Origin of the sequence: Kribbella hippodromi, assembly GCF_039531045.1 — a bacterium.
GTDB classification, from domain to species: Bacteria; Actinomycetota; Actinomycetes; order Propionibacteriales; family Kribbellaceae; genus Kribbella; species Kribbella hippodromi.
This window is the reverse complement of sequence record NZ_BAAAPH010000005.1, coordinates 238,839-296,142: the sequence shown is the minus strand read 5'-3', so window position 1 is coordinate 296,142 and position 57,304 is coordinate 238,839. Positions and strand designations below refer to the sequence as shown.

54 protein-coding genes (1 of these 54 running past the window's edge) are annotated in these 57,304 nt (G+C 68.7%); 17 read left to right on the top strand and 37 right to left on the bottom strand.

Annotated features, from left to right (window positions below; all coding sequences use genetic code 11):
* From ABD260_RS10240 to ABD260_RS10230, 3 genes are all read left to right on the top strand, one after another.
* Positions 1-670: the 3' portion of a hypothetical protein gene (locus ABD260_RS10240; protein WP_344233150.1), read on the top strand. It extends 302 nt beyond the left edge of the window; only the last 670 of its 972 coding nucleotides appear in the window; its start codon lies off the left edge, out of view; its stop codon occupies positions 668-670.
* Positions 667-1,266, top strand: coding sequence for a hypothetical protein (locus ABD260_RS10235; RefSeq protein WP_344233149.1), 600 nt, complete (start codon positions 667-669; stop codon positions 1,264-1,266). Before ABD260_RS10240 ends, ABD260_RS10235 begins: the two co-directional genes overlap by 4 nt.
* A 133-nt stretch (positions 1,267-1,399) precedes the next feature.
* On the top strand, positions 1,400-1,993 hold the full coding sequence (locus ABD260_RS10230) for a hypothetical protein (protein WP_344233148.1): 594 nt from the start codon (positions 1,400-1,402) through the stop codon (positions 1,991-1,993).
* 17 nt (positions 1,994-2,010) lie between these two features.
* Here the strand turns inward: ABD260_RS10230 and ABD260_RS10225 are convergent, their stop codons facing one another.
* Positions 2,011-3,045, bottom strand: coding sequence for an Rv2578c family radical SAM protein (locus ABD260_RS10225; RefSeq protein WP_344233147.1), 1,035 nt, complete (start codon positions 3,043-3,045; stop codon positions 2,011-2,013).
* A gap of 38 nt (positions 3,046-3,083) precedes the next feature.
* A complete protein-coding gene (locus tag ABD260_RS10220; protein ID WP_344233146.1) occupies positions 3,084-3,917 on the bottom strand; it encodes an SDR family oxidoreductase in 834 nt (277 codons plus the stop codon).
* A 70-nt stretch (positions 3,918-3,987) separates the two neighbouring features.
* Here ABD260_RS10220 and ABD260_RS10215 point away from each other — a divergent pair, with 70 nt between their 5' ends.
* On the top strand, positions 3,988-4,767 hold the full coding sequence (locus ABD260_RS10215; protein ID WP_344233145.1) for a TetR/AcrR family transcriptional regulator: 780 nt from the start codon (positions 3,988-3,990) through the stop codon (positions 4,765-4,767).
* Here the strand turns inward: ABD260_RS10215 and ABD260_RS10210 are convergent.
* From ABD260_RS10210 to bioD, 4 genes are all read right to left on the bottom strand, one after another.
* Entirely contained in the window at positions 4,764-5,768 is a 1,005-nt protein-coding gene (locus ABD260_RS10210) for an ArsR/SmtB family transcription factor (RefSeq protein ID WP_344233144.1), read from the bottom strand. The two genes, ABD260_RS10215 and ABD260_RS10210, sit on opposite strands and share 4 nt — an antisense overlap.
* A 69-nt stretch (positions 5,769-5,837) precedes the next feature.
* On the bottom strand, positions 5,838-7,400 hold the full coding sequence (gene guaA / locus ABD260_RS10205; RefSeq protein WP_425553314.1) for a glutamine-hydrolyzing GMP synthase: 1,563 nt from the start codon (positions 7,398-7,400) through the stop codon (positions 5,838-5,840).
* 22 nt (positions 7,401-7,422) lie between these two features.
* Positions 7,423-8,487, bottom strand: coding sequence for a cytochrome P450 family protein (locus ABD260_RS10200; protein ID WP_344233143.1), 1,065 nt, complete (start codon positions 8,485-8,487; stop codon positions 7,423-7,425).
* Positions 8,484-9,149, bottom strand: a complete 666-nt coding sequence (gene bioD / locus ABD260_RS10195; RefSeq protein WP_344233142.1) for a dethiobiotin synthase — start codon at positions 9,147-9,149, stop codon at positions 8,484-8,486. The genes ABD260_RS10200 and bioD overlap by 4 nt, the downstream gene beginning before the upstream one ends.
* A 116-nt stretch (positions 9,150-9,265) precedes the next feature.
* On the opposite strand from bioD, the gene ABD260_RS10190 reads away from it, so the two are divergent.
* A complete protein-coding gene (locus tag ABD260_RS10190) occupies positions 9,266-9,892 on the top strand; it encodes a response regulator transcription factor (protein ID WP_344233141.1) in 627 nt (208 codons plus the stop codon).
* 4 nt (positions 9,893-9,896) lie between these two features.
* Here the strand turns inward: ABD260_RS10190 and ABD260_RS10185 are convergent, their stop codons facing one another.
* Positions 9,897-11,249, bottom strand: a complete 1,353-nt coding sequence (locus tag ABD260_RS10185; RefSeq protein WP_344233140.1) for a COG1470 family protein — start codon at positions 11,247-11,249, stop codon at positions 9,897-9,899.
* A 174-nt stretch (positions 11,250-11,423) separates the two neighbouring features.
* Here ABD260_RS10185 and ABD260_RS10180 point away from each other — a divergent pair, with 174 nt between their 5' ends.
* Complete coding sequence (locus ABD260_RS10180) at positions 11,424-13,832, top strand: choice-of-anchor D domain-containing protein (RefSeq protein WP_344233139.1); 2,409 nt, start codon at positions 11,424-11,426, stop codon at positions 13,830-13,832.
* Here the strand turns inward: ABD260_RS10180 and ABD260_RS10175 are convergent.
* From ABD260_RS10175 to ABD260_RS10140, 8 genes are all read right to left on the bottom strand, one after another.
* Positions 13,816-14,370, bottom strand: a complete 555-nt coding sequence (locus ABD260_RS10175; protein ID WP_344233138.1) for a phage tail protein — start codon at positions 14,368-14,370, stop codon at positions 13,816-13,818. The two genes, ABD260_RS10180 and ABD260_RS10175, sit on opposite strands and share 17 nt — an antisense overlap.
* 18 nt (positions 14,371-14,388) lie before the next feature.
* Positions 14,389-15,246: an NADase-type glycan-binding domain-containing protein gene (locus tag ABD260_RS10170; protein WP_344233137.1), complete on the bottom strand. Its 858-nt coding sequence runs from the start codon at positions 15,244-15,246 to the stop codon at positions 14,389-14,391.
* Positions 15,247-15,767: 521 nt separating this feature from the next.
* Positions 15,768-17,702 (bottom strand): putative baseplate assembly protein, encoded by a 1,935-nt coding sequence (locus ABD260_RS10165; protein WP_344233136.1) that lies wholly within the window; start codon positions 17,700-17,702, stop codon positions 15,768-15,770.
* Positions 17,702-18,106 (bottom strand): GPW/gp25 family protein, encoded by a 405-nt coding sequence (locus tag ABD260_RS10160; protein WP_344233135.1) that lies wholly within the window; start codon positions 18,104-18,106, stop codon positions 17,702-17,704. The genes ABD260_RS10165 and ABD260_RS10160 overlap by 1 nt, the downstream gene beginning before the upstream one ends.
* Before the next feature lie 12 nt (positions 18,107-18,118).
* Complete coding sequence (locus ABD260_RS10155) at positions 18,119-19,957, bottom strand: VgrG-related protein (RefSeq protein ID WP_344233134.1); 1,839 nt, start codon at positions 19,955-19,957, stop codon at positions 18,119-18,121.
* Positions 19,954-21,189 (bottom strand): phage tail protein, encoded by a 1,236-nt coding sequence (locus ABD260_RS10150; protein WP_344233133.1) that lies wholly within the window; start codon positions 21,187-21,189, stop codon positions 19,954-19,956. Before ABD260_RS10150 ends, ABD260_RS10155 begins: the two co-directional genes overlap by 4 nt.
* 52 nt (positions 21,190-21,241) lie before the next feature.
* Positions 21,242-21,739: a phage tail protein gene (locus tag ABD260_RS10145; protein WP_344233132.1), complete on the bottom strand. Its 498-nt coding sequence runs from the start codon at positions 21,737-21,739 to the stop codon at positions 21,242-21,244.
* Between the two features lie 171 nt (positions 21,740-21,910).
* Positions 21,911-22,165, bottom strand: coding sequence for a hypothetical protein (locus ABD260_RS10140; protein WP_344233131.1), 255 nt, complete (start codon positions 22,163-22,165; stop codon positions 21,911-21,913).
* A gap of 1,720 nt (positions 22,166-23,885) precedes the next feature.
* Here ABD260_RS10140 and ABD260_RS10135 point away from each other — a divergent pair.
* Entirely contained in the window at positions 23,886-24,089 is a 204-nt protein-coding gene (locus ABD260_RS10135) for a hypothetical protein (protein WP_344233130.1), read from the top strand.
* 981 nt (positions 24,090-25,070) lie between these two features.
* On the opposite strand, the gene ABD260_RS10130 is transcribed toward ABD260_RS10135, so the two are convergent.
* From ABD260_RS10130 to ABD260_RS10110, 5 genes are read right to left on the bottom strand one after another with little or no spacing between them, the layout of a single operon-like run.
* A complete protein-coding gene (locus ABD260_RS10130) occupies positions 25,071-25,235 on the bottom strand; it encodes a DUF6760 family protein (RefSeq protein ID WP_344233231.1) in 165 nt (54 codons plus the stop codon).
* The gene (locus ABD260_RS10125) at positions 25,232-25,621 is read right to left on the bottom strand and encodes a hypothetical protein (protein ID WP_344233129.1); all 390 of its coding nucleotides are present in this window, start codon (positions 25,619-25,621) and stop codon (positions 25,232-25,234) included. Before ABD260_RS10125 ends, ABD260_RS10130 begins: the two co-directional genes overlap by 4 nt.
* 8 nt (positions 25,622-25,629) lie before the next feature.
* A complete protein-coding gene (locus ABD260_RS10120; RefSeq protein WP_344233128.1) occupies positions 25,630-26,091 on the bottom strand; it encodes a phage tail protein in 462 nt (153 codons plus the stop codon).
* Between the two features lie 36 nt (positions 26,092-26,127).
* Positions 26,128-26,604, bottom strand: a complete 477-nt coding sequence (locus tag ABD260_RS10115; RefSeq protein ID WP_344233127.1) for a phage tail protein — start codon at positions 26,602-26,604, stop codon at positions 26,128-26,130.
* The gene (locus tag ABD260_RS10110) at positions 26,601-28,121 is read right to left on the bottom strand and encodes a phage tail sheath family protein (protein ID WP_344233126.1); all 1,521 of its coding nucleotides are present in this window, start codon (positions 28,119-28,121) and stop codon (positions 26,601-26,603) included. The genes ABD260_RS10115 and ABD260_RS10110 overlap by 4 nt, the downstream gene beginning before the upstream one ends.
* Before the next feature lie 169 nt (positions 28,122-28,290).
* On the opposite strand from ABD260_RS10110, the gene ABD260_RS10105 reads away from it, so the two are divergent.
* From ABD260_RS10105 to ABD260_RS10080, 6 genes are all read left to right on the top strand, one after another.
* Positions 28,291-29,037, top strand: a complete 747-nt coding sequence (locus ABD260_RS10105; RefSeq protein WP_344233125.1) for a Pvc16 family protein — start codon at positions 28,291-28,293, stop codon at positions 29,035-29,037.
* The gene (locus ABD260_RS10100; protein ID WP_344233124.1) at positions 29,009-29,401 is read left to right on the top strand and encodes a PAAR domain-containing protein; all 393 of its coding nucleotides are present in this window, start codon (positions 29,009-29,011) and stop codon (positions 29,399-29,401) included. The genes ABD260_RS10105 and ABD260_RS10100 overlap by 29 nt, the downstream gene beginning before the upstream one ends.
* A 119-nt stretch (positions 29,402-29,520) precedes the next feature.
* Positions 29,521-32,268, top strand: coding sequence for a helix-turn-helix transcriptional regulator (locus ABD260_RS10095; protein ID WP_344233123.1), 2,748 nt, complete (start codon positions 29,521-29,523; stop codon positions 32,266-32,268).
* Positions 32,269-32,411: 143 nt separating this feature from the next.
* Positions 32,412-33,209 carry a collagen-like triple helix repeat-containing protein gene (locus ABD260_RS10090; protein WP_344233122.1) on the top strand — a complete coding sequence of 266 codons (798 nt, stop codon included), beginning with the start codon at positions 32,412-32,414 and terminating at the stop codon, positions 33,207-33,209.
* Positions 33,210-33,304: 95 nt separating this feature from the next.
* Positions 33,305-33,778 carry a hypothetical protein gene (locus ABD260_RS10085; RefSeq protein WP_344233121.1) on the top strand — a complete coding sequence of 158 codons (474 nt, stop codon included), beginning with the start codon at positions 33,305-33,307 and terminating at the stop codon, positions 33,776-33,778.
* Between the two features lie 159 nt (positions 33,779-33,937).
* A complete protein-coding gene (locus tag ABD260_RS10080; RefSeq protein ID WP_344233120.1) occupies positions 33,938-34,777 on the top strand; it encodes a hypothetical protein in 840 nt (279 codons plus the stop codon).
* Positions 34,778-34,885: 108 nt separating this feature from the next.
* Here the strand turns inward: ABD260_RS10080 and ABD260_RS10075 are convergent, their stop codons facing one another.
* The 6 genes from ABD260_RS10075 to ABD260_RS10055 all read right to left on the bottom strand — a co-directional run bounded on the left by ABD260_RS10075 (position 34,886) and on the right by ABD260_RS10055 (position 42,372).
* Positions 34,886-35,998, bottom strand: a complete 1,113-nt coding sequence (locus tag ABD260_RS10075) for an 8-amino-7-oxononanoate synthase (RefSeq protein WP_344233119.1) — start codon at positions 35,996-35,998, stop codon at positions 34,886-34,888.
* The gene (gene bioA / locus ABD260_RS10070; RefSeq protein WP_425553322.1) at positions 35,998-37,269 is read right to left on the bottom strand and encodes an adenosylmethionine--8-amino-7-oxononanoate transaminase; all 1,272 of its coding nucleotides are present in this window, start codon (positions 37,267-37,269) and stop codon (positions 35,998-36,000) included. The genes ABD260_RS10075 and bioA overlap by 1 nt, the downstream gene beginning before the upstream one ends.
* 23 nt (positions 37,270-37,292) lie before the next feature.
* On the bottom strand, positions 37,293-37,526 hold the full coding sequence (bsaP, locus tag ABD260_RS37785; RefSeq protein WP_486327066.1) for a biotin synthase auxiliary protein BsaP: 234 nt from the start codon (positions 37,524-37,526) through the stop codon (positions 37,293-37,295).
* A gap of 2 nt (positions 37,527-37,528) precedes the next feature.
* Positions 37,529-38,524, bottom strand: a complete 996-nt coding sequence (gene bioB, locus ABD260_RS10065; protein ID WP_344233117.1) for a biotin synthase BioB — start codon at positions 38,522-38,524, stop codon at positions 37,529-37,531.
* 558 nt (positions 38,525-39,082) lie between these two features.
* On the bottom strand, positions 39,083-40,783 hold the full coding sequence (locus ABD260_RS10060) for a GMC oxidoreductase (RefSeq protein WP_344233116.1): 1,701 nt from the start codon (positions 40,781-40,783) through the stop codon (positions 39,083-39,085).
* Positions 40,780-42,372, bottom strand: a complete 1,593-nt coding sequence (locus ABD260_RS10055) for a succinic semialdehyde dehydrogenase (protein WP_344233115.1) — start codon at positions 42,370-42,372, stop codon at positions 40,780-40,782. The genes ABD260_RS10060 and ABD260_RS10055 overlap by 4 nt, the downstream gene beginning before the upstream one ends.
* A 93-nt stretch (positions 42,373-42,465) precedes the next feature.
* On the opposite strand from ABD260_RS10055, the gene ABD260_RS10050 reads away from it, so the two are divergent.
* A complete protein-coding gene (locus ABD260_RS10050; protein WP_344233114.1) occupies positions 42,466-43,914 on the top strand; it encodes a hypothetical protein in 1,449 nt (482 codons plus the stop codon).
* 58 nt (positions 43,915-43,972) lie between these two features.
* Positions 43,973-44,539 carry a TIGR03086 family metal-binding protein gene (locus ABD260_RS10045; protein ID WP_344233113.1) on the top strand — a complete coding sequence of 189 codons (567 nt, stop codon included), beginning with the start codon at positions 43,973-43,975 and terminating at the stop codon, positions 44,537-44,539.
* A gap of 58 nt (positions 44,540-44,597) precedes the next feature.
* On the opposite strand, the gene ABD260_RS10040 is transcribed toward ABD260_RS10045, so the two are convergent.
* The 9 genes from ABD260_RS10040 to groES all read right to left on the bottom strand — a co-directional run bounded on the left by ABD260_RS10040 (position 44,598) and on the right by groES (position 54,236).
* Entirely contained in the window at positions 44,598-44,996 is a 399-nt protein-coding gene (locus tag ABD260_RS10040; protein WP_344233112.1) for a hypothetical protein, read from the bottom strand.
* A 126-nt stretch (positions 44,997-45,122) separates the two neighbouring features.
* Positions 45,123-45,848 (bottom strand): alpha/beta fold hydrolase, encoded by a 726-nt coding sequence (locus tag ABD260_RS10035; protein WP_344233111.1) that lies wholly within the window; start codon positions 45,846-45,848, stop codon positions 45,123-45,125.
* Positions 45,849-45,864: 16 nt separating this feature from the next.
* Positions 45,865-46,971, bottom strand: a complete 1,107-nt coding sequence (locus ABD260_RS10030) for a GuaB3 family IMP dehydrogenase-related protein (RefSeq protein ID WP_344233110.1) — start codon at positions 46,969-46,971, stop codon at positions 45,865-45,867.
* Positions 46,972-47,519: 548 nt separating this feature from the next.
* Positions 47,520-49,031, bottom strand: coding sequence for an IMP dehydrogenase (gene guaB / locus ABD260_RS10025; RefSeq protein WP_344233109.1), 1,512 nt, complete (start codon positions 49,029-49,031; stop codon positions 47,520-47,522).
* 146 nt (positions 49,032-49,177) lie between these two features.
* Positions 49,178-50,800, bottom strand: a complete 1,623-nt coding sequence (locus ABD260_RS10020) for a hypothetical protein (RefSeq protein WP_344233108.1) — start codon at positions 50,798-50,800, stop codon at positions 49,178-49,180.
* Complete coding sequence (gene shbA / locus ABD260_RS10015; RefSeq protein WP_184840718.1) at positions 50,793-51,416, bottom strand: RNA polymerase sigma factor ShbA; 624 nt, start codon at positions 51,414-51,416, stop codon at positions 50,793-50,795. The genes ABD260_RS10020 and shbA overlap by 8 nt, the downstream gene beginning before the upstream one ends.
* Positions 51,417-51,537: 121 nt before the next feature.
* Entirely contained in the window at positions 51,538-52,020 is a 483-nt protein-coding gene (locus tag ABD260_RS10010; protein WP_344233107.1) for a GNAT family N-acetyltransferase, read from the bottom strand.
* A 147-nt stretch (positions 52,021-52,167) separates the two neighbouring features.
* A complete protein-coding gene (groL, locus tag ABD260_RS10005; RefSeq protein WP_344233106.1) occupies positions 52,168-53,787 on the bottom strand; it encodes a chaperonin GroEL in 1,620 nt (539 codons plus the stop codon).
* Positions 53,788-53,939: 152 nt separating this feature from the next.
* A complete protein-coding gene (gene groES, locus ABD260_RS10000; RefSeq protein ID WP_130384566.1) occupies positions 53,940-54,236 on the bottom strand; it encodes a co-chaperone GroES in 297 nt (98 codons plus the stop codon).
* Between the two features lie 181 nt (positions 54,237-54,417).
* Between groES and ABD260_RS09995 the strand changes: the two genes are divergently transcribed.
* On the top strand, positions 54,418-55,572 hold the full coding sequence (locus ABD260_RS09995; RefSeq protein WP_344233105.1) for a class I SAM-dependent methyltransferase: 1,155 nt from the start codon (positions 54,418-54,420) through the stop codon (positions 55,570-55,572).
* Between the two features lie 491 nt (positions 55,573-56,063).
* Here the strand turns inward: ABD260_RS09995 and ABD260_RS09990 are convergent, their stop codons facing one another.
* A complete protein-coding gene (locus tag ABD260_RS09990) occupies positions 56,064-56,504 on the bottom strand; it encodes an alpha/beta hydrolase family protein (protein ID WP_344233104.1) in 441 nt (146 codons plus the stop codon).
* A gap of 11 nt (positions 56,505-56,515) precedes the next feature.
* The gene (locus ABD260_RS09985) at positions 56,516-56,779 is read right to left on the bottom strand and encodes a hypothetical protein (RefSeq protein ID WP_344233103.1); all 264 of its coding nucleotides are present in this window, start codon (positions 56,777-56,779) and stop codon (positions 56,516-56,518) included.
* Positions 56,780-56,957: 178 nt separating this feature from the next.
* On the opposite strand from ABD260_RS09985, the gene ABD260_RS09980 reads away from it, so the two are divergent.
* Positions 56,958-57,304 (top strand): hypothetical protein (locus tag ABD260_RS09980; RefSeq protein ID WP_344233102.1); only part of this gene is annotated, 347 nt, incomplete at its 3' end.

Below are 57,304 nucleotides of genomic sequence, written 5' to 3'. Positions count from 1 at the left end.
GTCACCCGCCCACACCGCACCCCACCCCAAGCCCGAAGCACCCCATGCTGCAAAGGGCGCAGCCGAACGCACCGAGCTCGAACACCAGCACGAAACCCCGGACAAACCAGACCACGAGTTCGTCGAGGACGCCGACCCACAGGACATGGCCGCGTACCGCCGAATCCGAGAAACAGACGACGTAGACGCCGTCGCAGCGAACTCCGGGTTCCCGCGCGAGGTGATCAAGGTCGCCAAGGACAATCTCTTCCTCCGCCAGCACGACGTCGCAGTACAGCCGGGTGTGACCAGGCACGCGTATTTCACGCCGGACGCGATTTACAGCGATCTCTGGGACCGGGCCGCCTCAGGAGCCAGCATGACTGACAAGCAGGAGGCGCAGTTCTGGTCGCTGGTCGCACATGAGTACGTTGAGGCCAAACTGATGGAGGCAGGTCTGCCGTACCTGTCGGCCGAACCGGATGCATGGGACGAATACTTGATACCAAAGGTCACAAGGGAGCATCCGGCCGCGCATGTCATCGCGCCACGGAGCACGCAGTCGGCGTACAAAGACCTGCTCGTGCACTGGGAGAACCTTCGTATTTCAAAGGGCGAGCTACAGGTGGCGCAGGATCTGTCGAACCTGGACGAAGTGGTCCGGGTGGCGAAGAAGGAGCTGGGGTTGTGACGGATATGCAGGCGGGTGAGCGGTTGTTGGCGCGGCTGTTGGCGGCGCAGTGGGACGACGAAGAGGCCGAACAGTTGCATTTCGGGGCGCGGCGGCGGCTGGCTAGTGAGTTCTTTCGGCGGAAGGCGGTGTGGGCGGATGCGTTGGGCATTACCCGGCTGTGGCCGTTCGCGGACATTGCGTTGGCGTTTGATCCGGCGACGGAAACCGATCCGGCGTGGTTGGAGCGGTTGGAGGCCGGGGTCGGCCGTGAACTGCTCCCGGCCGTTCGGAAAGTCGTGACGGACATGTTCCGCTGGCAATCGCTCGGCGAACGCCCCTACGAGCGGTTTCCTGAGTTCGATGATCCGTACGAGCCGATGGTGCAGGTTTTCGAGCTTGGCGGTGAGTTCATGCCGGGCCAAGGCGGGATCGACATCTACATCGGCCCGGTGCCGTACCTTGACCTCGCTGCCCGGTTGGCGCAACCGCCGATCCCGATCGATCCGGCAACCTTGGCCGCATTGGACGAAACGGACCGCGCCGAGGTCGAGCGGGCACGGACGGCGCAACGCGAACAACAGTGGTCCGGTAGGCCAGACGCATCTACAAGCTGAACACTGCGAGCGCACGTACGAGCTGGATGCTCTTGGCAGAAGCCTTCTGGCGTATCAGACGACGGTTCACCCGGTGCACAGGTGGGCAACGAAGCCGATGTGGTGGTTTGAGGCATGAAGAGCGCGGTGAGTTGTGACGGATGCAGCGGCGGGTGAGCGGTTGTTGGCGCGGTTGGTCGCGGCGAGGTGGGATGACAGCGAGGCGGAATTGCTGCATGAGACCTCGCGGCGCCACCTCGCGAGCGAGTACTTCCGGCGGAAGGCACTGTGGGCGAACGCGCTCGGGGTGACGCACCTGTGGCAGTTCGCTGACATCGCCTTGGCGTTCGACCCCTCGATGGAAACCGACCCGACCTGGCTGGAAAGACTGGACGCCGCAGTCGGCCGTCCGCTCCTGCTCCCCGTCCGCAAGGTCGTGATCGACATGTTCCGCTGGGCGTCGCTGGGCAACCGGCCATACGAGCGATTCCCCGACCTCGATGACCCATACGAACCCATGGTGCAAGTTCTTGAACGCGGTGGTGAGTTCCTGCCAGGTCAGGCCGGCATCGAACTCCCCATTGCCAGCGTCTCGTACGGCCAACTCGCCAACCGCTTGGTACAACCACCATTCGCAATCGATGCCGCCACCCTGGCCAGACTCGACGAGAAAGACCGGATCGAACTCGAGCAAGCACGAGCACGGATCGCACAACGTGAGCGGCAGAGCGGTGAACGGTTGGAGTAGGTACCCAGAGGATCGGGCTAGAAGAGGGCTTGTTGGATTGGGCGGGGGTTGCGGGGGGCGTGGGTGGGGTGCATGCCGGAAATGGGTTCGGAGCGGTGGGAGGCGGCTCCGGTGAAGCCGTGTTTGGCTTGTAGGGGGTGGAGTTTGGATTCGAAGGACTTGCGGAAGCTGGGGGCGGCGTAGGAGCCGTGAGCGTAGAGGGATTCGTAGCGGGCGACCAGTTCGGGGTGGTCTCGGGAGAGCCATTGCATGAACCAGGGCTTGACGCCGGGGCGTAGGTGGAGGAGGAGGGTGGTTACGCCGGTGGCGCCGGCCTCGGACAGTTGGGTGAAGAGGTGGTCCAGTTGGTCGGTGGAGTCGGTGAGCCAGGGGAGGACGGGGGCGACCATCACGCCGCACGGGAGACCGGCGGCGCGGATGGTGCGGATCAGGTCGAGGCGGCCGCGGACGGAAGGTACGCCGGGTTCGAGGCTTCGGCGGAGCTCCTCGTCGCCGAGGGCCAGCGACAGGGCGATGCCGACGGACACCTGGGAAGACGCGGCGGACAACAGGCCGAGGTCGCGGCGGAGCAGGGTTCCCTTGGTGAGGATGGACAGGGGTGTGCCGGAGGAGGCGAGCGCGTCGATGATTCCGGGCATCAGCTGGTACCGGCCCTCGGCGCGCTGATAGGGATCGGTATTGGTGCCCAGGGCAACCGGTTCGTGCGACCAGGACGGGCGGGCGAGCTCCCGGCGCAGGACCTCGACCACGTTGGTCTTCACCACGATCTGCCGGTCGAAGTCCTCCCCGGTGCCGAGTTCCAGGTACGTGTGCGTCGGCCGCGCAAAGCAGTACCGGCAAGCGTGCGTACACCCCCGGTACGGATTGACCGTCCAATTGAACGGCAACGCACTGCCGGGTACGGAGTTCAGCGCCGACCGTGCCACCACCTCATGAAACGTGACGCCCTTGAACTCGGGCGTAGTCACCGACCGCACCAACCCAGCGATCGCCCCAAGCCCCGGTAGCGCCCCCTCGACCTCCGCATCGATCCGCTGCCCGGCCCACCTCATGCCATACAGTCGAACACATGTTCAGATAAGATGCAACCTCACTGAAAGGCAGCCGCGTTCGCGTACGCCCACTCCCTGTACGTGACCGCCGGCCGCCCGGTCAACTCCGCAACAGCAGGCTCCGGCTTCATGTGGTACTCCGACATCATCCGGAACCCGTCCAGCAACCACTGCGCCGTCTCCAACCCGATCGCCGGCGCCATGCTGTCCAAGTACTCGTCCGGCGTCAGCTCCTCGAAGCGCACCGGTCGCCCGATCGCCTCAGCGACGTACGCGACCTGCTCCGGCGCGGTCAGCGCCTCCGGTCCACTCATCGTGATCTTCCGACCGTTGAACTCATCCGACAGCAGCACCACCCGAGCCACAGCGGCGATGTCGGCAAGGTCGATCGGCGTTTGGACGGCCCCCGCGTACGGCGCGCGCACCACGCCCTCCCTCTTGATCGACTCCGCCCAGCCGAGCGTGTTGTTCATGAACTGCCCAGGTCGTAGGAACGTCCAATCAAATCCACCCGCCTCGATCGCCCGCTCGATCCGGTGGTAGTGCCACGTCGACGGATCGCCCTGCGCTTCGTAGTCGGCCGGCTCGCCGGACAGTACGACCACCCGCCGTACGCCGGCCTCCTTCGCGTACCGCGCGAACTCCTCGACGTACGCGGGTAGCGGCGCGAGGTACACCGTGTCCACTCCGGCCAGCGCGGCCGGCAAGGTCGCGGGCTTCCCCAGGTACCCGCGCGCGACCTCGACGCCGGCCGGCAGCGCCGCCTTGGCCGGGTTGTTGGTGAGCGCCCGCACCGGTGCGCCCGCGGCGACCAACTCGTCCACCAGCAGCCGCCCCACGCTCCCGGTCGCGCCCGTCACCAAGATCGTCATGCCGTTCTCCCCTTCCGGTTGAATTCTCGTATGGTATACGAGAATTCGACTCAGCGCCTATCGTTGCCCTGTGAACAAGCAGCAGAGCGGCGCGGGGCAGCCGGACAGGACGCTGGCGCTGCTGTGGCGCAACCACCGCCCGGCAGCCGAGCCGGCCAGGAAGCGGGGCGCCGGGCGGCGGCCGTCGCTCGACCTGGACGATGTGGTGCTGACCGCCATCCGGCTGGCCGACGAACACGGGCTGGCCGCCGCGTCGATGGGCGGCGTCGCGAAGGAGCTCGGCGTCGGCACGATGACGCTCTACACGTACGTACCGTCCAAGGAGGAACTGCTCGACCTGATGGTCGACCAGGTGATGAGCGAGCGTGAGCTCCCCGGGCCGGGCGCGCGACCGGACGACTGGCGCGAGCAGATCGAGATCTACTCCGAGCAGACCCGCGCGATGTTCGGGCGGCATCTGTGGCTGTCGCAGATCTCGACGATCCGCCCGCCGGTCGGCCCGAGCATGCTGGCGGCCCGTGAGTATCTGCTGGCCGCGATGCTCGTCCTCGGCCTGAGCGCCGCCGAAACCAACACCGCCGCGCTCGCGATCACCACGTACATCGACTCCGCCGCCGGCCTCGAAGCCGAGAGCCGCCTGATCGAACGCACCACCGGCCAGGCCAACGACGCCTGGTGGCACGAGCGCAACGACCTGTGGGAAACGTACTTCGACGTCGAGCAGCACCCCGCGATGACGACGATCTGGAACGCGAAGGGCTACCAGTCCAGCACGCAGGAAGCCGCAGCGGAGTCGTACCGCTACGGCCTGGACCGCCTACTCGACGGCATCCAGGCCCAGAAGCATTAGGTACGCACACCAGCCAGCACGTCGGCACCCACCCGGTTCAACGTATGCCGAACCGAACTCCCAACCCGTTGCGTGGTAACCAGCCCAGTGTCATGCAGCACCCGCGCATGTTCACTGGCCGACGCAGGCGAGATCCCCGTACGAGCAGCCAACTCACTGGTCGAGCAGGCACCGTCCGAGATACAGGTCAGCACCTGTGCCCGCGTACGCCCCAGCAGCACTGCTACCGCGCGATCACGGTCCGGGCGGCGTACGACGACCTGAGCCGGATCGTGCTTGACCGGGTACACCAGCACCGGCGGCAGAGTCGGATCGAGCAGCATCATCGGGTACTTCCAGCAGAAGAACGATGGCACCAGCCGGAGCCCGCGGCCGTTCAGGTGCAGGTCGCGGTTGACGTGCGGCATGTCCACCGACAGCACCGGTGCGGCCCAGTCAAGCGAGGCATGCAGCTGCGGGATCAGCGACTCGAACCCGTCGTTCGCGACGATGCTGTTGTGCTGTGCGACAGCCGGTTCGATCGCTGTCGAGATCATCGGCAGCTGCGGCGCGATCTTGGTCCGGTGGAACGATCGCAGCCCGTGCACGAGCCGAGTCATCACTCCGGTGTCACCGGACGCGAGCCGGCGCGTCCAGTTCGGCAGCCGGACGCCATCCGACAACCGGCGCAGCTCCGACCTCAACTGGTTGGCCGGTGTCGCCGCGACCGCGGTCAGCCCGGCCTCGAGACCCTCCCCTGCCGCACGTGGCGTGAGGAAGTCCGGTGAGTACCCGACTGGTGGAGCCAGCGCGATCAGTTCCCGTTCCGGAACGCTCAGCCGACCCCGTACGCGCTCGCGCCAAGGCCCGTAGACCTCCGGCTCCTCGTCGCCCTGCAGCACGTGCAGGCCGAGCAGTACCTCCCACAACGGGTCCGGCCGCTGCGCGATCGTCGTCCGGGCCAGATCCGCACAATCGAAATGAATGCGGTACACCGCGATCCCCTCCCCCGAGGTAGTCACCCGTCGTAACCGACAGGCAACTCCCCGAAGGTACCAACCACCCGGGTCACTCCGGGTGATCGCCGGGGATCACTCCCACTCGATGGTGCCCGGGGGCTTGCTGGTGACGTCGAGGGTGACGCGGTTGACCTCGTCGACCTCGTTGGTGATCCGGGTGGAGATGCGTTCGATCACGTCGTACGGCAGCCGGGCCCAGTCGGCCGTCATCGCGTCCTCGCTGGTCACCGGGCGCAGGACGACCGGGTGCCCGTACGTGCGGCCGTCGCCCTGGACGCCGACCGAGCGGACGTCGGCGAGCAGCACCACCGGGAACTGCCAGATGTCGCGGTCCAGGCCGGCCGCGGTCAGCTCGTTGCGGGCGATCAGATCCGCGGCGCGGAGGATGTCCAGCCGCTCGCGGGTCACCTCGCCGATGATCCGGATGCTCAGCCCCGGCCCCGGGAACGGGTGCCGGTAGACCATCGTCTCGGGCAGGCCGAGCGCCAGCCCGAGCTCGCGGACCTCGTCCTTGAACAGCGTCCGCAGCGGCTCGATCAGGCTGAACTGCAGGTCGTCGGGCAGCCCGCCGACGTTGTGGTGCGACTTGATGTTCGCCGCGCCGGCGCCGCCGCCGGACTCGACCACATCCGGGTACAGGGTGCCCTGCACCAGGAACTCGATGTGCCGCTCGGCGTCCACCTTGCGCGCGGTCGCCTCGAAGGTACGGATGAACTCCCGGCCGACGATCTTCCGCTTCTGCTCCGGGTCGGTCACCCCGGCGAGCGCGGTCAGGAACTGGTCCTCGGCGTCGATCGCCTCCAGCCGGATCCCGATCGCGGCGACGAAGTCCTTCTCGATCTGCTCCGACTCACCCGCCCGCTGCAGGCCGTGATCGACGTACACGCAGGTCAGCTGGTCGCCGATCGCCTTGTGCACCAGGGCCGCCGCGACCGCGGAGTCGACCCCGCCGGACAGCGCGCACAGCACCTGCTTGTCGCCGACCTGCTCGCGGATCAGCGCGACCTGCTCGTCGACCACATTGGACGTCGTCCAGTCGCCGGTGCAGCCCGCGATCTCGTACAGGAAGTGTTCCAGCACTGCCTGCCCGGCCTGCGAGTGCAGCACCTCCGGGTGCCATTGCACGCCCGCGAGCTTGCGGTCCAGGTCCTCGAAGGCCGCCACCGGCGCGCCCTGGGACGCGGCCAGGACGGCGAACCCTGCCGGCGGCGCGTGCACCGCGTCACCGTGCGACATCCACACATTCAGTTCCTCGGGGATGTCCGCCAGCAGCGTGCCGGCCGCACTCACCGTGACCGGCGTCCGGCCGAACTCACGCAGCCCGGTCCGGCGTACGTCGCCGCCGAGCGTCTGCGCCATCGCCTGGAACCCGTAGCAGATCCCGAACGCCGGAACACCGGCCTCGAACAACCCGGAGTCGACCCGCGGCGCGCCCTCGGCGTACACCGACTGCGGGCCGCCGGACAGGATGATCGCCTTCGGGCGCTTCGCCAGCATCTCGTCGACCGGCATCGAGTGCGGAACGATCTCGGAGTACACGTTCGCCTCGCGCACGCGGCGCGCGATCAGCTGCGCGTACTGCGCGCCGAAGTCCACTACCAGGACAAGTTCATGCTGCGAAATAGCTTGGGCCACGAGCAGAGCCTAGCGTCGCGGGTCACTTATGCAGTAATGCAGTAACCAACAGCCGTTGCGGCGCCCGGAACGACAGCAGGTCGATCATCGGCGGGGTTTCCACCAGTCGCACATCGGTCAACAGGTCCTGCGCACATTCCAACGCGACCCGCGCCTCCAGCCGCGCCAGCCCGGCGCCCAGGCAGCGGTGCACACCGATCCCGAACGCCAGATCAGCCGGTCCGCCGTGCCCACTCAGTCCGAGCAACACCGGCGCCCCCTCCGGCAGTTCGGCGCCACCCACCGCGACCGGACAGGCAGTAACCCGCCGCCACGTCGGCACCGACGAGCTCTCCCGCAGCACCTCTTCGACGACCTCAACCGGCTCGTGGGTGGTGTGGGCCTCGATCACTCGCTGGAAGGCGGTCGAGATCAGCTGGGTGGTGGTCTCCTGTCCGGCGATCAACAGGAAGTACCCGACCGCGCACACCTCCTCGTCACTCAGCCCCAGCCCGACCAGTACGCCGAACAGGTCATCAGCTGGTGCAGTACGCGCCGCACTAGTACGCATCCGGAGCCAGCTGTAGAACTCGGCTGCACTATGTGCGAGCTCCAGTTGGCGATCCGCATCCGGTTGACCCCAGAAGAGCTCCAGCGAGTCCAGACTCCAGGCCTTCAACGCCGGTACGTCCACATCGGTCAGGCCAAGCAGGTGCAGTACGACGTACGCCGGTGGTTCCGCAGCGATCGCCTGTACCAGGTCGATCTGTTTTGCGTACGCGAGTTGTGCTTTCGCCGCATCCACCCGTACGGAGGTGAGCTCCCGCGCCAGCGGCTCAACCGCGGCGACCCGCGCCGGGCTGAAGAACCGCGCTACCGCGGCGCGGATCGCGCGGTGTGACTCTCCCGCGTTGTTGGCGAGTGTCGGCGGCAGGGCGAACCCCGCACCGGACAGGACCCGCAACGCCTTCACCGACAACGGTGTATGCGCCAGCACCGCGTTGTCCGGCCGAAACGTCCCCGGGTCCAGCAACACCTCACGCACCACAACCGGATCATCAACCACCCAGTACCCAAGCTCGCTGTCGAACCGAGCCGTTTCCGTCACTCGAACCATCCGGGTGCGGACGCCACGAATGCTTCCTGGCTCCACTCCCCGACCCCGGCCGGGATCCGCCCGATCACCGGCACCCCGGTCGTCGCCGGCAGGTCCTCCAGGTTGCACCGCTCGGCAAGGTCCGGCTCGGCCGGCCAGCTGCCGATCACCAGCCCCGCCACCGCCAGCTCCCGGGACCGCAGCGCCTCGACCGTCAGCCCGGCGTGGTTCAGCGTCCCCAGCCCGGCACGAGCGACGACCACGAACTTGAACGGCGTGGTCAGATACTCGGCGAGATCGGCCAGGTTGTTGCCATCGGCATCCAGCCCGACCAGCAGCCCACCGGCACCTTCGACGATGACGGTGTCCTTGGTCCGGGCCAGGTCCTCGATCAGCTTCGCCTGCGTCTCGACCGACGGCAGCGCCACCCCTTCACGACGCGCCGCGGTAGTCGCCGCCAACGGATCCCGCAGCCGCACCCCTTCATACCCGTCGGTGACCCCACTGAGCCGCGCCACGTCACTCAAATCCCCCGGCTCACCCGGCCCCACCCCAGTCTGAGCCGGCTTCACGACCGCCACCGACCCACCCGCAGCAGCCCGCACCGCAAGCGCCGCGGTGGTAACGGTCTTACCGACCCCGGTATCCGTACCAGTGACGATCAGAATGCGCATCACCCGAGTGTAAGTGCCGCCCCGGGACCACCCCGGGCCATCCTAGGGATTGACCCCAGGGTGCGCGACCGGCCGATCACGCACAGTGGTGACACCGCTCACCTGGGGAGGAAACGATGGGCCTGCGCGTACCCGTACATGTGTTCTCGAGTGATTCGATCTCCCGAGCCGGCCTGGAAAGCCAGCTCCGCTTCCAGCCGGACATCCACGTCGTCAACACCGAACAGCTGAGCAGCGAAGTGGTGGCGGTGGTCGCCACCGAAACCCCGGACCCGGCCACCCTCGAATGCGTAGCCGGCTTCCGCCGCCGCGGCGTCGACAAGGTCATCCTGGTGGTGGCGACGCTCAACGACGCCGACCTGATCGCGGTCATCGAGGCCGGGGTCTGCGCCCTGATCCGGCGCCACGAGGTCAGTACGGACCGGTTGACCACGCTGATCCGCCGGGCCGCGGCCGGTGAGTCCGAACTTCCGGCCGACCTGCTGACCCGGCTGTTCCGGCAGGTCTCACATATGCAGAACGACGTACTCACCCCGCGCGGACTGCGGCTGGCCGGACTGTCGCCACGGGAGAGCGCGATTCTCAAACTGGTCGCCGAGGGGTACGACACGGACGAAATCGCGACACAGCTCAGCTACTCGCCTCGAACCGTCAAGAACGTGCTGCATGGCATCACGACCCGGTTCCAGCTGCGGAACCGCTCGCACGCTGTGGCGTACGCGCTGAAGGAAGGACTGATCTGACGGCTCACGCCAGTTGACCGGAGAACGACACCGACGGAGTGCAGTGGTCGAAACCGGCACCGGGAGCTGTGCAGTTCACTGACACACCGACCGGCTGGCCCGGCGCGGCTGTGAGTGCTTCGAGGTAGTGGTAGTCCAGGTCACGGAAGTTGGCCAGTCCGGTTTCCAGTACGACGTTGCTGCCGATCAGTACGCGCAGGATGCCGGTGTCACCACGGGGGTTCTGCAGTACCAGGTCGGAGATCCGAATCGTCCGGCCGGCCGGTGCGGCGTACGTGAACGGCTGGAAGGAACCGTTGGTCACCGCCTTCGCCTGGGTTGCGATCCGGAAGCTCAGCGGCGCCGGAGCCGGTGCTGGTGTCTTTGCCGGCCCGGATGGCTTGGCGGATGCTTTCGGCTGACCTGGTGTTGAGGACGGTCCCGGTGACTTGGCAGGGGCGCTCGGAGTCAGAGCTGGGCTGGTCGGCTCGGATGCACTAGGCGACGTGACTCCGGCCGCCTGCTGCGCCACGGTCGCTGCCGCACCGGCCTTGCTCGCCTCGGTACTCGCCTTCGCTGCCGCCGACTCGGCCTGAGCGACCTGCTGCCTACTCTGCTCTGTCGCCACCGACTGCACCGCAGGCTTCAACAGGGCGTACCAGGCGCCGATCGCGGCGACCACCAGGACAACCGCCGCGGCCAGAGCCGGCAGCAACCACTTCGGCATCAGCTGTTCCTGTTGCACAACACCGGTGGTCGTGACCGGTTCGGCTCCTTCTGCCGGACTGGCCACCACCTCGAAGGGGAGCATCTTCGACTGACCACGCCAGAACCGCCGGTGCGGCGCCGCGGTCAGCTTCACCACGGTCGCAGTACCGGGTGCCGTGGTGATGACCGGATGCGCCGTCCCGAGCCGGAGGTCGTCCTCGGGATCGCGCAGGCCGATCGTGACCACGGTCTCCGCGTTCCCGAGGTTGTCGACCGCGAGCCGGAACTTGGCCCGCCGGCTGGCCCGGCGCTTGCCCAGGACCAGTTCAGCGGCAATCTCGCGGTACGGCGCGACCTCGACCGCCCCTTCGGTCACGACCGAGTCCTCCGGGTCCTCGCGGGAGCGGACCTTGATCCCGAACTCGTGCCGTCCGGCCGGAGCAACCGCGGACTTGGGCGGAGCGAACCGTACCGTCGCGGTGCCCGTGGTGCCGGGCATCAGGTTCATGCTGGTGGGTTCGACTGTCACCCACTCACCCGTCGTACCGACCAGCCCGAGCCCGAACTGGTCGACCAGCCGGCCGGTGTTCGTCACGGCCAACTCGCAACTGCCGGTCTCTCCTGGTACGACGGTCAGTGACGGGGCCGACAAGGTGACGGTGGCTGCCATGCGATCAGGGTCGCCGCACCGAAGCCCGGCCGGCAGCATCGGCGGGCTAACCCCGAGCGTCATGAACGTTGCCCGATCGGGCCGTTCGGAGCACCCGTTGGCTCCGGCCGATCGGGCACCCGCGCCGCGCGGCCCGAACCTACGATCGAGGCGCGCGACCGAGGGGAGACCGCCGTGAACCGACGAGCCTGGCGCTCGGTACCGGTGCTGCTGATCGTCCTGGCGCCGGCCGCCGCACTCGCTCCCGCGGCCGCGGTCTCGGCCGGTGTCACCGAGGTCGTCTCAAAAGGTGCCGGCGGCAACGAAACGGCCGGTGCGGCGAGTTCGCCGGCGGTGTCGGCCGACGGGAGTCAGGTCGCGTTCGAGTCGAAGGCCGCGCTCGATCCGGTGGTGCGGTCCGGTACGACGGACAACGTCTACGTCCGCGACCGGCGCGCGCCCGGACACACCGTACTGATCAGTCGCGCACTGCCGACGACGTACTTCGGATCCCGCGGCAATGCCGTACCGCTGCCTGCCGCCGCACTCGAACAGGGCGGGAACGACGACAGCGTCCATCCGGCGATCTCGGCGAACGGCCGGTACGTCGCCTTCGAAACAGTGGCCACGAACTTGCGCGACGGTTTCACCCAGCCCGTACGCCGAATCGTCCTTTGCGACCGCGATCCGGACAACGACGGGATCTTCGACGAGCTGGGGCCCGACGGCCTGATGGACTTCCGCTATCTCGACATCAGTGCGGCGCCGGAGGTGACCGGCTCTGACCCGGGTCTGTCCGGCGACGGGACGGTGATCGCGTGGCGCGAGACCTCGCCCGAGACTTCCGGCAGCACGGTAGTCGGTGCGCGGCTGGGTCTTGACGCGCAAGGACGGCCGCTGCCGGTCGATCCGCGGGCGTTCATCCGGCCCGAGACGACCGGTGAGGTCGGAGCGCCGGAGGTGTCGGCTGACGGGCAGCACCTCGTATTCACGATGGGGTCATGCCGGGCCCTGGCCGCGTGTTCGGATCCGATCGGGTCGGTGCAGGTGTACGACATCGGCAGCGACAGGCTGACCCGGGTCGACTACCTTCCCGATGGGAGCTTCTCCGGGTCGGCCGATCGTCCGGCGATCTCCGGGACCGGCCGGATGGTCGCGTATCAGCACTACCTTGCGCCGGCCGGTCCGACTGTCACGGTCGTGGTGGACCGGGATCCGGGCAACACCGGCCAACCGGGTCCCGCTACGCCCGTAGCCGCGTCGATCGCGTCGCGGGACACCGTGGGAAGACCGGCCGAGGGTACGTCGCCCGCGCTCTCGGCCGACGGCCGCTACCTGGCGTTCGAAAGCTCGGCCGACGGCATGCACAACGATGCCCAAGGCACCGAACGTACCGCGATCGTCGTCCGCGACCTGACCCTGGACGCGACCCGCGAACGATCCGCCCTGCCCCGGCTCCCTGGCGAACTCGGCTCGCCCGCCGCGGCCCCATGCTCGAACCAGGTCTGCCCAGCCACCGGACCGAGTACCTCACCCCGGCTCTCCGCGAATGGTTCCGTCCTGGTCTTCACCAGCGCCGGCGACGATCTGGTGACGCCGTCCTGCTGCGCCGGCGCAGTCTTCGCGCGCGTGTTCCAACCACGCGTCATCGGCTCGGCAACCAGCTTCGGTTCGGTCCAGGTCGGCGGTTCGGCGACCCGGGCGATCACCCTGCACCACTCCGGATTCGGCCCGATCGGCATCAGCTCGGTGAGCGTCACCGGCGATGCCGCCTTCGTACTCGGCAGCGCCGGTGACTGTCCGCGGACGATCCTGCACGAGGACGAGACTTGTACGGTGTCGATCGACTTCCGGCCGGCAACGCCCGGTACCGAGCATGCCGTAGTGCGGATCGTGCAGACAGACGGGACCACGGTCGACGTACCGCTGGACGGCGCGGCAATCCCCGTTCCGCCTGGTACGCCGCCGACACCTTCCGGGAATCTGGTGGTGACGCCGAACCCGATCGACTTCGGCGGGGATCAGCCGGCGCTGACGGTGGCCGGCACCCGGACCGTTCAGATCCGCAACGCCGCAACGATCCCGATCACCGTGTCGTCACTGACAGTCCAGGCCGGTCCGCAAACGACCGCGGCAGACTTCATCGTGGTCACGACGGACTGCGTTGCGCGTCAGCTGGTTCCGGGGACGTCGTGTACGGCCGTGCTTCGGGCAACGCCCCAATTACCAGGACCGCGATCGGGCGTACTGGTGGTCAGCACGAGCGATTCCGCGTACGCCAAGCAGGTGCCGCTGACGAGCCGGGCCGTTCAACCGATCCTGCTGGCGAACCCGGCCGTGGTCCGCGTCGGCCGAGTGACCATGCTGCACGGCCAAGGATTTCCACCCGGCCGGACGGTGACTGTCACGGGCACCGGAAACAGTACGCGCGCAGCAACAGATCGGAACGGGCAACTGATCATGCCGCTCCTGGTGCTCTCCCAATCGAGCGCGGGAACCTGGTCGATCGTCGCGTCGGTCGACGGCACGACTATCCGCACTCAGACCACAATCCTGGTCGTCCCAGGCAGCTATCAGCCACCGGACTTCACTGTGCGCCGGTGACGTCGCCGGGTGGTTGCTCGAGGTGGACTTCGTGGGTGACGTGCGCCGGCTTCGCGGCGGCAACTGCTGATGAGAGCGCGGCGAGCGTGATCGTGTTGCTGTAGGCAACGACAGTTACGTGCGGTACGGGCTGGGACTCGGGATGGTCGATCGGTTCGGCCGACCAGGTGACGCCGCCGGTGTCGGTGACGGCGATCTCGCCACCGGTCAGCAGCATCAGCTGCCGGCGCAGCCCCTCGACCGTGCCGCGGTCGCGATGCAGTTCGACCGAGCGGGAAAGCGCGGTGCGCTGGAGTTCGGCCGGCCAGGTTTCGTCGAGCTCCGCACCGACCCAGCCGGACAGCCAGCTGAGGAAGTCGGGTGGCGTCAGCGCGGGATCGACGTACGCCGCGAGACAGTCCAGCGCGCTGATCGCCGGGGCGATGAGCTCGTCGACGGCTTCGGTGAGGCGCATCAACAGTTCGTCTTCCTGCAGTACCGGTGGGAGCAGGGTCCCCAGCGGGTACGGGGTGTTCAGGCCGGTCGCCGTACCTCTCATCGCCATCTCCTCGTCCTTTCAGCCGATACCGAACAGTTCGATCTCCGATACGGCGAGGTCGCGGGCGCCTTGGGCCGGGTACACCGTGATCACCGTGATCGTGAACCGGTCGACACCGATGGCGTTGTGCAGCGCGAGTTCCTTCGGTTCGGGGCTGTCCGGGAAGGTGATCAGCTCGGATTTCTGGTTGGAGTACTTGAACTCGACCGTGGCGGGGCGTAGGTGCGCGGCGTAGTTGGCCGAGTCGCCGTTGCGGACAATAAGTTTGCGTAGGGCAACGGCGTGGTCCAGTTGGACGGTGAGTCTGGTGGTGACCTTCTCGCTCCAAGGGGCGGCCCAGGCGGTATTGCTGAAGGTGTCGAACGCGGCCTTCGGTGGGTGGCCGGGCGTGCTTGGGCCGGTGACCGCGGCCGGGCGGATCGGAGCCAGAGCGGAGTCGGCGGCGCCGCGGATCTTCTGCTCGACGTTGTGCGCCTGGCCGGTGACGTAGGTCCGCAGTGGTGGGTAGAACGCGGACAGCAGGGCGAACGTCACCAGGAGGATGCTGACCGCGGCGCGGAGCCTGCGGACCGTACTGGTGACCGCGCGCTTCGCCGGCCGGTCGCCGGGGCGTGCCGGGCGCGATCCTGCCGCCATGGTGCGCGGTCCGCGCCGGAGCCGCAGCCGGCGCCACCATCGGACCTTCACTACCTGCGCCGCGGCCAGGGATTCACCGCAGCGGCTGCAGAACTTGCGGGCCGGCGGGTTGCCGGTGCCGCATTCACCACAAATCAGGTCCCCGGGGCGTACTTTGCCGGCTGCCGGCGGCCGCCCAACCGGCACCCGGCGCGGCTGCACCACCTGCGGATTCACCTCGGGCACAAGATCCTTCGCCACCACCGGCACAACCAACTTCCCCACCGACGACGGAGGAGGAGGAGGAGGTGGGGCGACCGCGCGCGGTGCAGGGGGTGCGGCCGGTGCGGCCGGCGGTGCGGGAGGTGGTGGGGCGACCGGTGGTGGGGGAGGTGGTGGGGCGGCTGGGGTCGCTGTGGGTGGGGGCGAGGTTGTGGGCCGCGGAGGTGGGAGTGGTGGGCGTCCGGGTGGTGGCGGTGCTGGGGGTGCTGTTGGCGGTGCTGGCGGGGCTGCGGTTGGGGGTCTGGCGGCTGGCGGGCGCGGGCTGGAGGTGGTGGCGGCGGGTTCTGGAGTGTCGAAGGGGGTGCCGCCGATCAGGTTCATGGTGGCGTGCTGGATTCGGGTCAGTAGGCCGGGTTTGGGCGGCAGCGGTTCCAGTTGCTCGGGCGCCGCCACCGGCGCCGGCTTGCGGCGTTCGGCGTTCCACTCCAGGAAGGTTCCGCACGAACCGCAGAAGGTGTCCTGGTCTTCGTTCTGATGCCCGCATTCTCCGCAGATCAGCATCAGTGGTCCTCCACCCTGATCAGGTGCTCGAACGAGAACACCAAACTGTTGCGCTCCAACTCGATCCGCGTCTGCTCGGCGCCACGCTCACCCGTCACCGGGTTGGCACTGAACAACCGGATGTCTTCCACCGCTTGCACACCGGCGACCTCCTGCAGTACCGCGTACACGTCGCCCGACCGCACCGGCCGGCCGAATTCCCACCCGAGACCGTCGAATCCCCCACCAGGTAACGGATTCAGGAACTTGTGCAGCGCGCTCATCGCATCCCGCCGGACCCGCTCCCGGTCGACCCGCGGCCGCGCCACCAACCGCGCGACGACCGTCACCCCGCGGTAGCGCGGCGGCTCGACCGACACCCGCGTACCGATCAGGCGAACCTGTTCCAGCCGCGCCGCCAACCGTTTCAGCAACGCGGCCGGCGGTACGAGGTCGGCGAACGCGGTCGCCCCATCGTCCTGCGCCGCGGCCGGCACCACCAGTACGCGCACCATCCCGGCCGAACTCTCGTCCCCACCGATGCAGCGAATCCGTGCCGCCTCCGGTACCGCCTCCCGCGCGAGCGCCTCGTAGTCCTCCGCCGTCACCGCCCGGCCGCGGGTGCGGAGCAGGATCGGCGCCCGCCGGACCGCTTCGGTCACCGTCTCCCCGTCCGTACCACCGCGCGCCGCAACCCTGTTCTCGACCGCGGAAACAAACGGAACTGACGACTTCACGGTGGTGATCGCCCCGGACGGTACGTTCCCAAGGACGCCACCACCGACCGCGTACCGGCGAATCCGAATCGTCTCGCCCTTGACCGGCACCGCCCCGTACCGCCGCAACCCGCCATCGGCCAGCCGTACCGCCGGGCCGAACGAAACCTCGCCCGGTACGAAGTCCAGCCGGAAATGCCGATCCTCCGGCCCGCTGCCCGCGAAGTCGTCGACCGCGATCCACTCCTGCCAGCCGTCCGCGGAGCTGATCTCGATCACCGGATCACCCAGCCCACCGAGTACCGGCGTGGACCGGACCGCGAACACCTGGCCGGGTACGCCTTCGGACTCGCCCAGGACCTCCTCGTCCACCAACTCGGCCTGGACCGACTCGACCGTTCCGCCCACACTGCTTGCCTCCAGCAACCGAACCTGGGGTGACGCCGAATACGGCGGCTGATCCGCCGTCGCAGCCATCACCCGGGCGCGAAGCCAGCCCGCCGGGCGACCACCGATCACGCTGGTCCGATGCCCCTCGGGGATATGCAGCACCAGCGATCCCGACCGGTTCAGCCCGCCGCTCTCGTCCCGATCGACCGCGCATTCTGCCCAGTCCGATCCGGTCCAGGCCTCCCACACCAGCGGCGGGGTATCCGGATCGATGCCAAGCCCTTCGGTCTGGCCGGAATAGTCCAGCCGGACCGCAACCGACGGTACGGCGCTGTCGAGGCCGATCAGCATTTCATCGCCAGGAACCGGAACCGGCGAGAAGGCGGCGAACGGCCCGTTGTCGCGGGCGATCGGCTCCGGATCGGCCAGTGTCCGCGTCAGCAGAACCTCAACCGTACAAGGCGGAATCCTCAGCACGGACCGCGTGCTGAACACGATCGACGGGGTCGTCTCGGTCCGGAGCGTGCCAACTTCCGTGCCCTGGGCAACTGACAGGACGGTTCGGGCCGATGCGGACAGCCAGAACGTCACCGGTACGACGGCCGGCGTCGGCGGCACCAGCCGCAACCCGATCAGGTCGAAGAACTTGAGCCGGAGGCGATCGGGGACCTGGTTCAGTCGCTGGAACAAGTTGTCGGTGAGATACGCGTACGCCTCGAGCAAGGCCACGCCAAGGTCGGCCGGGTTGTCGCCGGTCCACCCAGGGCAGGATCGCCGGACCAGGCGAACCGCGTCCGCGACGAGATCGTCGTACCGACGGTCGTCGAGGTCGGGTGCGGGCAGCGCCATCAGTCGTCTCCCGTCGTACTTGCGCGGTCGGTGCGCAACTCGACCGTCAGGTTGCGGAGGGCATCACCTTCGCGGGGCTGGTACGTGATCACGAGCTGCACCAGACCGTCGACGGCCGGGTCCGGTACGACCTGCACGTCCTCGATCTCGACGCGTGGCTCGCAGGTACGCAGCGCGCGCCGTACCTCGTCGGCGAGCCAGACGCGCGTCACCGGTGTCATCGTGTCGAACACGAAGTCCCGCAACCGGCAACCGAACTCCGGGCGCATCACCCGTTCGCCCGGATAGGTGAGCAGCACCATCCGCATGCTCTGCTCGAGCTCGCCGATCCCGGCGACGACGGCGAAACCGCCGGTCACGCAGGCGAGCGGGTATGCGAGTCCGGTCTGCACCTCGATGGTCATCGTCATCTCCGGTCAGTTGAGCTTGATCGGCTTGCCCTTGAGCTCCACCGGACCGGTCCCGTCGACGCTGATCCTGGTCCCTTGCAGGTTGAGCTGCTGCGCTTTCAAAGTGAGCTCGGCGCCGCCGTCGATCGTCACCGCGCCACCGCTGCCGGCGACCAGGTCGATCGCGCCGCCAGGCCCGCACTCGATCACGATCCGGCCCTTCTCTCCCGGCCGCGTCGCCGTCGCGGGCAGGGCGCGCAGGGCCAACGTGCCTGACACCTGGTCGATCTGGAGCGACAAGTTCCCATCGCCGCTGCCGAGCAGGATCTCGGCTTGCTCGACCCGGTCCGGCGTGGGTACGGCATCGTGGAAGGCGAGCCGGCCACCGGAAGGGGTGACCAGACCGCGCCACTCGACGGACCCACTGTTGCCATTGGCACGTACCGGTGGGCCGCCGAGCGTGTGCGTACTGCGGTTCGTCACGACACCCCCGAACACGTAAGGGCGCTGCGGGTCGCCGTACTCGAAACCGACCAGGACTTCGTCGCCCACCTCGGGCAGCAGGACCGCGCCACTGCGCTCGCCCGCGCCCGGCTGGATCACGGACGCCCAGTCCGACTCGTAGCCGGGTGACAGCCAGGGCAGCACCACCTTCACCCGGCTTTTGCCCAACGGGTCGAGATTGTTGCTGACAATTCCGCAGGCGACGCCCGGTACGCGGTCGTCCGGACGGTCGCGGGTCAAGGCCAGCAGCGAGCGGTCCTGGCGTCCGGTCGCCTCGAACGAAGTCAGGTACCGGCCGGCCGCGATCTCGTGCCGGGCGCGGGTGATCAGCCACTGACCGGCGAACGGCGCCGCCACGCCGGAGACCTCGGCGATTCGGCCGACCGACAACCACGGATCGCCGACCGACTCCCCCACAGCCTCGGCGAACGCGTCACCCACCCGCGCCGCCAGACCGGCCGCCAAGCTGCGAACGGCCGGTTCGACACCGGCGCCTGATCCCGCTGCCTGCGCGACCACCAGCGCGGTTCCGGACGGCGGCGGGCCCAGAGTGCTTGGCTCCGCGGCGGCTTGAGCGGGGATGTTATTGCTCTTGGCAACTTCCAGCGGAAGATCGGCGCCGGGGACGGTGTCCGTCGCGGCCAGCCGGGTACGTTCGCTCACCACCTTGGCGGCGAGTGGATCCCACGCCCGCACCTCGACCTCGGTCGGTAGGTTGCCGGTCCCGATCCGCGGCGCGAAGGTCAGCAGGTTGTCGCGGAGGCGCAACGGGCATGGACCCGCTGCCGGGCGGCGGCCGAAGAAGAACTCGCCGTACTCGACTCCCACTTCGAAGCCGAGCGCTTCGGCTCGGCCCGCGAGGAACTCCCAGTCGGTCCGGTTCACCTGGCCGACGTGTTCGTGTACGACCGCCGTCGTGGTGACAGTGCCGATCGGAAGTCCTGCCTCGCGGGCGATCCGGGTCGCGATGTCGCTGTCGGACATGTTCACGAAGGTGCGCGTACGCCGGGCGCGCTGGAGCCGGTGCTCTTCGGTGAAGCCGCGCACTGTCAGTACGTCCAGTTCGCCGTACTCTGCTTCGAGGCTGGTGACCTCGCCGGTGAGGAGCAGGCGCGGATCACCTGGGCGTTCCGGTGCGGCGGCGGCGATTCCGACGGTGGTGCCGATCGCGAGCGTGGTGGTGATCGCGGCGGTGTCGGGGCCGTCCGCGAAGACGAGTTCGAACATTCCTGGCAGGCCGAGGCTCTGGTCGACGAGTACCCGGATGATCGCGTCTGCGGCGGAGGCGGGCAGCGGCCGGCGCGCTGGGCCCACGTACACGATCGGGGTGGTTTCGACCTCGGTCCAGGCGTCGGCCGTCATCGCCGGGCTGCCTTCGTACGCAACGGGTCCTCGCCCTGCCGCCCAGCCGATTCACGTGCCGCTGACGTGTCTCGCCCGGTTGGTGATGCCGCCGGTGGGCGGGGGGCTGGCGTGGCGGCCGGCCCGCGGTGGCTGCTGATTGCGGCCCGGCCACTGTTGCGGGTGGGCGGCGGGCTGTACTCCTGGAGGGTGAGGCTGACCGTGGCTCGGCTCGGTTGCCCGTCGGGGGTGAACCTGGTGATGGTGAGCTCGAACTGCTTCAGGGTCATCGTCTCCGGCAACCCGCCACGCGCCGGTCCCCACACCGCCCGCAATGCTTTCGGTGTACCCGGTGCGCCCGGCGGCGTCGACGCTGTTTTGCCACACTCGTGGCACAAGGGCTTCTGCTCCGGCTTCGCCGCCAGTCTCGGTTGCGCGGTCTTCCATCCTTCGAACTCCAGCCAGTCCCGCAGCAACGTACCCGCCTGCTCGACCGCTGCGGTTCCTTCGACCCGGAGATCGCCCACTCTGATCGAGAGACTGTTCGCGTCGATCACCTCGGTACCGGAGGTGAAGCGTTTCTTGCCGTTGTTCGCCTCCCGCGCCTTCGACAGGACGATCTTCCCCGGGTTGAACCGGAAGATCAGTGTCTCGTCGGCCGGACCAACGAGTTGTAGTTCCTGGGCGGGCGGCAAGGCCGGCTTCAGGAAACCGCTGTGCTGCAGGACCAGCTTCTCCACCGCGAACCCGCCGCCGGCGGTCGAGAACTGCGGCACGATCCACGCGACCGGAACCGGGTCCGCGAGTTCCCAGCTGTGAATCTTGGTCGCGTTCCGGCCGATGCCGCTGTAGAGCGTGACCACGACCGGCGATCCGGTACTGGCCGATCCGCCCGACGCCCAGTCCTTCGCGAGACGTTCCAACCAGCTGCGTACCTTCGCGGTGCCCTCCGCGGTCATCGCCCGCTCGAGGGTGACCTTCTGGTAGCCGATCCGGCCCGGCAGCAGGTGCGGCGCGGTGTAATTGCCGCCCTCGTCGAACGGACCTTCGGGCGTCAGATTCACCTCGAGCCCCGAGCAGGACGACCACGCACCAAGCCATTTGGGCTCCCCTGAATCCAGCCGCGGCACACTGACCCCGAACCACATCGTCATCCCAAGCCGCGGCCGCTCCCCCGCCGACTCCCGCAACGGGCGGCCGGCACCGACCAACCGCCCGGGATCCGAAAGCCCTTGCAGACTGGGAATCGTCATCGGACCGCACCCTCCGCGTCGAGGAACGTTGTTGCCGGCTGACCTGTGGCAGTCATCGGACTGTGCCTTCCGCGTCGAGGAAGCCGGTGTGTGCCAGTTCGAGGGTTTCGATCGCCGGCCGCGAACCGCTCGAGTCGAGTTCGGTGAGCCGCCAGGCGATCGGGAAGAACTCGCGCAGCTCCCACGTCACCACCGGCATCCCGAGAAAGTCGACCAGGTGGATCGCGCCACTCAACGGCACCCAGTCCCGCATCAAACTCGCCAGCCACTGCTGCACCACCGCCGAGTCCGCACCCGCCGCCCGCGACAACGCGATGTCGGTGTAACTGATGTTGCCCGGGGCAATCGTCTCCCCGGCCCGCAACCCCGGCCGCCACACATGCTTCTGCCAGCGAACGCCAAGCCCAGCCGCTTTGGTCCACGCCCCCAACCGGTACGCCGCATCGTCGATCTCGACCACGTACCGATGCGACATCCCCACCTGGCCGGTGAGCTGCTCAAGACCTTTCCCAGCTCCCCGCAACCCTCCAACCGCCGGCAACCCCACCATCCCAATCCCTCCTCACCCAATCCACGAACACCCAAGGTGGCGCGGACACGTACGCGGTCCCCGCTGTCGGTGTGGTTCCACACACGTCTGACCCCAACCACCGGCGCCGTCCGCCGGCGCAGTCCGCCGGCGCAGTCCGCCGGCGCGATTCGCCGGCCGCCTCGACTCGGGTCATCGCACGTCGGCCAGTACGCCATGACGCTCTCGATCCACGAGCAACTCCTTCCGCAACCGGCGCCGCAGGTCCGGATACATCCGCTCAGCCAGGCGCCCCACAACCCCCGCTTCTTCCAACCACCCGAACAACTCCTCCGCCCCTACCCCACGCGCGTCCCCGACCACACCACGCACGTCCGCGACCACGCCCTCCACCCGCTCAACCCGCCCCACCAACGCTTCAATTGCCCGCAGCAACAATCTCCTCATCTCATCCAACTCACCCCGCACCGCTCCCCCAACACCCAGACCACCCAGACTCGCGCCGGCGCTCGGTCTGGGCAGCGAGGAGCGGCTCGCCGTCCAGGGCTCCAGCTCACCCCCAACGCCCGGCGGCAGCACACCTCCGCCAGCTCCTGCACCAAGCACGCCCCCGCCGACCGCCGCGGCCAGTAGTTCGCGAGCATCCATCCCATTCACCCGCGCCCCTCCGTCAACCCCCGCCGCGACCACCCGCAGCCCACCGTCCTCCGCACCACCCAACACTGACCCTCCAGCACCTGCCCCCGCTGCGCGCCAACCGCCCGCCGCCGACCACTGCAGGTCCCCACCGTCTGCCACGACCGACGACCGCTGGCCAGCCGCGAGGTCAGCCAGGCGCGCGACCGCTTCCGCGTCGAACGATCCGCCGGCCATCACCTCCGGCTCCCGCGCGGTACTCAGACCCCCACCAAACTGCCCACCCTCGTGACCCACTTCCAGCAGCCCCGGCGCCACACCCAACCCCCACCGCTCAGCTGCCCGGTCTTTCACGGCATCCGCATCACCTCGTCCCAACGCGAAGCCATCGTCTACGTCAAACCCCGCCCCACCCAGCCCAAACCCGCCACTCACGCCAACACCCACTCCACCCAGCCCAAACGCGCTTACGTCACCACCGACCCCGCCCATCCCAAACGTGCCACTTACATCAGCACCCGTCCCGCCCAGCCCAAACGTGCCACTTGCGTCAGCACCCGTCCCGCCCGTCCCGCCCAGCCCGTACGCGCTCCCTCTCGCCCGCCGATGCACCAGCTCCACCAGCTGCCCAACCCCAAGAGACCCCGCCGCAACTACCTCGGGCCTCACGCCCTTGGTCCCCATGTCCTGGGATACCAGGCCCTGGGACACCAGGCCCTGCGACACCACGTCCTGGGACACCAAGCCCTGCGACACCGGATTCCGGGGCACGACGTCCTGAGGCAGCGGGCGTTGCGACACCTGGGCCTGCGACACCTGGCCTCCGGGCAGCACGTCCTGAGGCACCTGCCCTCCGGGCGCCTCGCTCCACCCAGCCGCCCCGAGCAGCCGGCCCTTCGCAGGAGTCGACCCCCCACTCGGCGCCGTCTCCGCACCTGCGGCCGCCTCCATCCACCCAAGCTGCCCACCCGCTTGCCCCGCTTGCCCCGCTCGTCCCGCTTGCAGCGCCCACACCGGGCGCCCACCCTCAACCTCTGTCCCGGCAAACCCCATGAGCCCTGCCGACCACGCCACGTCCGTCATCTCCGTCGTCCCCGCAGTGCCTGCTACCCCTGCCAGCCCTGCAGCTTCCGCCACGCCCGCAGTGCCCGCCACGCCCTCGGTGCCCGCAGCGCCCGCTGTGCCTGCAGTGCCCCCGGTGCTCGCAGTGCCCGTGGTGCGCGCCGCGCCCCCGGTGCCTGCAGTGCCTGCCACGCCTGTGGTGCCTGCAGTTCCCGGCACGCCTGTGGTCTCCGTCGGCCCGGCCGTGCTCGCGCTGCGTGCGGTACCGGTCGCCTCCGCTGGCCCAGCAGCATCTGCCGGAGTCGCCGTCTCCGCGAGGTCTCCTGTTCCCGCAGGCGCTGGTAGCCGGGTGGAGGCGAATGGCGCGGTCATGGGGTGCAGGAGGTCGGGGGGTGTGGTTGGCCGCGCCTGGTGCTCGGTTGGTGCTGCAAGCGCGTCCTCGGGAGGTGTACGCCCGGCCGGCGCACTGGTGACTGCGATTCTCCCGGCTGACGTGCTGTCCGATGAGGCGTACGCGGATGCGCTGTCCGGTGGGGCGTACGCGGATTTGCTGTCCGATGAGGTGGCGTCGGGTGGGGCGGGTTCGGGTGGGGCGGTTGCTGGTGGGGTCGGCGCGGGTCGGTGGGTGGGAGAGGGGGCGTTTGGGGGTTCGTTGGTGCGCGCTGAGGTCTGAAGGTTGAGGGGTGTGGTGGTTGGGGGTTGGTTGGAGGGGGCTGGGGGCTGGAGGTGGGAGTCGTCCGGTGCGGCTGTTTGTGGGGTGGTTGATGGGGGTGTGTTGGGCGGTTCGGTTGATGGAGGAGGTGTAGGCGGGGTTGGGTTGAGGAGGGAGGCGGTGTGCAGGCCTTGGCGGCGGGACGTGGCGAGGGTGGGGCGTTGGGGGACGGCGTTACTGTCCCCGGCGCGGGATTCGTGGGCGGGTGTGGGTGGCGCCGGAGTGAGTGGTGGTTGCGGCGCGCTGGAGGTCAGGCCGGTCAAGGCGGCGAGGGACAGGGCGTCGGTTGCTTCGTAGTCGGCAATCATCCGTTCGAAGGGCCCGATGCTCCGGAAAGGGCGGGCCGGCTCCTGGGGTACGGGGTCCGTCTCGACTGTTGTCAAGGGCAATGACTGTGTACGCGGGCGGGCGGGGGCAGTTCGGCGGGGCTGGGGATGGTGGTTGGCGAGTGGGTCTTCGGTGAGCGCGTCTGGGTTGGGCGGCGCGTTGCGGGTGGGGCGGCGCCAGGGCGGGAAGACGCGTTTGGGTTGGCGGGGCGAGGGTTGGGGGCGGGCCGCGCCGGTCAGTACGCCATGCACCGGCTCGATATCGCCAACCAAGTCCCCGCCGCCAGCCGCAGCGAAGCCGGCCGTGGCGGAGGAGCCGGTCGCGGAGGAGCCGGTCGCGGAGGAGCCGCCCGTAGCGGAGTCGGTCGTGGCGGAGCCGGTCGTGGCGGCGGTGGGGTCGGGGGCGGCGAAGTGGATGGTGGTGGGGTCGGGCGGGGGGATGGGTGGGTGGGGTAGGAGGGATTGGGTGCCTGAAATAGCGGGGGTGGTCAGGAGTGGCGCAAGGAGTGGCGGGGTCGGGTGCGTCGAAGGGGTGAGGGGGTCCAGTTGAGTCCATTCGCGGCCGTTGGGGCGCTCGGTCGGCTGTGGACGGCGGCGGAAGAGCGGGGGCATGGGGTCACCTTCCGGGGTCGCTCAGCTGACGGTTGATCTGGCCGATGGCCTTGATGACCTGGGTCCTGGTGCCGTGTTCCAGGTCGAGGATTTCGTGGTGTGACCAGTGCAGGTAGTAGGCGACGTACACGACCTCTTCCCAGAGCCGGTTCGGCGGGTACGTCGTCAGGGTTCCCCCGGGCCACCACCTGCCAGCTCGACCGCGTAGCCGTGGCCGCAGGACGGGCAGGTGACGTCGAGTTCGGTGTGGCCGAGCTGATTGACCCGCCGGTACAGGTCCTGCAGGAAGGCGAGATCCGACGCGAACAAACACTCGACCACGAGCGCGTCCACCTCGGGCAGCGTGCCCAGCCGGACGAGCGTCCTCTCCAGCAACAGCACAGTCAGATAGGCAGGGTTCTGGCGTACGCGCGGATCGGTCTGTGTCCCGATCTCGTCCCGCGCGGTCGCCAGCCGCATCACGCCCTCGCGGTGTACGGTCCCGTGCTCGTCCACGAACCCGCGCGGCAGCACGAACGGGTACTCGGTCCGCAATCCGGTGCCTGAGGCAACCATCGTGGACCTCACTGCTTCTCGCCGGTGACGATGCGGTCGCAGGTGAGCTTGATCTCGATCATCGCGACCTCGGACGAGCCGGCCTTCATCGCGGTGATGCTGAGTTCGGAGATCCACGCGTTGTCGATCACGTACACGACCTTCGTCTGGCCGCTCGGGTCGGTGATGGTCAGCGTGCCGTCGGCGCGGGCGCCGGCCAGGCCCTGGCGGGCGGCGTCGTGCCAGGCGAGCAGCGCGTTGTTGCCGCTCCGGTCGAGGGCGCGTTTGAGGACGACCGTCGGCGGATCGGTCTTGCCGAACTGCTTGCTGTGTACGGTGGCGCCGGTCGCGTCGTTGTAGATGTACTCCGAGCTCGCGACCTTCGAGTTGATGCCGCCGAGCTCCGAGAACGCCATCCGCCCGATCGTGGTCGGGAAGTCGGCCAGGAAACGTACCGCGCTGATCACCTGCTCGGTCGGCGCTGTGGTCATCTCAGGTGGTCCTTCCGGTCTGGTGGTGGACGCGGATCAGGCCTGCAGGATCGCGTCGCAGACGATCGTGACCCGCATCATGAGGACGGCGGACGCGCCGGCCTGGACCGCGTCCAGCTCGAGCTTCGAGCACCACGCGTTCTCCAGCAGGCACGCCATCGCCGGGGTCCCGGCCTTGTCGCAGATGTCGAACGACGCCGGCAGTTTCGCCAGTGGGTTGTTGGTACGCGCCAACTGGTGCCAGCCGTACAACTGGGCGAAACCGTTCCGGTCGGCGCCCCGCTCCAGCACCAGCGCCGGCGCCCTGGACCGGCCGAACTGCTTGGTGTGGACGTTGCCGAGCCGGTTGTTGTACGAGAACTCCTGGAACTCGACCTCGGACGTGAAGCCGGCCAGCTTGGAGAACCCGATCCCAGCGGTCCAGCCCTCGCACATCACGAAGAACCGCGGTGAACTGACGACCGGCGGATCGAGGACCTGCCGGACCGTCGGCGCGGCGGCCGGCCCGATCATTCCTGCAGCTCCGTACCTTGAGCGAACTGCGCGAGCCGGAACACCACGAACTCGGCCGGTTTCACCGGCGCGATCCCGATGTCGACGGTGAGGATGCCCGCGTCGCGGTTCTCCGGCGGGTTGTTCTCGGCGTCGCACTTGACGAAGAACGCCTCCTCCGGCGTCCGCCCGAACAGCGCCCCGGTCCGCCAGACCCGGCGCAGGAACATGCTGATGGTCCGCTCGACCGACGACCAGAGGAACTCGTCGTTCGGCTCGAACACCACCCATTGGGTACCGCCGAGGATCGACTTCTCCAGGTAGTTGAACAGCCGCCGGACATTCAGGTACCGCCACTCGCCGTCGCTGGACAGCGTCCGCGCGCCCCACACGCGGATGCCTTGCCCGGGAAAGAAGCGCAGGCAGTTGACGCCGATCGGGTTGAGCTGGTCGTGATCGCGGCGGGTCATCGCGGACTCGAGGTCGAGTACGCCGCGGACCACCTCGTTGGCCGGCGCCTTGTGTACGCCGCGGGTGTCGTCCGTCCGTGCCCAGATCCCCGCGAGGTGACCGCTCGGCGGCATCATCATCGGCTTCCCGGTCAGTGGATCGGCGACCCGCACCCACGGCCAGTACAACGTCGCGTACTTGGAGTCGTACCCAGCCACGTTGAGCCGCCAGTCCTTGACCTGCTGCGGTCGGAGCCCTGGTGGTGGGTCCAGGATCGCGACCCGGTCCGACATCAGTTCGCAGTGCGCGATCATGGCGAGCTGCACGGCTTTCACGCCGTCCAGGTCGATCGCGCCGGACTGGTACGCGCTCATCAGGTCGGGTACGCAGAGCATGGTGATGTCGTCGACTGCTTCGAGCCCGGAGAACCCGGTCTGTTCGTCGGCGTCGCCCACGTAGTCGTCCACAGTGGAAGTACGACGTACCGGCTCGGCCGGAGCCACCGGATGCACACCGGCGTCCGGCACCGCCAGTACGCCGCCTTTGACCTCATCCGCAACGACCCACTTGGACTTGCGTAGTGCCGTGACCACATTGGCTGGTCCGCGACGAGTGGTGACGTTGTCGTACACCTCCTCCTCCGGACCGGATCGCACTACCAGCTTGAAGCTGTCCTCACCCGGCTCCGACGCCTCCTGTACCTCCACGGTCAGCGGCCGGTCGGACGGTGAGTCCGGTGCGGCGCGGAGCGCCAGTGGCTTGCCCTGTGCGCGACTGGGCAACTCGGTCCGCCCGTTCCAGCCGGATTCGTCCGCCTGCACAGGACCGCCACCGATCCGCACCACGTACGCGCTGCCGCCGCCGTTGAGGAAGTAGCCGTACACGGCGTGTGCCAGCAGTGCGCCCTCGGTGAACTGGCCGAACGTCCGGGTGAACTGAGTCCAGTTGGTGACCAGTACCGGCTCGTTGAGCGGTCCGGTCTCGGTGAAGCCGACGAACGCGGCCACTGCCGTACCGACGCCTTCGATCGGCTTGGAACCGGAGGACACTTCCTCGACATAGACCCCTGGGGACAGGTACGACGGCATCCGGACCTCCTGGCTGGCTGGGACTTCCCGGCTACTGTGCGCGCCGAGCCCATCCGCTGGGCAGAAGCCGCAGTGCACGAACGGATGCCCTATCGGGCCGCCGCGGCGGCCCGGACCGTCACCCAGAAGACCCCTGCCCGCGGACTGCGACAGCCGAACAGTGGTGACCATGCTGGACGAGGCGGAGAGAGCAGTCGGAACGCTGCTGCGCGAACAGTTGCCAACCGGTACGACGATCCGGACCGAGCCGCCGAGCGACACCTGGTACGGCGAGCACCAGGAAGGTGAGAGCGTCGGGCTGTTCCTGCACCTGGTCCGGGAAAGCCAGTCCACCGGCGCGATCCAGGGCTGGTCGGAGGAGCGCGACCCAGGCGGGCGGGTGGTGCGGCGGACGGCGGCCGAGCGGCATTACGAGCTGTGCTACCTGGTGACCGCCTGGGCGAGTGGGTACGAGCGTGAGTTGTGCCTGCTCGGCTGTGTACTGCGTGCTGTCGCGCACCATCCCGTACTACCGATGGCGATGCTGACCGGTACGTTGCTGGAGGCGAGCGGACCGGTGGCGCTGGCGATAGGCCAAGGGGATGCACCGTCGGCGGCGCCGGAGATCTGGTCGGCACTCGGGCTCCGGCCGCGGACCTTCCTCGACCTGGTGGTGACCGCGCCGGTCGCGCCCGTCGCCGTCACGGAGTTCGCCGGGCCGCCGGTCACCCTCGACCTCGCGGTCGACGCGACCACCCCCGGCAATGGAGGCCCAGCCCGCGCCGCAACGCCCGACCCCGCCTCACCCAGTTCCGCCTCCCCCAGTTCCGCAACGGCCAGTTCCGTGACGGCCAGTTCCGTGACGGCCAGGTCCAGGCGGCGGGCGCGGATCACGGAAGGAGCGGTCGATGGCGCAACCCGCGGCGAAGCAGGGTGATCAGGTCGTCGGCACCGACATCCACGTCGTCCTGGTCCCGTCGGCCGGCGGACCGGTACCGACGCCACGATCGATGCCGTTCACCGGCCGGATCGTCTCCGGGTGCAGCACCGACGTACTGATCCAGGGCAAGCCCGCCGCGGTGCACGGCAGTGTCGCCGTCAACCAGCCGCCACACGTTCCGGCCGGTGGAACGTTCGCACATCCACCGGACAACCGCGGCACCCTGATCGCCGTCGATCCGATGGTCCTGGTCAACGGCAAACCTCTGGCCCGGGCCGGCGACAAGGCGCTGACCTGCAACGATCCGGCGCCGGCACCGACCGCCGCGGTGCTCGCCGCCGGCCAGGTGCTGCTCGGCTGACGTTCCCGCGAGCCCTGCGTAACCTCGCAGCTGATGAGTCAGTTAAACAATTGACCCTGTCGGTTCGGGGACGACAGGCGAGACCGCTGCCATCGCGTACGCGTGGAGTTGACTCGCCTATGAGCCCTGGCCCGCTCAGCCCGGATCCGGAATTCGTCGGCCGGGTGGACGAGCTTGCCCGGCTCGCCGTGCCGGCCACCGCCGTCCGTGCCGGGCGGCACCAGACCGTTCTGGTCCAGGGCCCGCCGGGCATCGGCAAGTCCGGTCTGATCCGCCGCTTCGTCAGCAGCCTGGACGACTTCACCGTGCTCTCGGCGGCCGGCGACCAGGCCGAGTCGCTGCTCGAGCTCGGCCTCATCGACCAGCTGCTGACCCAGGTACCAGCGGATGTCCGCGCCCACACCGCCTCGCTCGGCACCGGTGCTCCGGCCGGCGCAAATCCGCTGGCGGTCGGCAGCCAGTTGCTCGACCTGTTCGACGAGCTGCAGCGGCGTACGCCCCTCGTGCTGGTCGTCGACGACATCCAATGGGCTGATCACTCGTCGCTGCAGGCGCTGCGCTTCGTACTGCGCCGGATGTGGGCCCAGCGCCTCCTCGTCGTGCTGTCGTCGCGCACCGACGACCGCGCGGCTGAACCACAGCTGGAGCGGATGATCCACGGCATCCCCACCGACCTGCGGCTGGAGCTGGGTGGTCTCGATCTGGTCGACGTCACGGACCTCGCGCTGGCCATTGTGGGGCGGCGGCTACCAGCTGGTGCGGCCCGGCGGTTCCACTCCTACACAGGCGGACATCCACTGTTGCTCCGTACGATCCTGCACGAGATTTCGTCGCAGCGGTCCAGCATCGACTGGCGGCTCGCCGTACCGCCGTCAGTGGCCGCTGCGACCCGGCAAGCGTTCGACAAGCTGCCGGAGCGGAGCCGGCACCTGCTGGAGGCGCTTGCAGTCCTCGGCGGCCGGCCATCGCTGGCACAGGCAGCTGAGGTAGCGGGACTGGGCGCTGTCCATCACGCACTCGGTCCGGCGATCGACGCCGGGCTGGTGACCTGGTTCCCGGCCGAGCCGGCGCGTCCAGTGGCTATCACTCACGACCTGCAGCGTGAGGCTGTGTACTCGGCGATGACTCCGGAGCGGCGCAGTGACCTGCACCAGCGGGCCGCGGCGACAGTAGAGCCGTTCCTCGCCTGGCGCCATCGCGTGGCGGCTGTCGGTACGACCGACCCTGTCCTGGCCGGCGAGCTGGAGACAGCTGCGGAGGTAGAGGCCGAAGCGGGTGATCACGGTACGGCGGCGACCTTCCTGAGCTGGGCGGCCGACCTGACGCCGTGGAGCCCGCGGAGCGAGCAGTTGCTGTTGCGGTCGATGATCCACCTGATGTTCAGCTCGAACCGCGGCCGTGCGCGGCCCATGCACGAGCGGGCAACGCGGTGCAGCCCATCCGCATTGCGCTCCCTCGCACTCGGGCTGTGCGAGCTGTACCTGGACGGCGACCGCCGTGACGGCGAACGGCACCTGCGACACGCGTACGAGGCGACTGCACCGGGCACGTGGGAGCACGGTGCGGCCGCGGGTGGACTTGCGGGCGTCAGCGTCTGGCGGGGCGATACGCAGACGGCCATCGAGTACGCCGACACCGCGCTGAACACCCCTGGCGTTCCTGCTCCGCTGCGGGACTATGTGCTGTGTCTGCGGGGCACAGCACGTGGCCGGCGAGACGGACTGATCGCTGGACTGGATGAGTTCCACCTGTTGCCACAGCAGGCTGCCGAAGTGCCTGACCATCACTTGGAAGCCCTGTCCTGCCGTGGCGCTCTGCGGGCGATGGTGGGCCTGGTCGACGCGGCACGCCACGACCTGCTGGAGGTGGTACGACGCCAGGAGGCAGGCGTACCGATGCTGTCCGGCATCACGCCGTACTGCTATCTCGCCAGTGTCCAGTACCAGCTCGGTGAATGGGACGCAGCACTGCAGACCGGCCGCAAGGCCACCCTGCTCGCGGACGACGACCAACCAGCGATGAACGAAGTCATCCTGCTGTTCACCAGCTCGATCGTGCCGTCGGCTCGTGGTGCCTGGCAGACCGCTACCCGACTCGTGCAGGCAGCTGGTGCGGCCGCGCAGCGCATCGGGAGCCCACAGGACCTCAAGTACGCCGCTATTGCCGCTGCACTACTCTGCGACGCACGTGGTGATCTGCCAGGCGTACTCCGGGTGCTGAGTGCCGTGCCTGGTCTCCGGGGCGGTGGCAATGCGCCGGGCGGCATTCACGAGTGGTGGAGCTCCTGGTGGCAGCCGCTCCTGATCGACGCGCTGCAGGCGACCGGTCACCTCGCCGAGGCGTCGGCCGAGCTCGCGGTACTACGGGATCGCGCCAAGGACGGCACCGTACTCAGCAGCACCATCACCCGCTTGTCCGCCCAGCAAGCCGCGGCCGAAGGCGAGCTCCACCTCGCCATCGATCTTGCCGAGTCCCAGCTGCGGACGGACGGCCGGTCGGCGCCCCGATTGGCGGACGGGCGGCTGCACCACGCCCATGCCCGCAACTTGATTGCTCTAGGCAACTACAGCGAGGCTGGTGGCTGGCTGGACCGGGCAGATCAGGTTTTCACCGCGCTCGCCGCGCATCCGTACCGGCAGCACCTGCATCCCACTCGGGCGGCGCTCGCGGCCGCGTCGGCGCGGCGGCCCGCCGTACATCTCACCGATCGCGAACGGGAGGTGGTCGCGCTCGTACTGCGCAATCACACCAATCGCGAGATCGCCGCCCGGTTGCACGTCACCCAGAAGACGGTCGAGTACCACCTGCGCAACGTGTTCCAGCGCCTCGGGATCACCTCGCGGCGCGAGCTGCACCGCTTCTTCTGAGCCGCCTGATCGGCCAGTCGATCGGGCATCCGCTGGTGCACTTTGGCTGGTCCGGTTGCTTCGGCGGACCGGCGCGGACCGGCGGACAGTAGGTCGCGCGGATCACGACGGCACGGCGGTCCCCCGCCGGGAAAGGTACGGCGATGTCCATCGAAACCTTCGAGGACCTGGAACGACTCGACGAGAACAACCCACTCAAAGCCGGCACCCTGCCGTGCCTGTACGACCTGTACCACGGCGCCGACGCCAGCTCGCCGGGCAGTGTCGATCGCTTCACCGAAGAGCTCCGGCAGAAGCTCGACCGGGCCATGACGCTCAGCGCGGACGAGATCGACCTGGTCGTCACCGTCCTGACGACGGAGATCAACGAGAACCACGGCGGCGCGCCGGACCGGTTCGCCGAGGCGTTCCTGCTGCGGTCCGGCTGGTTGTCGGCCGAGGTCGCCGCCGACGTCACCGACTGGTTCCAGGAACGGTGGCTGGACGAGAAGACCGGCTGGTACTACGACGCCGAAGGCAACTGGTACGACGCCGAGGGCAACCTCCTACCAGCCGCCGACCCCGCCGCGACCGCTTCCGGTGTGGCGGCCGGTGAGCCTGGTTCGGCCGGTGAGCCCGGTTCGGCCGGTGAGCCTGGTGCGGACGGTGAGCCCGGTTCGGCCGGTGAGCCCGGTTCGGCCGGTGAGCCTGGTTCGGCCGGTGGGTCTGGTGCGGCCGGAGGGGATGCTTCCGGCGGTCAGGTGGGTGGGGATGCGGGTGAGGTGGTTTCGGTTGCGCCGCCGGCGCCGGAGGTGGCGGCTGGTGCGGTGCTCACGGTGCTCGAGCAGACGCGGGCCGACCTGGAGGCACAACTCGGCCGGCCGTTGGAGATCACGGACACGGACCTGTACGCCCTGACCTCGACAATCGCCGACAAGGTCGGCTCATCCACCACCGACTAGGCACCGACCACCCCGACGACCCCGACGACCCCGATCAGCCCGATCAGCCCGATCAGCCCGGCCACCCCGATCAGCCACCGAAGGGAGCAGCACCGATGACCACCACGACCTCGGCCGCCGACCTCGCCCTGTTCGCCAAAACCTTCGAAGCGAACCTGCAGCAAGCACCCCAGGCCGCCAAGGACTACACCACAGTCTTCCAGGGCGACCCGGTAGGCCCCCAATGGCTCAAATCAGTAGCAGCCCAACAACCCACCCCCACCGATCCCCCAGCCACCGCCCAGGAGCCCACACCCACCAACAGCACCAACGAAGCTCCGGCAGAGAGCGGGATGGTGCTGCTGGCTGAGAGTGATGTTCGGCCGTTGCTCGATGAGGTGATCGAGTCGCAGGTCTGGCCGGGGCTGGTCCGTGAGTTCGGCCTCGAGCAGCTTCTGCAGAACCACGAGCTGGTCAGCCGCGTCGTCACCTCCGTCCTCGCCGCCGAGCTGCGCAGCGCCGTCGACCAGCTCGTCAGCGAAGCCAACGCCGAGCTCCAGTCTGCCCACTCCGCCCAGAGCGCAGACTGACCCGCCCGCGACAACCAGCAAGGAGCAAGCATCATGTTGAGGCACAGCGCATCATCCATGAAGGGGCCGGTGAGCGAATCCGCGCTCGTCCGGTGGACCACGAACGCCGTACCTCCCGGGTCCCTGACATCCCGAACGAACACGGTGGTCTTCGGCCGAATGTCCGGCACCGTTGCCCCTCCTCCCGGCTCAACGGCCGGCGGGGCACTGATCCGGCTCATTTCCACCGCCCGGCCGGACGACGCGGACGACTTGGGCGAATCCGATCAGGCGGCTGAGCCGGACGGGGAGGGCGAGCCGGAATACGCGGAGGCGGACGACGACGCGCGTGCGTCAGCTCGGAGTCGGTACCGTTGGCGGGACTCGCCGCGATGGAACAAAGTCGAGCGCGACGACTCCTACGACTCTGTCGCGCAGACCGGACTCGCGATGGATGCGTTCGTCAAGCGGGAGCTCCGCCGTCACTTCGCTCTGGCGACGGGGAAAGAAGCCGCCGAGTTTCATCAGTCCGATTACCGGGCCGCTCCCCACCTCGCAACCCTGTCGACGGAAGAGCCCGAGGCGGGGCTGGCGGCACCGTCCGAGGCGCAGACCACGGTTGAGTCGCAGGCGCGGTCCGGGGGCAGCCTTGGTGGGGTTTCATTGGAGCAGCAGCTCGAGGATCTGCGGCGGGACGTCGCGGAGCTGAGGGCGGCCGCCGAGCGCAGACACAAGAAGCCGCCAAGTGTGTCCACCACGACCTGGCTCAGCCTGTTGCTCTGGGCCGCCGTGCTGGTGGCGTGCATGGCGCTTGCGGACCCCAAGCAACAAGAGCAAGCCAGCGAAGCGCTCGACAACGAGGTCGATCTGTCGCCGGAGGGCAAGGAGACGGTCCGGACGATCCTGAAGCAGATGGGCGATCGGGGCAAAGAGACCGAGGACCGCGTCGCGTTGATCGTGGAACTCGCCAACCAAGCCTCCCGGAAGTTCAACAAAGACGGCCTGCCAAAAGCAACCTGACCGCTCGACCCACCGCCGACTCAACACGAGCGGATATCCATCCGTGTGGTGGGTTCTCCACTGGTGTACGAGTGGAGAACCCACCACACGGGTGGAGAAGGCGGCGTGCTACGTGAGGGTGGCGTGGAGGATGGCGATGGCTTGGGTTAGGTCGGTTGGGGTTAGGGCGGCGTTGGCGGTCAGGCGGAGGCGGGAGATGTTGTCGGGGACTGACGGGGGGCGGAAGCTGCCTACGCGGAGGCCGTTTGTGCGGCAGTGGGTGGCTGCTTGGACGGTTTCGTGGGGGCCGGGCATGGGGATGGAGACGATGGGGCCGGCGGGGCGTGGGACGTTGAAGGCTTCGGCTAGGCGGGTGGTGGCTGCGTGGATTGCGGCTGGGCGGTGCGGTTCGGCTTGGAGTACGCGCAAAGCGGCCAGCGCGGCGGCGGAGGCGGCGGGGTTCAGGCCGGTGTCGTAGATGAAGGGGCGCGAGCGGTTGATGAGGTGGTTGCGCAGGACGGACGGGCCCAGTACGACGCCGCCTTGGGAAGCCATCGCCTTGGACAGGGTCATGGTGACGGCGACGTGATCCAGACCGGCGAGGCCGGCGGCGTGTACGGAGCCGTGGCCGTTGCCCGTGACACCTAAACCATGCGCTTCGTCAACGAGCAGCAACGCGTTGTACTGCGCGGCGATCGCGGCGAGGTCGGCGAGTGGGGCTTCGTCGCTGAGTACGCTGAAGACCGATTCGGTCATCACCACCGCGTGCGGTTCGTTGCGTTCAGCAAGTAGTTTCGCGACGGCGTCGACGTCGTTGTGGGGGACGGTCTCGACCCGGGAGCGGGACATGCGGCAGGCGTCGACGAGTGAGGCGTGGATGTGTTCGTCGGAGATCAGCAGGGTTCCCGGGCCGGCCAGGGCGGTGACGACGCCGAGGTTGGCGAGGTAGCCGGAGGAGAAGACGAGAGCTGATTCCTGGCCGGCGTACGCGGCGAGCTCGTTCTCCAGTTCTTCGTGCAGGGCCGTGGTACCGGTGACCAAGCGCGACGCGGTCGAGCCGGTGCCCCAGCGGCAGACAGCCTCGGCGGCGGCCTCGATCACGCGGGAGTCGCGGGTCAGGCCCAGGTAGTCGTTGCCGGCCAGATCGATGAGGTTGTCGTCGGCGGCCCGCGCATGCAGCTGACGGGTCAGACCGCGAGTTTCCAGCGCCGCGGCCTTCGGGCCGAGCCATTCCTGCAGCATCAGCCGGCCTCCTCGACGGCGCCGGTGATGGCGGCGCCGATGGTTGCGATGTCGTCGGAGGTACTGATGTACGGCGGCATCGTGTACACGAGATCGCGGAACGGCCGTACCCACACGCCCCGTCGCAACGCCGCCTCCGTCATCTTCGGCACGTCCACCGGCCGATCGAGCTGTACGACCCCGACTGCGCCGATTACCCGGACGTCCTTCACCGCGGGCAACTCCCGAGCCGGAGCAAGCCCCGCCGAAAGCCCGGCCGAAATGGACGCGACGCGCGAGGCCCAGTCCTGTGACAGCAGCAGATCGATGGACGCGAGCGCGACCGTACAGGCAATTGGATTCGCCATGAAGGTGGGCCCGTGCATGAGCGCCCCGCCCGGCCCGTCCGAGACGGTGTGCGCGACCTCCGTCGTACACAGCATCGCCGCGAGCGTGACGTAACCGCCGGTGATCGCCTTCCCGATGCAGACGATGTCCGGATCGATCCCGGCCTGCTCGGACGCGAACAACGTCCCGGTCCGGCCGAAGCCGGTGGCGATCTCGTCCAGGATCAGCAGGAACCCGTGCCGATCGGCGAGCTCACGCAGTACGCGCAGGCAAACCGGGCTGTACGGGTACATGCCGCCCGTGCCCTGCAGCACCGGCTCGATGATGATGCCCGCGATCTCGTCCGCGTGCTTCTCGGCGAGCGCGGTGATGCCCGCGATCCAGGCCTGCAACTCCGGATCGTCCTCCGCACGATCGAGTCCGGCCGGTGGCCGCGGCCCGAACACCTGCTCCTTCAACGTCCCGGTGAACAGCGAATGCATCCCGTTCACCGGATCGCACACGCTCATCGGCGCGAACGTGTCGCCGTGGTACCCGCCCCGGACGGTCAGCATCCGGTTCCGCCCACTGTTGCCGCGGGCAACTTGATACTGGAGCGCGAGCTTGATCGCCACCTCGATCGACACCGACCCGGAGTCCGCGAAGAACACGTGCCGCAGCGGGTCCGGCGTGATCTCGACCAGCCGCTCGGCCAGCCGGATCGCCGGTTCGTGGGTGAGTCCACCGAACATCACGTGGCTGAAGTCGTCGACCTGACTCTTGACCGCGGCATCCAGTACTGGGTTGCGGTACCCGTGGATCATGCACCACCAGGAGGACATCGCGTCGATCGCCTCGACCGTACCGCCGGCGCCGTCGTCCAGCTGGAGGCGTACGCCGGATGCGCCGCGCACCATCCGCATCGGTGACGGGTCGGTGAGCGACGAGTACGGGTGCCAGAGCAGCTCCGCATCACGCTGTTGCCAACTCAACGCAAGTCCTCCGATGCCGGTGACGGTGACGATGAAGGTGACGATGAAGGGTTCAGCACACCATGGACCGAGCAGCGAGCGGTCCAGCCCATCGGGTGCACCTGCACAACCATCCGGCGGCGGCAGTCGGCACAGTACCGGGGCGGTTCCAGGGCCAGCGCCCGGTGACAGTCCTCGTGACCGCCGTCGGCGAGCGCGCGGCCACAACGGCCGCAGTACGTCTCCGTCACAGTCAGAGGGTCTTCTGGAGTTCCTTGACCGGCATCTTCAGCTCGGTCAGCAGATCCAGGTCGGCGGTCGCCGGGCGGCCCAGCGTGGTCAGGTAGTTGCCGACGATGACCGCGTTGATCCCGCCGAGCAGCCCCTCGCGGGTCCCCAGGTCGCCCAGCGTCAGCTCGCGGCCGCCCGCGTACCGCAGCACGGTCCGCGGCATCGCCAGCCGGAACGCGGCGATGGTCCGCAGTGCGTCCTTGCCGTCCATCACCTCCAAGTCGCCGAACGGCGTCCCCGGGCGCGGGTTGAGGAAGTTCAGCGGGACCTCGTGCGGGTCCAGCTCGGCCAGTTGCGCGGCCAGCTCGGCGCGCTGTTCGAGCGTCTCGCCCATCCCGACCAGCCCGCCGCAGCACAGCTCCATCCCGGAGTCGCGGACCATCAGGCAGGTCTCCCAGCGCTCCTCGAAGGAGTGCGTGGTGACGACGTCGCCGAAGTACGAGCGCGCCGACTCGAGGTTGTGGTTGTACCGGTGCACGCCCCACGACTTCAGCTCGTCCACCTGCGCCTGCGTGAGCATGCCCAGCGAGCAGGCGATGTTGATCTCGACCTCGGCGTTGATCGCCTCGATCCCGGCCTTCACCTGGCTCATCAGCCGGTCGTCCGGACCACGGACGGCGGCGACGATGCAGAACTCGGTCGCACCGGTCTTCGCGGTCTCCTTGGCGGCCTCGACCAGCTCGGGGATGTTCAGCCAGACCGCTCGCACCGGCGAGGTGAACTGACCGGACTGCGAGCAGAAGTGGCAGTCCTCCGGGCAGCCGCCGGTCTTCAGCGAGATGATCCCCTCGACCTCGACCTCCTCGCCGCACCACTTCACCCGGACGTCGTGCGCGAGCGCCAGCAGCTCGGGCAGTTGCTCGTCCGGCGTCCGCAGGATCTCGGACAGCTGCTCCTGGTTCAGCCCGGTGCCCTGCTCCAGTACCTGCTCACGTGCCACGCCCAGGATGTCGCTCATGGTTCTCCTGCCCTGATCAGTTCGGTCGGCTCACAGTAGGTCAGACAGGCGTGTCAGTTCTGCGGTGGGCGTCACGTGGAACACCGGCGTACGAAGTGCCTCATCGCCACTCTCCGCACTCTCCGGGAAAAGTTTTTGGATTTTTCTGTGGAACCTCGTAACCCCCTGTAGACGGGCTCGTTGATGTGTGCAGAGGCGGTTACCGCAAGGAAGACCGCCACCCGGTTACCAGGAGCTACAAATGTTGATCATTACGATCAGCACGCAGAGTGGTCACAAGGCCCAAAGTCCTGGAAATCGGAGGTAAGGTAGTAACCAAGAGCTCGGGTCGCCAGCTGTGGTTGGTGACCCGATCCCAAAGCGCCGGGCGCCTCACCCCGGCTTGAGTGGGCCCCTCGGGAAACGATTTGGGCGGAAACGTTCCCGAGGGGCCTGCTCCCTTTTCTGGGCCTTTCGCAAAACCTCGGCAACCGACATTGCTGAGGTTTTTTCATTTGCTCGCACAGCACGCACCCGGAACGACCACAAAGGCCGATCCGGGTGCGGATCGCGGAATTGTTACGGCTCCGTCACAGCCTGTTTCGGAATGATCGGAAGGCGCAGCGCACCAGGCGCGTCAGCGGGTACGACCGGGTGCTCCGGCTTGACCGGATCGATCCGCCGGTACGGACTGCCCGCACTCGGCCGCGGATCGGCACCGCCCTTGTTCGGCCAGAACGACAGCGCCCGCTCCGCCTGCGCCGTGATCGTCAACGACGGGTTGACACCGAGGTTCGCGGAGATCGTCGATCCGTCCACGATGTGCAGCCCCTCGTACCCGTACACGCGGTGGTACGGATCGACCACGCCGGTGTCCGCGGAGTCGCCGATCGCGCAGCCGCCGATGAAGTGCGCCGTCATCGGTACGTTGAACGGCTCGCCGATCGTGCCGCCCGGCGTACCGTTCATCAGCTTCGCCATCCGCCGGACGACCTGGTTCGCGACCGGGATCCAGGACGGGTTCGGCGCGCCGTGGCCCTGCTTCGAGGTCAGCCGCCAGCGCCCGAGCCGGTCCCGCTTGCCGAAGGTGGTGATCGAGTTGTCCGCGGTCTGCATCACCAAGGCGATCACGGTCCGCTCGGACCAGTGCTTCAGGTCGTACAGGCGGCGGATGTGCTTCCGCTGCACGCCGAGCTCCCGCAGCCACGTACGCCACCGTGGTTTGTCGCCGTCGCCGTCGGTGAGGACCGTCTGCAGCAAGGACATCACGTTGCTGCCCTTGCCGTACCGGACCGGCTCGATGTGGGTGATGTCGTCGGGATGGAACGACGAGGTGATCGCCACGCCGCGGGTGTAGTCGACGTCCTTCTCCCGCGCGATCGCGCCGAGCAGCGACTCGGAGTTCGTCCGGGTCAGCACGCCGAGGCGCTGCGACAGGTGCGGCAGTTTGCCCTCGTCGCGCAGCCGGTGCAGGAGTTTCGCGGTACCCAGCGCGGACGCCGCGAAGACCACCTGCTCCGCGGTGAAGCGCCGGGTGACCTTACGGTTCGACGTACGCACGGTGTCCACCGCGTACCCACCTTCGGGCAGCGGAACGACCGACGTGACAGTGGTCAGCGAGTACACCTCGGCGCCGGACTTCTCGGCCAGGTACAGGTAGTTCTTGGTCAGGGTGTTCTTTGCGTTGTGCCGGCAGCCCGTCATGCACTCACCGCAGTCGATGCAGCCGGTACGCCGCGGGCCGACGCCGCCGAAGTACGGATCGTCCACCTCGACACCGGCTTCGCCGAAGAACACCCCGACCGGGGTCGGGTGGAACGTGTCCCCCACGCCCATGTCCTCGGCGACCTGCTTCATCACCTTGTCGGCCGGCGAGAAGCCTGGGTACGTCGCCACGCCGAGCATCCGTTTCGCCTGGTCGTAGTACGGCGCGAGCTCGGTCTTCCAGTCGGTGATGTGCGCCCACTGCCGATCGGTGTAGAACGCGGGCAGCGGCTCGTAGAGCGTGTTCGCGTACACAAGGCTGCCGCCGCCGACGCCCGCGCCGGACAGGATGATCACGTCCCGGAGCGCGCTGATCCGCTGGATGCCGTACATCCCGAGCTTCGGCGCGAACAGAAACCGTTTGGTATCCCACGAGTTCTTCGCGTACGAACCGTCCTCGAAGCGCGCCCCGGCTTCCAGTACGGCGACCCGATACCCCTTCTCGGTCAGCCGCAACGCACTGACGGACCCACCGAACCCGGACCCGATGATCAGGACGTCGTAGTCAAAACTCATGGACGGCCGATCTTCTTCAGGACGCGAAGCGCACCCGTCATCAGCTCGGCGAACTTCTCGTCGGAGATGCCGTGCGAAGCCGCGATCGGGATCAGCCGCTGGGTGGCGATCGCCTGTGGCTCAACGTACCGGCGGATGCCCTCGACGCCCTGCCGGCGGCCGAGGCCGGACGACCGCATGCCGCCCATCGGGGTGTCGATCGAGCCGAACGTCGCGCCGTACCCCTCGTTCACGTTGACCGTCCCGGCCATCAGCTGCGCGGCGACCGCACGGCCGCGCCGGCCGTCGCGGGTCCAGACGCTGGCATTCAGGCCGTACTCGCCCTCGTTCGCGCGCTGGATCGCCTCCGACTCGTCGGAGAACCGGTAGATCGAGACCACCGGGCCGAACGTCTCGTTGTCGAAGCACTCCATCGCGGGCGTGACGCCGGACAGGACAGTCGGCTCGTAGAAGAGCGGACCGATGTCCGGCCGGGGCTTCCCGCCGGCAAGGACGGTCGCGCCCCGCGTACGCGCATCCTCGACGTGCCGGGTGACCGTCTCGAGCTGCGCCTTGGAGATCAGCGAGCCCATGTCGACGTCCCAGCCGGTACCAGCCGAAAGGCGGATCTTCTTCACCCGATCGACGAAGGCGGTGACGAACGCGTCGTACACCTGGTCGGCGACGTACAGCCGTTCCATCGAGACGCACAGCTGGCCGGCGTTCGCGAAACAGGCCCGGACGGCGCCTTCCGCCGCTCGATTCACATCGGCGTCCCGCAGTACGAGCATCGGGTTCTTGCCGCCGAGCTCCAGGCTGCAGCCGATCAGCCGCTCGCCGCACTGTTGCGCCACCAGTCGGCCGGTCTTGGTCGAGCCGGTGAAGCAGATGTAGTCCACGTTCTGGATCAGCGCGCCGCCGACGGTCGGCCCGTCGCCGTTCACCGCGAGCCAGGCCTCGCGGGGCAGTCCGGCCTCGTACAACAGCTCGATGCCGCGCAGCGCGGTCAGCGGCGTCTGGCTGTCCGGTTTGTGGACGACCGTGTTGCCGGCCAGGATCGCGGGCAGTGCGTCCGAGATCGCCATCGTCAGCGGGTAGTTCCACGGCGAGATCACGCCGACGACACCCTTCGGTACGAACCGCTGCTCGGCGCGCGTCAGCACCGGGAAGATGCCGAGCTTGCGCTGCGGTTCGAGCATCTCGTACGCCTTGCGGCCGTAGTACCGCGCGGTCAGCGCGACGTGCGCGAGCTCCTCGAACGCCTGCTTCCGCGCCTTGCCGGACTCGCGGATGATCAGGTCGACCAGCTCGTGGCGATGGTCGAGGACCAGGTCGTGGTACCGGAGCAGGATCGCGGCCCGCTCGGCCAGCGGCACCTGCCGCCAGCTCGCCTGCGTCTTCCGGGCCAGCCGGACCGCCGCGATCACATCGTCCTCGCTCGACACCGGCAGGTCGGCGATCGGCTGTCCGGTGGCCGGCGCGTACGAGGTCCTGGTGCCGGCCGTCGCGCGCAGCAACCCCGACAACCGGCGGATGACTGCCTGATCGGTCGCGTACGACGCGGTCGGATCGAGCTCCGGATCCGCGGGAATCGAGGTCTGCTCGCTCATCTGCCCAGGCTACCTGTGGGTAATAGACAGTGTCAGTATCAGATCCCCATTAAGCTGACGCCCTCTCCAACCTTGAAGGAGTGGGACGTCAAGATGGTGGACAGCGGGGGGCTCTGGACGCCGCCTGAGGACGAGCTCGGTGAGGCGCTGCAGACCGCGCAGGTGCTGATCGAGGAAGGCCGGGCCGACGAGGCCGGGCCGTACCAGCAACGGGTCATCGAGCTGGCCAGGGAACGGGCCGAAGAGCACCCGAACCACTACGAGGCCAAGCACCTGATGGCCGCAACCCAGTACGAGCTGGCCGGCTCGCTGAACGCGTCCGGCCGGCACGAGGACGCGCTGGTCGCACTGCACGAAGCGCAACTTGGCTACACCGAGCTCCAGGACGCCGGCGTACTGGACGCGACGTGCTTCCTCGCCGATGTCCGCGCCCGCCGCGCGATGACCCAGGCGCACCGGGGGTACGGCGCCACCGCTGTGCTCGAAATGGACGGCGCGGTGATCGCGTACGGGCAACTCGTCGGCGGCCCGGACGGCGTCAAACACCAGCCGGACTTCGCCCGCGTCCTCGCGATGAACGCCCTGATCCTGCGCCGGTACGGCGATCCCGCGCTGGCGGTCGCATCCGCCGATGCGGCCACCCAGTTGTTCCTGCAGCTCGCCGATCAGATCAACGAGAGTCCACAGTCGCTTTCGTACGCGCGTTATCTGTGTACGGCGACCGCGGTGTCGGCCGATGTGCACGCGGCCGAGGGGCGGCTCGATCTCGCGCTCGAAGCGGATGAGATCGGGTTGACGACCGCGGACACGCTCGCTGATTCGGAGTCGGCGACCGACATGCGTACGTTGGTCGGTGCCCTGGTCAGGAAGGGCAAGCACCTCGGCATCGTCGGCCGGCTGGAAGGCGAGGCGTGCCTGCGGACCGCGTACGACACCGACGCCGAGACGGCGACCCGCGTGGTCGAGGAGCTGGACCGCGGGCTGCCGCCGACGCTGGTCGCGGCGCTGGAGAACGCGGAGGCCAAGCTCGGGACGTTCGAGCAGTATCACCGGTTGCTGGCGCTCAGCGAGCCCGCGCCGGGGATGACGCTGGCGACCGTGTCCGGACGGACCGATCCTGAGTCGGCGGCTGTGCGCGCCACCGAGCTGGCCGAGCTGGTTCGTCCGTTGCTGGTGCAGGACGGCGACACGGCGCTGACGCTCGGGCTGGAAGCGCATTACCTGTTCGCGATTTCGTCGGAGCGTGAGTCGCATCGGATGCGGTTCGAGACGGCTACGTACATGCCGATCTGGGCGCAGTTGTTGCTGGACATCTCCGCCGCGTACTTCCAGGCTGGGCGGACCGAGATGGCGCTTGATCTGGCCGGGTGGTGCGCTGAGGTCGCGACGGCACTGATTCCGTACGCGGACGACGACCTGCAGATGAAGGACCTGGCCGGGTCCTGCTACCACCACCACGGCAACCTGCTCGCCGCCACCGGGGACGTGGCCGCGTCCCATCACGCACACGAGGCCGCGCAACAGCTCCAGCTCGGCCGTTGACGGCCCTTGACGCCCTGTTGTCCGGCGGCGGACGCTGACGCTGGGAGGGGGTGCGGTCATGGATGTCGTCGAGTTGCACAACCGCACGGTCTCGAACTTCGCGGGGCTGGTCTCAGAGGTGGTCAGCGATCAGTGGTCGGCGCCGACACCGTGCTCGGACTGGGACGTCCGGGCGCTGGTGAACCACGTCGTCGGTGAGGAGCGCTGGGTCGTACCGCTGATGGCGGGCAAGACGATCGCCGCAGTCGGGGACGCCCTGGATGGCGATCTGCTCGGGGAGGACCCGGCCGGCGCGGCAACGGCCGCTGCCCGCGAGGCAACGGTCGCGGCGGCCCGGCCGGTCGGCAAGGTGCACCTTTCGTACGGTGACGAGGAGCCGGACGAGTACCTGCGTCAACTGGCGGCGGACCACCTGATCCACGGGTGGGATCTGGCCGTGGCGATCGGCGCGCCGGCCCGGATGGAGCCGGAGCTGGTGGACGAGGTCCGGACGTGGTTCGCCGAGCGTGAGGAGGTGTACCGGTCGGCCGGTGTCATCGGCGAACACGTCGACGGCTTCACCGAGCCCGCCGACGCACTACTCGCCGCCTCCGGACGCGACCCGCACTGGACGCGTCCTAGCTGACGGCTTAGTCGGTCAGGTCGGCTCAGTCGGTCAGGTCGGCTCAGTCGGTCAGGTCGGCTCAGTCGGTCAGGTCGGCGCGGAGGGCGCCGACGAACAGGCCGGCTTCGGCCTCGGTCATCCCGGTTTCGGACACGACCAGGGCGGTCGCCTGGTGCAGCTCACCGGCCGCCTTGAGCGCGCGGGTGCGTTCGGCGAGGTTCGTGTTCGGGCGGCGTACGACCGGCGTACCGGTGGTCGGCGCCACGTACCGCCCGAGCCGGATGTCGTCGACCAGTTCCTTCGACTGCTTCAGGTCGAGCCCGGTGCGCTCCCGGATCAGCTTGACCGCGTGCACCGCCTTCTTGGTGGTGATCAGGAACCGCACCTGATCCACATCGTCCGGGGACAGTCGGGCCCGCCCTGCGGCAAGGGCAACATTGTCCGTGTCCTGGCTGCTGCGTCGGTTGAACAATCCCATGCCGCAATCCTTCCAGAACCCACCAACCCACGAGCACCCCCCGCAAGTCGCCCACCATCCGGGCACCCGCACGCCCCTCCCAGCGCCCGCTCAGCCTCTCAGCGCCGCCCAGGTTGCGGCGTCCGCTCAGCTCCCGGCAAGCACCCGCAGCACGCTCGGCCAGGCGAGCGCGCCCAGCTCCCGGTCCGCCGCGTCCGTCCCGCCGCGCGCCATCCGCTGCCCGGCTGCCTTCGGCTCCTCACCAGGCAGCACCGCCCGATGCCCAGCCTCGGCAACCGTCACGACCGACGTCTCCAACCCACCCCGCCCGCGTACGATCTCCGCCGCGAACTCCCCCGCCGGCCACACCCGATCGTCCCCACCAACCACCAGCAGCAGCTCCCGAACCCGCTCCACCGGAATCCGGGCCGCCAAAGCCTCACCCGCGTACGTCAGCACGCTCCGCCGATACAACCCCGCATAACTGGGCGGATCATCCTCAGCCCGCCAATCAGGATCAAACGGCACGTACGGCAGCGGTGTACCCCGCCAAGTCCAGGCGGACGCATGACTCCCGTCCTCCAGGTTCCGCCCCCACACGTACGCGCTCGGAGCGAACGCGATCACCGCATCCACCCGCGCATCGAACGCACCCAGCAACAGCGCAGCCTCGGCGCCCCAAGAACTGCCCATCACCACGACGCGCTCGTTGCGCGCGGCGAGCTCATCCACCGGAAAGGACTCCAGCGGTACCTCGTGCCGCACAGTCCAGCGCGGCGCGAGTACGTCGTACCCCTCCGCCGCGAGGATGCGCGCCCGGTCGAGATCAGGCACGCCGCTCGACCCATGCAGGAGCAGTACGCCGGTGCTCATCGGTCCGTCCCCGCCGTCAGCCGACGACGACCTCGACCCGCTGGAACTCCTTGAGCTCCGTGTACCCGGTGGTGGCCATCGCGCGCTTGAGGGCGCCGACCAGGTTCATCGTGCCGTCCGGGACCCAGGACGGGCCGAACAGGATCTGGTCCATCGTGCCGGTGACACCGACCTCGACGCGCTCGCCACGGGGCAGGTCCTGGTGCCAGGCCTCGGCACCCCAGTGGTACCCGCCGCCGGGCGCGTCGCTCGCGCGGGCCAGCGGCGAACCGACCATGACCGCGTCCGCGCCGCAGGCGATCGCCTTCGCCACGTCACCGGACCGGCCGACCGACCCGTCCGCGATGACATGCACGTACCGGCCGCCAGACTCGTCCATGTAGTCCCGCCGGGCGGCCGCGACATCGGCCACCGCCGACGCCATCGGCACCGCGACACCGAGCACCTTGCGGGTCGTGTGCGCCGCGCCGCCGCCGAACCCGACCAGAACGCCGGCCGCGCCGGTACGCATCAGGTGCAGCGCCGCCTGGTGCGTCGCGCACCCACCGACGATCACCGGGACGTCGAGATCGTAGATGAACTGCTTCAGGTTGAGCGGCTCCGCCTGACCGGACACGTGCTCGGCGGAGACCGTCGTGCCGCGGATGACGAACAGGTCGACGCCCGCGTCCACCACATGCTTCGCAAACTGCTTGGTCCGCTGCGGCGACAGCGCGCCCGCCACGGTCACACCCGAGTCGCGGATCTCCTGCACCCGCTGCGAGATCAGCTCCGGCTTGATCGGCGCCGCGTAGATCTCCTGCAGCCGGTGCGTGGCCTGCTGCGCGTCCAGCTGGGTGATCTCGGCGAGCAGACCGGACGGGTCCTCGTACCGCGTCCACAGCCCCTCGAGGTTGAGCACCCCGAGCCCGCCGGCCTTCCCGATCGCGATCGCCGTCTCCGGCGACATCACCGAATCCATCGGCGCGGCCAGAATCGGCAGCTCGAACCGGTACGCGTCGATCTGCCAGGCGACCGAAACCTCCTCCGGGTCCCGCGTCCGCCGCGACGGCACAATCGCAATGTCGTCAAACGCGTACGCCTGCCGCCCCCGCTTGGCCCGGCCGATCTCGATCTCGGTCATGGGGCCAGCCTACCGATCAGCAGTCACCGAACGAGAATCTGGTCCACCCACGCCCTGAGACCAGAACACCGATCAAGAACCACCTGCAGCCCGGCGTCACGGCATCACCCAGCAAGTCCCGCCGCACCACCGCGGACCATCTGCATCTCGACAGGTAGTGCACCCACGAGACGCCGTACACATGTACCCCACCCCGCCTAGGTGCACTACCACCCAACGAACACCTCCTGTCCAAACGCCCACCCCACCCCACCCCACCACGCCTGCCCTCCACCGCCCCCAAACCGGTTTGGGGCGTCGTACCTTCCGAATCAGGCAGTAGCCAACCCCAGTCGTCGGGTAGGTCCTCCCCAAACCGGTTTGGGGAGGATCACGACCGCGACCACTGCGCGGGGATTGGTTCAGGGGGTGCGGTTGGCGGCGGGAGCCGGTCACATCTCAGCAGGTGCCGCTGTGGTGTCTTGAGCCGGCTGGTGCCGGGCAACATGGGGAAACCCTTGTCGAATGACAAGGGTTTCCGGTGCCGGGGCTTGTGCCGCGTCGGGCGGTCAGCGGCCGGAGTAGTTGGGGGCTTCTACTGTCATTTGGATGTCGTGGGGGTGGGACTCCTGGAGGCCGGCTGAGGTGATGCGGACGAAGCGGCCGTTTTCCTGGAGTTCGGGGACGGTGCGGGCGCCGGTGTACCACATCGACTGGCGGAGGCCGCCGATCAGCTGGTGGGCGACGGCGGACAGCGGGCCGCGATACGGGACCTGGCCTTCGACGCCTTCGGCGATCAGCTTCTCGTCGGAACCGCCGTCGTGCTGGAAGTAGCGGTCCTTCGAGTACGACTTGCGCAGCCCGCCGGACGACATCGCACCGAGCGAGCCCATCCCGCGGTACGCCTTGAACTGCTTGCCGTTGATGAACACCAGGTCACCCGGCGACTCCTCGCAACCGGCCAGCAGCGAGCCGAGCATCACCGTGTCCGCGCCGGCCACGATCGCCTTCGCGATGTCACCCGAGTACTGCAGGCCGCCGTCGCCGATCACCGGTACGCCGGCCGGCTTGCAGGCCAGCGACGCCTCGTAGATCGCGGTCACCTGCGGCACGCCGACACCCGAAACCACCCGGGTGGTACAGATCGAGCCCGGCCCGACGCCGACCTTGACGCCGTCCGCGCCCGCGTCGACCAGCGCCTGCGCGCCCACCCGGGTGCCCACGTTGCCGCCGACGACGTCGACGCCGCGGGTGGCCGGGTCGGCCTTGAGCTTGCGGATGATCTCGATCTGCGCCTTCGAGTGACCGTGCGCGGTGTCCACGACGAGCACGTCGACCCCGGCCTCGACCAGCGTCATGGCCCGCTTGTACGCCTCGCCGAAGAAGCCGATCGCGGCGCCGACCATCAGCCGGCCGGTCGCGTCCTTGGTGGACAGCGGGAACTTGTCGCGCTTGACGAAGTCCTTCAGCGTGATCAGCCCGGTGAGCTTGCCCGAGTCGTCGACCAGCGGCAGCTTCTCCACCTTGTGCTTGCTCAGCAGCGCCATCGCGTCGTCGGCGGCGATGCCCTGTCTGCCGGTGATCAGCGGCTGCCGGGTCATCACCTCCCGGACCGGGCGGGACATGTCGTTCTCGAACCGCATGTCACGGTTGGTGACGATGCCGACCAGGACGCCGGCGTCGTCCACCACCGGAACACCGGAGATCCGGTACTGACCGCAGAGCGCGTCGGCCTCGCCGATGCTGGCGTCCGGGCCGATCGTGATCGGCTGCGCGATCATGCCGGACTCGGAGCGCTTGACCAGGTCGACCTGCTGGGCCTGGTCCTCGATCGCGAGGTTGCGGTGCAGCACGCCGAGACCGCCCTGGCGGGCCATCGCGATCGCCATCCGCGCCTCGGTGACGGTGTCCATCGCGCTGGACAGCAGCGGGATGTTCACCCAGACGTTGCGGCTCACCCGGGACCGGGTGATCGCCTCGGACGGGATGACGTCGGACTCGTTGGGCTGCAGCAGCACGTCGTCGAAGGTGAGGCCGAGGACGGCAAACTTGTCGGGAACTCCAGCGGGTGTGATGTCCATGGGGAAACGAGCACCTTTACACGGCGAGAACGGAACCCCATCCTATCCGCGCCGCAAGCAGCACCCGAATCGGCCATCCACAGGCCCACGCGGCACCGGCCCGCCCGCCGCGGAATCGCGGTGGCCGGGCCGGTGCCGGAAAACGCCTACTCGGTCGGCTTGTTGATCACGCCGAGGATGGTCAGCAGCACCAGGTCCTCGGTCGATCCATGCGTACGGTCGATCGCCGCGTGCTTGCCTTCCGGGTACTCGCCGGTGGAGTGCTTGCCCTTCGGATAGGCCTTCCGGACCGAACCGGTGCTGACCTTCCCGCTGGAATGCTTCCCGTGCGCCTTGGCCGACTTGGCTGACTTGCCGGCCGCCTTGTCGTGCTTGGTGGACTTGCCGGACTTGGTCGACTTGGTGGCCTTGGCAGCCTCGTGGTGCCCGGTCCGCGGCTTGGCGGCGGCGTCGGCCGGGCCGAAGAAGCGCTGCGCGCTCTCCAGCGTGGCCGGCGTACCGGTCGGGGTCGGCAGTACCGGCAGGATCGCGTTGCCGATGAACTGCCCGACCACGCTCGTCAGGTCACTCGGGACCTGGGTGACGTCACCAGCAGGCTTCTGCCCGTCACCACCAGTAGCCGGAAGACCGGTCCCGTCCGTACCACCAGTGCCGGCCGAGCCGGTGCCGGTGGTGCCCGTACCGGTCGTGTCCGTACCGCTGGTGTCCGTACCAGTGGTGCCCGTACCAGTGGTGCCCGTTCCGCCCGTGGTGTCGCCACTCGGCGCGGTCGTGTCCGAACTGCCCGGAGTCGTCGTGCTGCCCGCGGACGGCGTACCCGCGTCGCCACCACTCCCGGCCTGGCCGGTACCGGGGTCGCCGCTGGGCGCACCGGTCGGGGTTCCGGTCGGGGTCCCACCGTCGCTGGTGCCCGTGTCACCCTTCGGCGGCGTGGTCGGCGTCGTCGTGGTGGTCGGGTCGGTCGGCGTCGGAGTCGGCGTGCTGGTAGGGGTCGTCGGTTCCGTCGGCTCGCTCGGCGGCGGCGTCGTCGGCGTGCTCGGCGGGTCCGTCGGCTTGTCCGTGCCCTGGTCGCCGCCGCCCTGGTCGTTGCCGCCCGGGTCGGTCGTCGCCGGGTCGCCGGTCTTGTCGCCGACCGGCTTCGCCGGCACCGGCGGCCCGATCGTCGGCTTGTCCAGCACCGCGAGTGGCTTCTGCGCCGGGACCACGACCTGCGGCGGGTTCGGGAGCTCCCGCGCGTTCGGGTCGTCGGTACCCGGGTTGCCGGGACCGTCCGGCTGGTCCAGGTGACCGGCCCGCGCCTTGTCCTGGTAGTCCTTGGCGACCTTGACGATCTTGGTCTTGTCGAGCACCGGCAGGCCGTCGAGCTGTTCCTTCGGGAAGCTGGTCTGCGGGCGGACCGCGTCGACCACCTTCTCGATCACCTTCTCGTACGGCGACAGCGGATCGCCGTTGACGGCGGCCGCCACCCCGGAGACCGACAGCGCCGCCACCGCGGCCACCCCGAGCGCCAGCCCCCGGGTCGCCACCTTGCGGGCGAACGGGTCGGTGATCGGGTTGATCGCGGCGCACCGCGCCAGGAAGCTCTCCGGATCGTCGATGGTCTCCACCGGGAGCTCGTCCTCGACCTCCACCGCGAGCCGGAGATCGGCCAGCAGTTGGACGGCCGGGTCGCGCTCGCCCGCCGAGCGGGCGGACTCCCCACCGGCGGCGAGCAGATCGAGCAGCGCGTCATCGGACTCGATCGCGTCCAGGTCGAAACGGTCAGCCATGATGCCCCTCCCCCGCTCTTCCTCGTTCCAGCTGTGCTTCATGCCCCACATACCCCCTGAGCGTGTTCAACGCTCGATGCTGTGCGACCCTCACCGCCCCCGGTGTCATTCCCAGTGCCCGGCCGGTCTCCTCGGCTGACAACCCCGCGACGACGCGAAGGCGCAGGATCTCCCGCAGCTTTTCCGGCAGCTTGTCCAGCAGGCCGATGATGTGCTGGACCTCGGACTGCCGAACCGCGCGCTCCTCCGGCGTCGGTGACTCGTCCGCGCCGTCCGGCAGGTCCGGCGTCGAGACGTCGGCGACCGCGAACGCACGCTGGGCATCGGCGACCTTGCGGGCCGCGATGCCGTAGACGAAAGCCTCGAAAGGCCTCCCCTCGTCCCGGTACCGGCTGAGCGCGCCGAACACCGCGACACATACCTCTTGCGCGACGTCGTCGACCATGTCGGCGCCGCCGGGATAGGTCCACAACCGGGACCGGACGTAGCGGTGCGCCACAGCGCGCACCCTGGTGAGCAGGTCGTTGAGAGCTGTACGGTCCCCGTCGCCGGCCAGCGCGGCAAGATCCCTGAGCTCGACCCGGTCGTGGGTGTCAGGTACTCGGACCTCGGTCACCCCTCGCCCCCTCGTGTCAGACCGGTCAGCCTGAAAGATGGTACGGCGCTCAACTCTTGTTGCCTAGTGGCTGGGCGTGATCCAGCCCCTCGTTTGATCACGATCTGTCACTACTGACCAGTCAGGTACTTACGGGCGGGCTGAAACGGATCAGTTCGGTGGCCTGTTCGCCGCCCCAGTCGATCGGCGTACGCGTGGTTTCGGTCCATCCCGCGCGCCGGTAGAGATGCACGGCGGCCCCGCGGTTGTCCACCACTTCGAGCGACAGCTCCCGGCCGAGCTCGGCGGCGGTCGTCACACAGTGGTCGAGCAGCCGTCGCCCGATCCCCTTCCGCGTCACCGCCGGGTCCACGAACAGCCGCTCCACCTCGGCGCGATCCCCTACGGCGGTCAGTACGACATGCCCCGCGACCCGCCCGTCGCTCTCCGCGACCCAGCACCCGAGCCGGCTCGCGGGCGTCAGCCACCCGCGCGGATCCTCCGGCCAGTTGATCGGGTACCCGGCTTGTTCATGCACCGCGCGGAGCAGTCCGACGCAGACATCGAGGTCCTCGTCGCGGCGGTTCCGGATGCGTACGCCGGTTTCGCGGAAAGTATTCGTCACCAGACGCACCTTAGTTTCCGTAAAGCCGGTTCCCGAAACCCCGAAAACCCCGAAAGCCCCGAAAACACAGCACCGCCCGGCAGTTGCCTGCCGGGCGGTGCTGGGTGTGCTGTGCTGTGCTGTGCTGCCGAACTGCCTGCCTGGAGGTCAGTGACCGTGACCGTGGCCGTGACCGGCCGCGGCGGGCTCCTCTTCCTCGGGCTTGTCCACCACCAGGGTCTCGGTGGTGAGCAGCAGCGCGGCGATCGAGCCGGCGTTGGCGAGCGCGGACCGGGTCACCTTGACCGGGTCCAGGACGCCCTGCGCCAGCAGGTCACCGTACTCGCCGGTGGCCGCGTTGAAGCCGCTGCCGACCTCGAGCTCGGCGACCTTCGAGGTCACGACGTACCCCTCGTAGCCACCGTTCTCGGCGATCCAGCGCAGCGGCTCGACGACCGACTTGCGGACGATCCGGACGCCGGCGAGCTCGTCGCCCTCCAGGTCGAGACCGCTGTCCAGCACGGTGGCCGCGTGCACGAGGGCGGAGCCGCCGCCGGCGACGATGCCCTCCTCGATCGCGGCCCGGGTCGCGGACACCGCGTCCTCGATCCGGTGCTTCTTCTCCTTCAGCTCGACCTCGGTGGCCGCGCCGACCTTGATCACGCAGACGCCACCGGCCAGCTTGGCCAGCCGCTCCTGCAGCTTCTCCCGGTCCCAGTCGGAATCGGTGCGCTCGATCTCGGCCTTGATCTGGTTCACCCGGCCGTCGATGTCGTCGGCCTTGCCGGCGCCCTCGACGACGGTGGTGTTGTCCTTCGAGACCACGATCCGGCGAGCCGAACCGAGCACCTCGAGGCCGACCTGGTCGAGCTTCAGCCCGACCTCCGGGGCCACCACCTGCGCGCCGGTGAGCGCGGCCAGGTCCTCCAGCATCGCCTTCCGGCGGTCACCGAAGCCCGGCGCCTTGACGGCGACGGAGGTGAAGTTGCCGCGGATCTTGTTCACCACCAGGGTGGACAGCGCCTCGGCCTCGACGTCCTCGGCAATGATCAGCAGCGCCTTGCCGGACTGCACGACCTTCTCCAGCAGCGGCAGCAGGTCCGCGATCGCGGAGATCTTGCCCTGGTGGATCAGGATGTACGGGTCCTCCAGCACCGCTTCGCCGGCCTCGGCGTCGGTGATGAAGTACGGCGAGATGTAGCCCTTGTCGAACTGCATGCCCTCGGTGAACTCGAGCTCGGTGCCGAACGTGTTCGACTCCTCGACGGTGATCACACCGTCCTTGCCCACCTTGTCGAACGCGTCCGCGATCAGGCTGCCGATCTCGGCGTCCCGGGCGGAGATGGTGGCGACGTGGGCCATGTCGCCCTTGTCGTCCACCGGACGGGCGGTCTCGACCAGCTTGGCCGACACGGCCTCGACGGCCGCCTCGATACCGCGCTTGAGGCCCATCGGGTTGACGCCCGCGGCAACCGCCCGCAGGCCTTCGTGCACCAGCGCCTGCGCCAGCACCGTCGCGGTGGTGGTGCCGTCACCGGCGATGTCGTTGGTCTTGGTGGCGACCTCCTTGGTGAGCTGCGCACCAAGGTTCTCGAACGGGTCGTCCAGCTCGACCTCACGGGCGACGGTGACACCGTCGTTGGTGATGGTCGGGGCGCCCCACTTCTTGTCCAGGACGACGTAGCGGCCCTTCGGCCCCAGCGTCACCTTGACCGTGTTCGCGAGCTTGTCGACGCCGCGCTCCAGCGCGCGCCGCGCGTTCTCGTCGAACTCGAGGATCTTCGGCATGAAGAGAACCAGTCCTTTTCTGAATGTCTTCGGTGCAGGCGTCGAGCCGGCCGCGGTTCCCCGGCCGGGCCGCCGTGGCGGCCGGCCGGAACCCACTCCGCCCCGGCGCCAGCGGCTCCGGGGCGGTGTCGGTCAGGAACAGCGGTGGTTCGTCACTTGCTGACGACTGCGAGGATGTCGCGGGCGCCCAGGATCAGGTAGTCCTGACCGTCGTACTTGACCTCGGTGCCGCCGTACTTGGAGTAGATGACCTTGTCGCCGACGGCGACGTCCAGCGGGACGCGGTTGCCGTTGTCGTCGATCCGGCCCGGGCCGACGGCGAGGATCTCGCCCTCCTGCGGCTTCTCCTTGGCGGTGTCCGGGATCACCAGGCCGGACTTCGTGGTCTGCTCGGCTTCGAGCGGCGCGACGAGGACACGGTCCTCGAGCGGCTTGATCGTGACCGACACTTGCTGACCTCCACGGTCGAATTCGCTTGTCTTTTCGATGTGGTCGCGCTCCCCTGCCGTCGCGGGGGTCAGAGGCCGGACCGCTGGCACCCTCCCCTGGAGAGTGCCAACACCGAATCTAGGCCGCGATTAGCACTCGGTCAACTCGAGTGCCAAGATTTCGCCAATCTAAAGTTGCCGGGTGACTGTCACCGCCTTGCTGGACGGACCCGGGGCCGAGGTACTGGCTGCTGCGTGCGGCGAGTACCAGGCCGGCAGGGAGCTGCAGTTGGTGGAGAAGCTGCGGCGGCGGTACGAGGCTGAGCTGGTGACTGCCGTGGTTACCCAAGCCGCACTGCGCCACCGGGCAGTCGCCAAGTTCGGTACGGACGCCGAGCGCATGTACTTCACGCCGGACGGTCTGGAACAAGCAACCAGGACCACAGTGGGTACGCACCGAGCTGCCCGGATCGCGGCCGCTCTGCCCGGAGCCGGCGTGGTTGACCTGGGGTGCGGGATCGGCGGCGACCTGATCAGCGCCGCCCGCGCCGGACTCCAGGTCACTGGAGTGGAACGCGATCCAGAAACCGCAGCCACCGCCCGGGCCAACCTCACCGCCCTCGGACTGACCGGACGGGTACTAGTAGGCGATGCGGAGTCCACGGACCTCACCCCGTACGACGTGGTGTTCGCGGACCCAGCCCGGCGAGCCGACGGACGACGGGTGTTCGACCACAACGCCTACTCGCCGCCCTGGTCGTTCGTCACCGACCTACTGCAGCGAACGGCCTGTGTGAAGGTCGCACCGGGCATCCCGCACGACGCGATCCCGGCAGACGTGGAAGCAGAGTGGATCAGCGACTCCGGCGAGGTAAAAGAGGCCGCACTCTGGTCCGGCGCCCTGTACGGAGGTACGCCGCGACGAGCGACCCTGCTACCGGGCGGAGTGACCGTCTCAGCCGCCCCACCCGCTGACGCCGGTCCGGTCGGCCAGTACATCTACGAGCCGGACGGTGCCGTTGTACGCGCCGGTCTGGTCACTGCTGTTGCGGCAGTGGTCGACGGGTGGCTGCTGGACCCGCGCATCGCTTACGTCACCGCAGCCAAGTACGTCCCGACACCACTCGCATCCGCGTACGAAGTACTGGAAGAGCTGCCCTACAAGGAGAAGGCTCTGCGTACGTGGGTCCGTACGCAGAGAATCGGCACCCTGGAGATCAAGAAGCGCGGCGTGGACCTCGACCCGGCCCAGCTGCGCAAGAAGCTCGCACCGAAAGGCCGTACGTCCGCGACCCTGATCATCACCCGGATCGGCCGCGACGCCGTCGCCTACTCCTGCCGCCGCGTCACGGGATGACTTCCCCACCGGATCTGTCACGTGCCGAGCTTGCTCGCGGGGATTTGTGGATGATCCTACTTGCGCTCGAGTTGTATTCGAACATATGATCGACTCGCGTGCGGGTCTCCGGGTGACTTGCCGGCGGGCGAGGTGCTGCGTCCGCTGCCGCGCTCCCCGGAGACCCGCCACTAACCCGTCACCCAGGCAACGCCGGGCGTTCACCTGACTTCGGCACGCTGGACCACGAAACCGGTTGGCCGCTGACCGTTCACCTGGGGAGCAAGCGGTACGCACCACCCCCAGGCCTCTGCTCCCACCACACCCACACCACCGCCGCGCCACCACCCGCCACCCGCGAAACCACTCACGCACAGCCAGCCGCCGCGGACACACTCGCGCACCGTCACCCGTCACCCGCAGACGCACTCGCGCACCATCAGCCGCCACCCGCGGAAGCACTCGCGCACCACCCCCCGTCACACGCGGAACCACTCGCGCACCGCAAGCCGTCAGACGCGGAAGCGCTCGCGTATCGGCAAGCGGAGTCGAGTCAGCGCGATCTCCGCGACGGCGGCTGCTTGCACGCGGAAGGCCGACCCGGGCGGCTGCTCGGGCGCCGGGAGTTCCTGACTGCCGGACGGCGCATCTCCGGCCTGGGCGGAGCGGACGAAATCTTCTACCAGCCTGTTCCAGTCGCCGGAGCGGTGCAGCATGGCGTGGTCTTCGCCGGCCAGCAAGTACGTGCGCACGGGTGTACCCGCCGCCCGCAGCCGCGCCGCGTACGCCATCGTGGTCGCCGGATCGGTGATCGTGTCGTCCGTTCCATGCGCGAAAATCACCGGCGCCCGCAGTGCGACCAGCGGCTCCCCCGCAGGCAACCAAGGCGCCAACGCAAGCACTCCAGCAACCCGCGCATGATCGCCGGCAGCAACCACAGCTCGTCCACCCATCGAATGCCCAATCAAAAACACCCGCCGCACCACCGCAGGCAGCTCATCCAACACACGCCAAAGATCAACCACCGGATCCCCCGCCCCACCGGCTCCCAAGTCAGCCGGGTTAGGCGAGCCAGCCCGGTCAGCCAGATCACCCCGGCCAGTCCCGTCACGCAGGTCAGCCCGGTCAGCCCGGTCACGCGGGTCGGCCCGGTCAGCCGGGTCACGCGGGTCAGCCCGGTCACGTGGGTCAGCTCGATCACGCGGGTCAGCTCGGTCAGCCGGGTCACGCGAGCCAGCCGGGTCGGGTGGGTCGGCTGGGGTGGCGTTCCAGCCGCGGTGGCGGTAGCGGATGAAGCCGATGGCGGCGTTCGGGGCCACCGATCGTGCGGCTGCTGCGAACGGCCACATCCGGAGTAAAGCGGGCCGCCAGAGGTGCGGGTTTCCGAGCGACTCCTCCTCGCCCCCATGCGCCAGCAGCACCAGATCCGAAGCCCCGCGCGGGTTCCGGACCAGGTCAACCCCCGGAGTCAGCTGCCGGATCACCACGCCGCCACCACAGTCCTCCCCACCAACCGTGCGCCCGGCGCGCTCCCCACAGACCGTGCGCACGCAATCCTCCCCACCGATCGCGAGCCCGGCGCCCACCCCGCCGACCGTGCGCCCGCAATCCTCCCCACCGACCGTTCGTCCGGTGCGCTCCCAACCAACCGTGCGCCCGGTGTGCTCCCCGCCGGTCGTGCGGCCGGTGTGCTCCCCGCCGGTCGTGCGGCCGGTGTGCTCCCCGCCGGTCGTGCGGCCGGTGTGCTCCCCGC

What these genes read in the sequence shown, in the direction of transcription:
- ABD260_RS10110 (WP_344233126.1), bottom strand. Translation starts at nt 28,121, where the DNA reads ATGCCGTCGTACCTGTCCCCAGGGGTCTATGTCGAGGAAGTGTCCTCC.
- ABD260_RS10020 (WP_344233108.1), bottom strand. Translation starts at nt 50,800, where the DNA reads ATGGCTGACCGTTTCGACCTGGACGCGATCGAGTCCGATGACGCGCTG.
- ABD260_RS10080 (WP_344233120.1), top strand. Translation starts at nt 33,938, where the DNA reads ATGTCCGGCACCGTTGCCCCTCCTCCCGGCTCAACGGCCGGCGGGGCA.
- groL (WP_344233106.1), bottom strand. Translation starts at nt 53,787, where the DNA reads ATGCCGAAGATCCTCGAGTTCGACGAGAACGCGCGGCGCGCGCTGGAG.
- ABD260_RS10045 (WP_344233113.1), top strand. Translation starts at nt 43,973, where the DNA reads ATGGATGTCGTCGAGTTGCACAACCGCACGGTCTCGAACTTCGCGGGG.
- ABD260_RS10085 (WP_344233121.1), top strand. Translation starts at nt 33,305, where the DNA reads ATGACCACCACGACCTCGGCCGCCGACCTCGCCCTGTTCGCCAAAACC.
- ABD260_RS09990 (WP_344233104.1), bottom strand. Translation starts at nt 56,504, where the DNA reads ATGGGTGGACGAGCTGTGGTTGCTGCCGGCGATCATGCGCGGGTTGCT.
- ABD260_RS10140 (WP_344233131.1), bottom strand. Translation starts at nt 22,165, where the DNA reads ATGAGGAGATTGTTGCTGCGGGCAATTGAAGCGTTGGTGGGGCGGGTT.
- ABD260_RS10050 (WP_344233114.1), top strand. Translation starts at nt 42,466, where the DNA reads ATGGTGGACAGCGGGGGGCTCTGGACGCCGCCTGAGGACGAGCTCGGT.
- ABD260_RS10055 (WP_344233115.1), bottom strand. Translation starts at nt 42,372, where the DNA reads ATGAGCGAGCAGACCTCGATTCCCGCGGATCCGGAGCTCGATCCGACC.
- ABD260_RS10160 (WP_344233135.1), bottom strand. Translation starts at nt 18,106, where the DNA reads ATGACCATCGAGGTGCAGACCGGACTCGCATACCCGCTCGCCTGCGTG.
- ABD260_RS10060 (WP_344233116.1), bottom strand. Translation starts at nt 40,783, where the DNA reads ATGAGTTTTGACTACGACGTCCTGATCATCGGGTCCGGGTTCGGTGGG.
- ABD260_RS10190 (WP_344233141.1), top strand. Translation starts at nt 9,266, where the DNA reads ATGGGCCTGCGCGTACCCGTACATGTGTTCTCGAGTGATTCGATCTCC.
- ABD260_RS10120 (WP_344233128.1), bottom strand. Translation starts at nt 26,091, where the DNA reads ATGACCACAGCGCCGACCGAGCAGGTGATCAGCGCGGTACGTTTCCTG.
- ABD260_RS10040 (WP_344233112.1), bottom strand. Translation starts at nt 44,996, where the DNA reads ATGGGATTGTTCAACCGACGCAGCAGCCAGGACACGGACAATGTTGCC.
- ABD260_RS10115 (WP_344233127.1), bottom strand. Translation starts at nt 26,604, where the DNA reads ATGATCGGGCCGGCCGCCGCGCCGACGGTCCGGCAGGTCCTCGATCCG.
- ABD260_RS10075 (WP_344233119.1), bottom strand. Translation starts at nt 35,998, where the DNA reads ATGCTGCAGGAATGGCTCGGCCCGAAGGCCGCGGCGCTGGAAACTCGC.
- ABD260_RS10225 (WP_344233147.1), bottom strand. Translation starts at nt 3,045, where the DNA reads ATGAGGTGGGCCGGGCAGCGGATCGATGCGGAGGTCGAGGGGGCGCTA.
- ABD260_RS10165 (WP_344233136.1), bottom strand. Translation starts at nt 17,702, where the DNA reads ATGGCGCTGCCCGCACCCGACCTCGACGACCGTCGGTACGACGATCTC.
- bioB (WP_344233117.1), bottom strand. Translation starts at nt 38,524, where the DNA reads ATGAGCGACATCCTGGGCGTGGCACGTGAGCAGGTACTGGAGCAGGGC.
- ABD260_RS10185 (WP_344233140.1), bottom strand. Translation starts at nt 11,249, where the DNA reads ATGGCAGCCACCGTCACCTTGTCGGCCCCGTCACTGACCGTCGTACCA.
- ABD260_RS10090 (WP_344233122.1), top strand. Translation starts at nt 32,412, where the DNA reads ATGTCCATCGAAACCTTCGAGGACCTGGAACGACTCGACGAGAACAAC.
- guaB (WP_344233109.1), bottom strand. Translation starts at nt 49,031, where the DNA reads ATGGACATCACACCCGCTGGAGTTCCCGACAAGTTTGCCGTCCTCGGC.
- ABD260_RS10100 (WP_344233124.1), top strand. Translation starts at nt 29,009, where the DNA reads ATGGCGCAACCCGCGGCGAAGCAGGGTGATCAGGTCGTCGGCACCGAC.
- ABD260_RS10220 (WP_344233146.1), bottom strand. Translation starts at nt 3,917, where the DNA reads ATGACGATCTTGGTGACGGGCGCGACCGGGAGCGTGGGGCGGCTGCTG.
- ABD260_RS10125 (WP_344233129.1), bottom strand. Translation starts at nt 25,621, where the DNA reads ATGGTTGCCTCAGGCACCGGATTGCGGACCGAGTACCCGTTCGTGCTG.
- ABD260_RS10035 (WP_344233111.1), bottom strand. Translation starts at nt 45,848, where the DNA reads ATGAGCACCGGCGTACTGCTCCTGCATGGGTCGAGCGGCGTGCCTGAT.
- bioD (WP_344233142.1), bottom strand. Translation starts at nt 9,149, where the DNA reads ATGCGCATTCTGATCGTCACTGGTACGGATACCGGGGTCGGTAAGACC.
- ABD260_RS10145 (WP_344233132.1), bottom strand. Translation starts at nt 21,739, where the DNA reads ATGGTGGGGTTGCCGGCGGTTGGAGGGTTGCGGGGAGCTGGGAAAGGT.
- ABD260_RS10155 (WP_344233134.1), bottom strand. Translation starts at nt 19,957, where the DNA reads ATGACGGCCGACGCCTGGACCGAGGTCGAAACCACCCCGATCGTGTAC.
- ABD260_RS10175 (WP_344233138.1), bottom strand. Translation starts at nt 14,370, where the DNA reads ATGAGAGGTACGGCGACCGGCCTGAACACCCCGTACCCGCTGGGGACC.
- ABD260_RS10150 (WP_344233133.1), bottom strand. Translation starts at nt 21,189, where the DNA reads ATGACGATTCCCAGTCTGCAAGGGCTTTCGGATCCCGGGCGGTTGGTC.
- ABD260_RS10105 (WP_344233125.1), top strand. Translation starts at nt 28,291, where the DNA reads ATGCTGGACGAGGCGGAGAGAGCAGTCGGAACGCTGCTGCGCGAACAG.
- ABD260_RS10030 (WP_344233110.1), bottom strand. Translation starts at nt 46,971, where the DNA reads ATGACCGAGATCGAGATCGGCCGGGCCAAGCGGGGGCGGCAGGCGTAC.
- ABD260_RS10095 (WP_344233123.1), top strand. Translation starts at nt 29,521, where the DNA reads ATGAGCCCTGGCCCGCTCAGCCCGGATCCGGAATTCGTCGGCCGGGTG.